Below are 57671 nucleotides of genomic sequence, written 5' to 3'. Positions count from 1 at the left end.
AATTACAAGCGAAACATGAGTTTGTAGGGGAAATTCGCCGCTTAGGTGCTATGGTAGCGGTGGAGATCGTAGATAACCGCCAGAACAAACGACCGAATAAAGAGAAAACGAATCAAATTCTGAAATATGCGAATGAACATGGTCTTTTATTGCTTTCAGCTGGTATTGATGGAAATATTATACGCTTTTTAGCTCCGTTGGTTATTACTGACGAGGAATTAAATAAAGGGTTATCCATATTGGAAAAAGCTTTTGCTCAATGAACTGGGTGAAGAAACTGAGGATAAAATTGCCGGGAATCCATTAACCAGTGGCGTTATATATTATTATATCCCGGCAAAGAAAAACCCAGAGGGAGGTAAACCTTGATGGCAGCGACGATTAAAGTCACGAATCCTGCAACAGGTGAGTTGATCCAGGAAGTAAAGGCAGATACAGAAGAAGAGATTCATCTTGCATTGCGGAGAGGGCATGAAAGTTTCCGAAAGTGGTCCAAAATAAATGCACATGAACGATCGAGACTATTAAAGCTTTGGTCTAAAAAAATCCAAGAACATAAAGATGATCTTGCAAAGATCATGACAATGGAAAGCGGTAAACCTTTGCACGAATCATTGGGTGAAGTTGACTATGCAACTAGTTACATTGATTGGTATGCAGAAGAGGCGAAGCGGCTTTATGGACGAACAATTCCTGCAAATACGGAATCCAAACGTATCATTGTCAGCCGCCAACCGGTAGGATTGGTTGCAGCCATTACTCCTTGGAATTTTCCAGCCGCAATGATGACAAGAAAAGCTGCACCGGCATTGGCAGCTGGATGTACATTCGTTGTGAAACCAGCAGAAGATACCCCGTTAACCACGATGAAATTGATTGAGCTCGCTCATGAAGCCGGAATACCAGCGGATGTAATTCAATGTGTGAATGGCTATGGCAGTGAGGTAGGAAAAATATTTACGGAAAGCAAATATGTCAGAAAAATTACGTTTACCGGCTCGACCCCTGTAGGAAAATTATTGATCAGAGACAGTGCCAGTACGGTTAAACATGTTTCAATGGAATTAGGCGGCCACGCACCGGTCATTGTTGCACATGATGCTGATATTGACTTGGCGGTAGAACAAACGATAGCTTCCAAGTTCAGAAATGCCGGTCAAACATGTATTTGTGCAAACAGAGTTCTAGTGCATGAAAGCATTGTAGAGGAATTTGCTGAAAAATTAACAAATGAAGTTAAAAAATTAAAAGTTGGAAATGGTTTGGAAAAAGGCACTCAAATTGGTCCAGTTATTAATGAAAAAGGCTTTAATAAGATTGTCTCGCAGGTCAACGATGCAATCAGTAAAGGTGCTGAAGTTTCTTGCGGCAATAAATACAATGCTAACAAGGAAAAAGGCTATTTCTTTGTTTATCCTACGGTTCTCAAAAATGTCAATGAGAACATGAAGATTATGCAAGAGGAAACATTTGGACCCATTTTGCCAATCACAACGTTTCAGGAATTAGAAGAAGCTGTTAATATTGCAAACAGCACGCCTTATGGTCTGGCCGCTTACTTTTTTACAAATGACTATAGAACAGGCATCTATCTGCATGAGCATTTAGATTTCGGAATTATCGGCTGGAATGACGGCTCTCCATCTGCTGCCCACGCTCCTTTTGGAGGAATGAAAGAAAGCGGAATCGGCCGTGAAGGTGGAGTGGAAGGCATTGAACCGTATTTGGAAACGAAATATTTGTCAATAGGGGATATTTATAAATAAAAGACTTTTTGCAGGGAGTTTTTAACAGCTGTTAATTTTCAATTTGATAGAAACTAATCGGTTTTTCATAAAGTTGGTTACATCCACCATCCATGATCAGGAATTCGATTTGGAAATTTGTACAATCTGTCACATTTCCGATCAATGTTGGGTCGACTTCTCCATCGTTTACATGAGTTGGAGTTACTTCGATCGCAATCGGTAATTCACTGATGGTATCTACAGAAAGATGCACTTTATGGCCAAACCAAGTGATTTTATTGCTAAAAGAATCAAACTTTGCTCCCTTGTTGTTCACTCTGTTTTTTAGGCTTGATCTTTTCATAGGCGTTAATGGCGGCACTATCGATAGCCTGATGCCCTCCATTGATACGCCTTCAGCTTGGCCTATCTGGACAAGATCATATAAAGATTTTTTTGAGTGTGTTCATGGAAAATACTGTACTAAAAGTAGAGGTAGATGGTTCAGGTCGACCGATATTTAAACCGCATTGATAACGGAACGAATGTCTTAATCCAATCGGTTACGAAGGTCTGTAAACGTATCAAAACCTTCTAATGGAGCAGCAATAAGAGCTCTTAAAATTCCTTTCCTTAGAATGACCTTCAGCCCCCTTGGGGTGAAGAATTGCTTAGCAAAGGGACGTAAATCAAGAGCACTAAAAAAGATTTGGCAAATTTTCTTTAGAATCTAAAATTTACAGTTCTTCAAAAAGGAAAATAGACTTTCTTGTAGAATGTACTAAGTGACTTCCCCCTAGCGAATTATTGTGTTTTGGTCACATCAAAAATTCTGCAAATGAGGGGTGAAGTCCTTTTTTCTTTCTCTTAGAACAAAAAAATGTAAAATGTTCAAATAAAAAACTTGATTAGAAGTTAAAATTTTTTTATTTTTGTTCTTAATTTCTCTAAATTTCAAATGGTTCAGGTATCAATATTTGGATTTCCACAACCTAAGTTTAGTATCCTTGATAACTGGGCACTTCATAGTACAGCTTCCAGTTCATTAGGGTTTCTGTTTTTTTCCAAAATAAAAGGGCAGAGAATCGAAAAATCCTTATGCAGTGATATGCAAAGGGGCTATACATAGAGAGAGCTTTAGGTTTTGCTAAAATTATTGAAGCTGACGCTTGACTAAAGAATCATGGCTACAGAGGATTCACGCCAAGCCCTTGATGGATAGATCGCATATATGTATATTTATACATAATTTTGATATAGGTATACTGCAACACTCTGTATTTTTTCTTGCAGAAAACAGTTTTTTGAGTCGCGAGTTTTATTTTCATAGAATGCAAGAGTTTTCCTGATGAATTCATGAAGAAGAATATTTGTTACAGCCTGAATACGTGTTTTGATTTGCCGCAAGTCTTCGTACCCATTCATACACTCTCCCTTTCAATAAGTACATGCAGTCAACGGAATTCGGACTATGATGAAACTTAGTCTAATGCTTCTTCGCATGAAAGGCACGGATCATGCTTGCCTCTTCTCAGATCCTGTCTGCTATTTCGATCGAGTCAAATAAAATAACGCCTTTATTTCCGCCTCCATTTGAAAAATAAGGAAGGATTACTCATCTAGAAAATAATTAGGATCTATTTTCAAGGGAAAAAGAACTTATCACAATTTATGGTAAAATGGAAGAAATATAGACGTGATGTGAAGAGATCTTCGGAGTGGCCCTGGTTAATGATGCTGTCAGCGGTGGATGCCCGGAAACAAGAGATCGATGAGACGATTCTCAAGGAACTGGAGGTGTTGGCGATGAACGAGCAAGAAATTCGCGAAGCATTGGAAGAGTGGGAGAAGCTAAGCGTCAGTTCGGAAAATCGCTACGCGTATGAAATGCGGCTGAAATGGCTGCGGGATCAATTGTCCAATCTTCTTGGCGAGCGGCGTGCGGGGATGGAGGAAGGGTTGGAAAAAGGATTGAAACAAGGGTTGAAGCAAGGGCTAAAGCAAGGTCGGGAGGAAGAACGGAAGAATATGATCCGGCATATGTCGGCGAAAGGAATGGCAGCGAAAGATATTGCCGATCTCACTGGACTTGCGGAAGAGGAAGTGCGAAAGTGGTTGAAATAGATTGCCTGTCATTTGTCGAAGCCGTTTGGCATTCATCCGAAGAAGTAGTGGAAACGTTAGAAAACCTGCCGCCTAATAAGGCTTTGCTGCGCCATCGAAAAATAAATGTAGCACTCGGAACTAGGAAATCGGAATATCTGCTCGAACGAATCGTTAAACAGGCGGTGGATGCCCGGAAACAAGAGGGCATGAATCGATTCTCAAGGAATTGGAGATGTAGCCACTGGAAAATTAGAAAGGCTACAAAATATATATTACGAAATAAGAACAGTAAAAAATAGAAAAGGCAGAGTTGTTGCTAAACGAAAGAATCCTACTGATGAATTAATACGTGTTGTGAAAAGGAATTAAAAATTGAGTGTGTGATGATGAAACAACTGAATAATGGCATTTTTTCCTGAAAGGTTGCTAGGGAAAAAATGTTGGAAATGTCAAGTTTATGGATAGGATGGCTAAAAATCCATTTGCAACCAGTCGATCTAAAAAATAAACAGGTTGTTCGTACACAGCCAAAAACGAACAGGAGGAAAGTAAAATGTTGAAAAAACTTTTTTCATTTACTGTTGCGACTGGACTTATTTTCGGTTTGTTTTCATCATCACCAAGTATTGCAAGTGCAGGAGAAAAGAAAGGTACAGGAAAATGTTCCATTACGATTACGACAGACAATACTTACAACAACAAAGCACAAGCAACAGGTCTTTGTAAAGGATACATTTATGGCTACTATGTAAGTGGTCAATTTGCATTAGAGGGAGCTTACGGTGGACCAGTTGTAAATGGACAAAAAGTTACGTTTTTTTTGCCACCAGATGTAAGTGACTATTACAATTACGAATTGACGGTCAAAACAGTGGTAAAAAAAAACCCAGTGGAACCAGCACCAAAGCCGGAGCCAAAACCGGAACCAAAACCGGAGCCAAAACCGGAAGTGGAAAAACCGTCACAGCCAAGCCAAACACCAAAGCCAGCAAATCCAAAACCAGCGCAAAATCCAAAGCCAACACAAAAGCCAAATCAAGCAACAAGTCAAAATCAAAATCAAAAGTCAAATCAAACACCAAAGCAAAATCAAACACAAAAGCCAAATCGAGCAACAAATCAAAATCAAGCAACAAGTCAAAGTCAAGCGCCAAGGCAAAATCAAGCAAGTCCAGCACCAAAAAATGACAGTCATGAATCCAAAACTTCTTCTAACGTAGCAATGAACAAAGTAGAAGGAGATAAAAAGATCCCAGATGAAAAGGAAGTAACATCATGGACAACAGAAGATCTTAAAGCAAAAGGCGCAAAAGTCGTTGAAAAAGATGGAAAATTATTTGCATTTGTTGATGGGGTTTATGTGGAAATAACGGAAGATCAAGCAAAAGAACTAGGGTACAAAAAGGAAAATGAAACACAAAAAGCAGAAAATGATGATGAAGAAGAAAATGTAGTAGAGGACAAAAAAGATGATGAAAAACAAAACAGCGAAAAGAAAGAAGAAAAGAACAATGCAGGTAAAGTTCTTCCTATTGTAGCAGGTGCGACAACAATTGCAGGTGCAACAATTGCAGGTTTATACTACTTCCACCCATCTACAAAGGAAATCATCAACAAGATTATACAATACATTTTAAATCTCTTCAAAAAGTAAAAAATAAATATTTTTAAATAAACAGAGGGAAGTGTTTTTTCAATCAGAAATGGTATTATCCCCTACAGGTAGACAGTAAAAAAAGAGGCTATTTGATATAACACCTAGGAGGGGATTTTTATGGCTAAAAAAGTCGAAGACACTATGATGGAAATGCTAATTTAACTATGTACAAACATGATTGTTTAAAGCTATATAGTTTCTCTCATTGCCTTAGGGCAATTTTACATGGAGAGGCGGGTATGATAGCCTTGTTAGGCGGAGCCAGCTATTGATATTGCTGGCTTCTTGGCTCGTACGTAAGTCATGCCCGTAGAGGCTCCATGTCAAGTTATTACTATCCACCACTTAATAACATAATTATCCATAAAATCATTTTTGTACATCACTTTACAATCAAAATTGTGCATTCTTATTTTGACATTTACACTATGATAGCCGTGTAAAAGAATTGTATCCAGTAAAATATAATCAGTTTGGAGAACTCTAACCGAAAATCAAGGGAAAACAAGATAATCCTATGAAAAATAGATCAAAGCGTCATTACGGAATAATCCAGACTGACTGATTATTGCTGAAACAAGGGGTTCAGAGCTTATGATATGTTTAGATCAAGATGCTTTAAATCAAACTATTGAAACGATGGAAAAGGAAGCTGTTTTAAAAACGGATCATTTTAACAAAATTCAGTTCTTGTTTACCTAATCATTTGTGCTGCTTTCATGCTCATATCACCGTAATCTTTCGCTGGCAGCAATATCTTCGTCACATTTCTTGTTGTGAATAGGCAAGTTTTCCGCGGCAAAATGTCATTACTACGTCAAGGCGGTCATTTAAAACAACTAAGTCAGCATCTTTTCCTTTTGCAATGCTTCCTTTGCGATCATAAACGTTTATTTGTTTAGCAGGGTTAACGGCTGCCATTTGAATAATGTCTTGAAGCGTACATCCGGTGTAAGCCATCATGTTTTTGGCTGCATCGTTCAGCTTCAAAATACTTCCTGCCAGCGTCCCATCCCGCAAAACTGCCCGATCTTCATTCACTCGGACTTCTTGGCCTCCAAGTTCATAGATTCCTTTACCGAGACATTTCGCTCTCATTGCATCCGTGATTAAAATAAGCCCGTCATTTCCTTTGTTTTGATAAGCAAATTTCACCATTTCCGGACACACATGAATGCCATCTGCGATAATTTCGCACAACACCTCATCATGCATGAGCACTGCTAGAGTAGCTCCCGGCTTGCGATGGTGCAATCCGCTCATTCCATTAAATAAATGGGTTGCATGGGTAATGCCAGCTTGTATGCTTTTAGCAGCTTCAGCATAAGAAGCATCTGAATGCCCGATGGAGGCGACAACTCCTGTTTGTTTTAAATAATCGGTTAATTCTATTCCACCTTTTCTTTCAGGCGCCAATGTCACAAGCTTTATCGCTCCACCGGACATATGCTGCCATTTTTTAAATAACTGCAAGTTCGGTTCGAGAATATTTTCTGAGTGCTGCGCCCCTGCTCTTTTAGGGGAAATAAACGGACCTTCCAAGTGGACTCCTAACACTTCTGCATATCCGGGTTCATTCGCTGTTTCCATGTACTTTCTTACATTGATCAGAGCTTCTTCAATCCGCTGTTCAGAGCTTGTCATCGTTGTTGCTAAAAAACTCGTCGTTCCTTCCCGGGGGAGTGCCGCTGCCATTTTGCGAATTGCCTCATCGGTTCCATCCATCGTATCGGCGCCTGCTGCTCCATGAATATGCAAATCGATAAAACCAGGAATAACTGCATAATTGTTTTTGCTTTCAATTTTTTCAACCCGTTCGTCTGTAACAGTCAGCTTTTCTTGAGGACCAATTTCGAGAATTTTCCCATTTTCTATTAATACATATCCATTTTTGAAAACTCGTTCTTCAGCATATACCGTCATATTCGATAATAAAATCTTGCTCATAAAGATCTCCTTTTTCTAGTAACAATCTCTATTTAAATTGTATGTATGTGGAACAAAATGTTAAATGACTTTTATGGGATTTTTAAGCACATATATTGGGTCTGTCCGGAAAATTGAAAAAATATGAAACTACTGCTTCCAGATAAAGAAGACTTTAATAATTCTTTTTAGCAGCTTTTCAATTAAACCGCAGTCGTTTCAGTATTTTGAAGCAAACATATCGTTCATCTGCATGCCGGAATACACATTATATCACAATCGCTTATTCGTAATGTAAGCTTCCGTTCTGAAAGAAACGTTTTTTCGCTAGTGTGCATAAAGCAGACCGGTCCAATCAGTAAGGATATGTCGTTAAGCGTCGCCTGCAAAGCTCCGAACAATCGAGAGGCTAGCGGCTGGATCTGGATAAAGAGGCTGAATAATTTTTTTGATTTTCGCAAAACTTTTTATTTATTATTTGCGAATATATAGGTAGTGATAGAAGTTTTGAGCTTTGGGATTGGAAGTGAAGCTTCACGATGGATCAAGAGAAGAAATGGATAAAAGCAATACAGAAGCGGGCAAGTGAAAAAGCGGCAAATAAGCTGATCTCTTATTATTACAAAGAGATTTATGCGTTCGTATTTAAACAAACGTTTGATCAAGAATTAGCGAAAGATTTGACGCAGGAGATTTTCATCAGCATGCTGCGCGGCATTCACCATTATGAGGGGAAAGCGGCGTTCCGGACATGGCTGTATAAAATCGCAAAGGCGAGAATCATCGATTACTATCGCTCGAAAGAATATAAACAGCAGAAAAAAACAGTCAATTTGTTAACAGATCAGCGGGAAAGTGATGATGTGCTTTTTACAATCGAACAAAAGGACGAGGTAAAACAGGTTTTAAACCTGCTTGAACGATTTGATCATGAGAATCGACGAATTGTGCAAATGAAAATTTTTGCAGGCCAAACATTTGCCGAGATTGCCGCAAAGCTCCAGATAAAAGAATCAACCGTAAAAACGAAATATTATTCTACATTGCGAAAAATCAATGAGCAGTTAAAGGAGGATGTCCATGGCCATTGATAACGAAAAAATTCCTTTTCCTAGCGATAAGGAGATCAAACAAGAAATTCAGAAGATTATTGCAAAAGGCATGAACAAAAAGCCTTCCTTTTGGCAATATATGTTCACTATGTATCGCGAAGTCGGTTTCCGCAACGTCTTTCGTGATCTGACGGAAATCGCTTTTACGATTGTTTTAACTATCGCTGTTTTTGCTATGTTTGTTCTTTCAACCGCAGAATATTTTTCATGGACAGCCTTGGATGTATATACATTCATCTTTTGTTTTTCACCAGTTATTTATTTTGTCATCGTTTTTTTCTTTTTTATTTGCCAAAAGCAAAAGCCGGCGTTTGAGGTGGAAATGACTTGTAAATACAATGTGTATCAATTAGCAGCATTCCGTATGTTCATGTTCAGCATTTTCGCTATGCTCGCCAATGGAGTCATCATTTTCTGGCTGGCAACAGAGTTTTCCATTCATTTTCCTTTTGCCTTTTTATTATCTGTTGCATCTTTATTTCTTTTTGCTGCTGCTTTTTTGTATGTATTGCTTTATGTACCGACAAAAAGTGGGAAAATTGCTTTATTTATCAGCTGGATTGCCGCAAACTTGTTTCTTTCTTACATGAACAGCTATGTTTATCAAGCCTTTTTGTTAAACGTTCCGTATTTTATTTACATCATCATCGGGATGGCTGCGATGTATATATATGTTCATCAGCTTAAGCTGTTTTTCGTCAAAACCAATATAAAAGGAGTTTTGTAAAGATGCTAATTGTCGACCATGTTTCCAAATATTACGGCAATTTTATTGCTCTTGAAAATGTTCATTTACAGTTTGACAACGGAATTTACGGACTATTAGCTCCAAATGGCGCTGGGAAGACAACATTGATGAAAATGCTTGTCACACTCATCTTTCCGACAAAAGGAGAAATTCGTTACAACGGAGAAAATATCATCCATCTCGGCAGCAAATACCGCGAGCTTCTCGGTTATTTGCCGCAGCAGTTCGGATATTACAAGCATTACACCCCTGCAAAATATTTGCTTTACCTTTCAGCATTAAAAGGGATTTCAAAGCATGAAGCAAAAGAAAAAATACCGGAGCTTTTAAAGCTCGTTGGACTTGAAGATGTCATGCATAAAAAAATGAGGAAGTTTTCCGGCGGGATGATTCAGCGGGTCGGCATCGCCCAGGCATTGCTGAACGATCCAAAGATTTTGATTCTTGATGAGCCCACTGCAGGTCTTGATCCGACCGAACGCGCCCGTTTCCGCAAGCTTTTAACCCAATTAGCAAACGATCGGATCATTATTTTATCAACGCATATTGTGTCTGATGTCGAATCGATTGCCAATGAAATCATTATGATTAAAGATAAAACGATTTTATATAAAAAGCCGATACGTGAATTATGCCAATTATTGTCCGGCCGCATTTATGAGACCGCAGCTGATTTTCAGGATGCAGAAATCTTTCGGAAGCGATTTGCAACAATTTCGGAAAAGCAAGAAAATGGCCAGATGATCTTTCGGTTTGTTAGCGACGAACAGCCAAATGAAAATTGGAAAAGTGTTGAGCCGACATTAGAGGACGTATTTCTTCATGTATATGGAGAAGGAGCGCTGGCATAATGATCAAATACGAATTAATAAAAGTTGTCAAGTCGCCGATTTTTATCATTTTACTATTATTTTTTGTGGCGTTGAATGGTTTGATTATTTTCGACCATAAAAATGAACGGGAAAATTTACCTGTTTTACAAAACATAGTTGAGCAATACGGGACGAAAATCGATGATGAAGCATTGGCAGGTATGAAAAAAGAAATCGATCATGATATGGTATGGGTGAATGAGCTGAATCCAAAAAGCGGGAAGCAGTATCAGTTTCCATATGAGTTTATAAAAGGCCATGAAGCGTTTCTGTACCAACATCTTACGGATCGTGAATTAAACAGGCTATTCAATCTCAACTTGTTCACTCAATATTATGAAACCGCTAAAAGCGTCGATGATATTTACAGCGAGCTGGATGCGACAGAGTTTGCCCGGCAACAAATCAAGAAATACGGATTAAGCGGGGAGGCAGAAGAAACGGTGCTGAACCAAGCCAATCTTTTAGAAAAGCGGCTGCAGCAGCTAGTGAAAAACGGTGAACATCGCCATTTCTTTTATTTAGGATCAGTCTATGAAATGCACTCCTTGCTATTTAAAAAGCTTGGCCGGGCGATCGCTTTTGAAGGAATGATCCTCGTCGTTTTAATCACAGCATTGCTAACTAATTATGAATTTGAACACCGTACATTCTTTGTTGCATTTACGAGCAAACGCGGGAGAAATTTGCTATGGGACAAGCTTGCTGCAAGTGTAATCGCTAATGTGTGTGCTGTTATGTTGTTAATCGTAGCGACATTGATCATTTACTTTTCTGTCTATGATTATTCTAATCTTCTGTTTGTGCCGATTAGCAGCTATTTTAATAGCGAAACGCCTTTTCCTTACATATCGTGGTGGAATCTATCATTCTTGCAGTATGTTTGTTTATTTGTCGGCTGTTTACTATTAAGCCAGCTGCTGTACATGCTGCTCACCTTCAGCTTATCTATATGGCTGAAAAACAGCTATCTTGTTTTCTTTACATTTGCTCTGTTCGCTGGTGTTAGTTTATGGATTCCAAGCGTTGTTTCACTGAATAGTAACTTTATCTTGATCATGCATGTGAATCCTTTTTATTTAATTATGAATCCGCATGTATGGTTTATGGGAAACAACATTTTTACGATGTTTCCATATTTTGAAGCTGTAACGATAGCAGCGTGGGCGGTCATATTTATTCTATTAGGATTCTTCAGCATGTACAAATTTAAACGGCAACCATTAAATTAGGGGGAAGAATATTGAGAGTTTTTTTATACGAACTAAGAAAATTGTTCAATTGGAAGGTGCTGCTGCTTATTTTGTTCATCAGTTTTCTGTTTTACAAGCTGTTTTTAAGCTTTTATTTTGAAAATTTCCCTAATGGACGGCCTGCAAAAGATGAGTTTATGATTACGAAAGAAATGATCAATAAATATGGGCATGAAATGGACGAAAAAGAGTTTCAACATTTTAAAAACTGGTATAAGCAAAAAAAAGACGAGGCCAATGCCTATTTAAAATCACAACAAGATGCGGAAAAACTAGGCATTACAACATATGAACAGTTTCGACAATTGGATTTAACAAATAAACAGTATGCAGATTTTCATGAAAAAGTCGTGTTTGTTGATCAAGCAGATGTTTTTTGGGAGCTGCAAGCATTCGAAAATATCATTGAACAATATGAATCGAAAGGGAGGGATATTGAATCTTATACCGATGAAGATCAGCAAGAACGTGTAAAACAAATCATGGCAAACAATGATGTCAATTCTGTTTTTCCATATCTTGTCTATGAAAATTACAATGAGCTCACCCGCTTTTGGACGGTTTTGATTATTATAAGTGTTGTCATGGTAACATGCCGCGTTCATATTACAGACAGACTAAACAATGCGATCAGTCTGCAATACACGACGAAAACCGGTCGGAATTTGTTTTCTGCAAAACTTCTTGCTGCTTTAGCAGCCACAGCATTGATCACAACTGTGCAGATCGTCATTTTTTGGTTTTTCTATCTTGGGAATGGTACGCAAGCTTTTTTTCCGCTTTCCATCAATTCGTTCTATAATTTTTACTATTTTTGGTTTGACTTTACATTTGAAGGCTATATCATCACAACGGTGATTGCTACTTATATTGTTGCCATTGTTGCGGCGCTCTTTTCAGTATTTTTCTCACGGATCGCACAAAACTACATCACATTGATCGGCTCGCTTGTCCCGATCGTTGTGCTGCTAAGCTATTGTACTTTAAAATACCTTGTTGGTGAACTGTTTGCGATTCTTCATCCGCTTATGCTTACAATCGGCACCTTTCTTGTATTGATCGCGATCAGTACGATATTCATCATTTACAGAATGAAGCAGGAAAAGCTTGTTGATCTTATATAAGCCAAGCAATAGCGGACAAAGCACGATCTTGCTGAAAGCGGGCTGGAGATCGATGAAGCAGGAATTCACGGGGTTGCTTCCTTCTTCTGTTTTTCCTTCCTCCAGCCTCGATAAAATAACAGACAGTCTGATACGATTTATATTCATTTTTTAGAGCTTCGGCAAGCAATCAGAAACATCATGCTGCTATACCTTCTGATTTTTATCTGCCTATTTTTTGACTGATTTCTATAAATCCCTACCATTTTGAAATTTGATTGATCGAGAGGGGCTCGAAACTTTAAGACAATCAATCTCATTAGAACAATTTTAGTATCGGCTATTCAGTTTATGGGATTCGAAAACTTTAAGACGATGAATCTTGGACTTTGCCAGCATTTTTTTCTACCTACGCTATATGGTTTAAGGTGGACATTTCAGGAGGCTGGCAAGGTCTTTTTTATTGAAGTGCATTACTTTTGGACACCTGTATCAAGCAGAACGATGAAGGTTTCAGTCATTTCTGTTTTTTTCTAAATCTAAATGTTTTTCCTCTTTTATATTCATTGTTCATCATTGGTCATCATGTGGTTTACTTTTCATTTTCATATGATAAAATTTCTTCAAAAACTGACTAAACTAATATGTATTATATGATATCCGACCGGATGACCGGAGGACACAATCCTCAAAGTATGGGAATGTGTCCTTTTTTATATATTTCCATACTTTGATGAAATCAAGAAAGGAGGCTATGAGATTGGTATAAGACTTCCTGTATAAAAGCTAATTCGGAAATAAAAAAGATTGATAGGTGGGAGGAGGCATCCCGATGTATAAGGAGATAAATAAATATTTCTTAACTCTACTTGTTATTATATCACTTTTGATCACACAAGCTTGTTCCAATCCAAAAGTTTCCGGATCCAACACGAATGAAAGCACTGCTGCTGCACAAAAGGAAAACGATCAAGAGACAGTCACTATTACCATTGGATATCAAAGTCCTACAGCGCAAACATGGGGAGCACTCATTATTAAGAACCAAAAATTATATGAGAAGTATTTGAAACAATTACATCCTGATAAGAATTTTAAGATTGAATGGTTTGACGCTCCAGCAGGATCTGTATTGAATAACAATATGGTGGGTGGAAAGATTCAAATTTCATTTTTAGGTGACATGCCGTCCTTGTTAAACGGTGTTATGGGGATTACACAGAAAAATTACCGCTCTGTTTTTATTGCTTTTGATGGAAAAGGTAAGAATGGACGTAATCAAGCTATTTTAGTACCAAAAGGCAGTGCTATTAAGGATGTTAAGGATCTTGAAGGAAAAACAGTATCTACCCCGATTGGAAGCAGTGCACATCGCATGCTTCTCGATGCTCTGGAGCAAAATAATATGGTCGATAAAGTTAAAATTATCGATCAGTCCGTAACACTTGGAATGCAAAGTATTGAACAAAATAAAATCGCTGCCCATTCCTCATGGGAGCCATATCCCAGCCTGATTACGAAAAAAGATATTGGGAATGTACTGCTGTCAGGAGAAGAAACGAATCGAGATTATTTAGCAGGAGTTGTCGCAAATAGAGATTGGGCAGAAAAAAATAAAAGCTATGTGGTTGCTTTTCTGGCAGCATTAAGCGATGCCCATCAATTGGTATTAGATGATCCGGAGAAAGCAGCTAAAATCTTTGCAGAAGAAAGTAAATTTCCTCTAGATATTACTTTAAAAATGGCGAAAAATATTCGTTTTGATTCAGCCATTTATCAAAAAGATTTAGATACATTAAGCAGCAGTGTGGATTTTTTGATTCGTATTGATAAGTTAAAAGAAAAGTTAAACTTGGATGAATTTGTAGATGATACTTATTTAAGAGAAGCTGTTGAATTGTTAGGTAAAAATTATTTGGATAATAAAGAATTGAAAGGTGATTGGAGTAAGGAGAAGGTGTATTGATGTCTTATACAGTTCAAATGGAAAATAAAAAGAGTGAAACAGGTCAACGTGATTTGGTAAAAGTCAATGTAAGACGGACCAGTATTAAAGTGATTTCCATACTCATCTTTTTGTTCATATGGTATTTGGTTGTTCATTTTAATATTCAATGGCCTTTACAGTTTGGGAATTTGCCCAAACCAACGGAAATCATCATAACCTGGCTTCAGAAATTTGGGGAGATAGATTATTATATTAATATTTCCGTAAGTCTTTTTCGCGTATTGGCAGGTATTCTTCTCGGTTTATTCACCAGCGTACCTATTGGAATGTGGATTGGACTTTCACACAATAAAATAAGCGAAGGGATATTTACGATCCTTGAATTGTTCCGGCCCATTCCTTTAATTGCTTATTTGCCTGTAGCAATGCTTCTTTTTCATACTATCGAAAGCAGTATTATTTTCATTACGTTAATCGGTGCATTTTTCCCAATTTTAATAAATACTATGGATGCAACAAGACAAGTTTCGCCAACCCTTATTCAAGCTGCCCGCTGTTTAGGAAGCGGTAGGACCCATTTGATAAGCAGAGTTTATTTACCCGCGGTATTATCCCAGTTATTCACTGGTTTGTCAGTAGGAGTCAGTGCATCCTGGATGGGGGTTATTACGGCAGAAATGATGTCAGGGAAAACGGGAATTGGCTACGCCACCTGGCAGGCTTATCAATTGATGGATTATCATAATTCGATTATTGGTATGTTCACCATAGGAATACTTGGTTATGTATCAGTTGCCTTTGTGCGATTGATTGAAATACAGATCATTAAATGGCAATAAAATATAAAATTTTTCCATGAAGGGAACGAGACCTATGTCTGTTGAAATCCATAATGTAACCAAATCCTTTAAAGTAGGGACAGAAGAAGTGATAGCTTTAGATCGTATTTCATTGTCCATTAAAGAAAAAGAATTCCTTTGTTTACTGGGGCCATCGGGATGCGGGAAAAGCACTTTATTAAAGTTAATAGCAGGAATCGATCAGCCGGATGATGGAGAGATTTTATTTGATGGTCAAAGGGTGAGGGAGCCGTCCAAAGAAAGGGGAGTAGTCTTTCAGGATTATGCTCTCTTTCCATGGCTGACTGTTCGAAAAAACATTCTCTTTGGATTGGAATTAGCGAAAGTAGATCCTCATAAAAAGAAGTCTATTCTAGATGAATATTTGCAGTTATTTGAATTACATGAAGCGGCTGATTTATATCCTAATCAATTATCAGGCGGGATGAAACAGCGTGTAGCAATTGCCAGAGCCTTATGTTTAAAACCTGAATTGTTACTTCTGGACGAACCTTTTGCCGCGTTAGACCCGTTTCTTAGACAAAAACTGCAGGATGAACTTTTACGGATCTGGAATGTAGAAAAAATTACGTTTATATTGGTAACTCATGATATTGAAGAAGCAATTTATTTAGCGGATCGAATAGTTGTACTTACTCCCAAACCAGGGAAAATTAACGAAGTTATTCCCGTCCATTTGCCACGTCCTCGTTCACGAACGGATTCTCATTTTATCGAAATCCGCAATAGAATTATCCGTTTATTAAATCCTCAGAGCACTAATGATTCTGAGGTGACGAATAAAATAACTATGTCTGCAGGAATACCATAATTAACACAATGACTTGCCCGCTTTAAAAATAGAATTTTATTCAGTAAGTTTACAATATAATGAATCTGTAAAAGACAGTCTATTCTTTTAGTCTGCAAATGAGATTTAGAAAAAATGGGGCGGTTGTTTATGATATGTTTTTATAGTCAACAATATATCATTTACTTGACTAATAAATTATAGTTTGAAGATAGGAATAATATGTGTTATAAAATTAGTAAAAATATTTTAAAATTTTATAAAAATGACTGATTGGACAACCAAAAGCTCTTAACTTTTTTTGTTAAGGGCTTTTTTGTATTTTGAGCTTCATAATTAGGTGGAAGGGAGAATGGAGTATGTCAGCTGATCGTATGAATTTAATCACCATGCAAGAAGCTATGGACTTTCTAGGAGTAAGTCGTTCTACCATTGATCGTTGGAGAAAGCATAAACAATTACCATTTATTAAAATTGGAAAAGAAGTGTTCTTTGATAAGGAAATCCTAATCAAATGGCTGTATAACCATACACAGATTAACACTCCTGCATCCTTGCCGCAAAATCCGCAGTCTCATTCCATCCCGATTACTGTAGGTTACCAAAGCGGTACCGCTCATATGTGGAGTGCGGTTTTAATAAAAGAATTAAATCTGTTTGAGGAAGAGCTGAAAAAAATGTTTCCGCATCATTCATTTTCAATCAAATGGAGAAACGCTTCCAAAGGGATTGAATTAGTGGAAGACATGATAAAAGGGACCGTTCAGATTGCCTCTTTGGGAGACTATCCCATCATGCTGAGTTTTGAATTTAGCCGGTTATTGCCTACATTTCAATCAGTCCTGTTAGCGTTTGATGGAAAAACAACAAATGGAAAAGGAATTTCTCTTGTGGCACAGAAAGAAACCTTTATTGAAGATGTATCAGATTTGGTCAATGTTTCTATATCAACCGTCAGTTTTTCGAGTGCTGAACATCGTTTAAAACGATTGTTATGCTCCATCGGAGACTCTCATCCTCAAATTATTAATCAAGATATGGAGATGAGTATGAAAGGGATTGTTCAACAAAGGATTGGAGCAAGTGTCATGTGGGAGCCTTACCCTAGTTTAATTAATTATTATCAAGCAGGAAATGTATTTTTTGAAACTGGTATGGGCGATGATTATTTGACAGGAATTGTTTCTGAGCAGAACTGGTGCAAACAGAATGAAGAAATCGTTGTCGCTTACTTAAAGGCTCATTTATGTGCCCATAAGATTCTTAGAGAGGATCCTTCCTCAGCAGCAAAAGTATTATCCCGCTCAACTGGCGTTCCAACAGAAGTAGTCTCACAGATTATTACGAGGGTCCGTTGGGATGCGGCTATTTATGCCCGTGATTTAGGAACGATTGGTAAATTTCATACGACAGAATATAACGATCGTTTTCAGAATTTTAATGGGATCACTGCAAATGATGATTATTTACAGATGGCTATCAGCGAGTTAAAACTTCCGATGCTTCCTTCTATTTATATGCGAGATGAATGGTCTGAAGAAGATTTATATTAGAATCATGATGATAAGAATGGGAACCCAATTTTTTATTTTGAAGGTTCCCATTCTTACTGGAAAAATCATGATCGGAACGATCTTGAAATTTATCGGATCAAATATGGAATTTTGACGGTCACAGCGTCCACTGGACAATCCGTTTGACATGGTGTACAGTACCAGCATTCATCGTACTTCATATAAGCTTTTTTCTCATCATCTAAAGCCAAAATTCCCATTGGACATACTTGAACACATATTTCACATCCGATACATTTATCGCGATCGATAATGACACTTGCTTCAACATTTTGTTGGATTAGTTTAGGAGACAGATTGCTCATGGCCTGTTTCCTCCTTTTTAAATAGATCATAGTAAGCCTGTGTAAAACCGGAATCATCCAATATTTGAGGAGGGAGATCCCGAGTGTATAATTTCATTTTTCCATCGGCGCCTTTTTTCACAATCACTCTTTTTAGCCAGTTTTGATCATCTCTTTCCGGATAATCTAAATAATAGTGGTAGAATCCCCATCTGCTTTCTTTCCGGAAAAGGGATGACCTGGCCATCATTTCGGCGCAATCTACAATACTATGGACTTCCAAAGCTCTGCCGAGTTCATGCGGATCCCTAGCGCCTAATAAATTTAAATCCACTTTTCGAAAATGTTCTATTTTCTTCAGAGCAATATCCATTTTTGTGGTGGTTTTTGGCGGCATTAGATATTGTGTAACGATATTTCGAATTTTATATTCTACTTGATGATGAGGAACGCCGTCCGGATTTTGAAGAGGCTTATAAATCCGCTCTCTTTCTGCTTCAATTTGGCTGATGTCTGGTTCAATTTCAGATTGGGAAGAGGCAAAACGAGCTGCATTGATACCTGCTATTTTTCCGAAAGTCAAAGCTCCCAGTAAATATTGATGTGGTACGCACGCCATATCACCTGCGGCATAAAGTCCTTTCATGGACGTCTCGGCTTCATGATTCACCAAAACGCCTGCCGCACTGTGCCCGCTGCAAAGACCAATTTCTGAAAAATGCAGCTCCACCATATCCGTTCGATAGTCATTTCCTCTGCCTTTATGAAAAGTCCCCCGACTAGGCCGTTCATTATAGTGAAGAATTGATTCAATTTTTTGAATAACTTTTTCATCAAGATGATCCATTTTTAAATAAAGTGGAGATTCCCCTTGATTGGCGAGTTTCCACATATTCATAATTAGTTCGCCGCTCCAATAATCGCAGCCAGTTACTCGCTTTCCTTCTGCATTAGCAGTATAGCCTCCATATGGTCCGGCTACATAGGCACATGCAGGTCCATTATAGTCTTTCATGGTAGGATTAATTTGATAACATTCAATTCCTGTGAGTTCTGCACCTGCATGGTATGCCATTGCGAATCCTTCGCCAGAATTGGTCGGATTTTCATATGTTCCATAGAGATAGCCGCTATCGGTTAAACTCATGCGTCCGGCAGCTCCTGCTGTCAAGATTACGGCTTTTGCATGAACAATAATGAAATCACCATTGATTACATCTAGTCCCATGGCACCGACGACTGTATTGTCATGTGTTAGCAATCTAGTAACCATCACACGATTAACCACTTTACACTTAGCCTTTCTCACCTGTCTAGCCAATATTTGTTTTAGGTTGCTGGCTTTAGGCATCGGTAAAACATATCGACCTTTTCGATGTACCCGATGAACAACAAATTGACCATTTTCGTCTTTTTCAAAATCCACTCCCCAGGAATCGAGTTCCTTTACTACTTCGTAACATTCCTTTGCTTGGCGGTATACAGCGATTTGATCAACGATTCCATCATTGGCTTCTGTGATTTCCAACGTATACTCCTCAGGTGTTGCGTATCCGGGAATTACTGCATTATTTAGACCATCCATTCCCATGGAGATAGCACCGCTTCTCCTAATATCCGCCTTATCTAAAATCAGCACTTCTAATTCAGGATTTGTTTCTTTCGCTTTAATCGCAGCCATCGTTCCTGCTGTACCTCCGCCAACAATCAAAACATCAGTTACATACTTTTTTGTTTCCATGAAATCACATCTTCCTTTTATATCATTTTAGTTTTACGATTGTGTCTTTTGTAACCATGACACTGATATAGATAAAAAAAGAGACACAATCTCATATAGAAAAATTGTGCCTCTGGTGGTCCAGTCGACAAATATAAAATTTATAAATTTAGTCGGATTTGGTTTGTAAACACAATCTAACATGAAGAATCTTTGATTACAATGCTTTGATGATTAATGACTTCCAATGATGAACTATGAAGAAATAAGAGGGGTGCTTCACTCCAATCCGCTGCGTTGATTACTTTTCGTTGTCATCCTCTTTTTCATCGAGGGAATGAAACCCGAATGCTAGGGTGAGAGATATGAAATTTGGTTTAGCAAGAAGGAGACTTGTACCCGTATTGAAAATCAAGTAAGACTATCAACCATATGTCTAGTGAAAGAATCAAAATAAGGAGGATGCTGCCCGTTATGATACGGATACAGATGATGAAAAAAGAAGATGGCTCACGTTCGGGAAAAGTTGTGAAATCGTTTGGCTGCAAACTTCATCTAAATAAATACATCACAAAACTCAGGACATTTGATGGGGGATTTGGTTGAGATGCTGTGCCATTGACCGCCAGAACGGTCAATGATATGCAGTGAGGCTTTAACAGCATTACTTGAGCGTTTACAGTAAAACTGAAAAAAATGCCTGTCTCTGCTGTTTTGAATTGTAGCGGGCTGGAAACGTTCAAAAATCTAGTAAAAAACTTCATTATTTAAATTCCTATTAATAAGTTTGGAATTTTAGGTTGACATTTCTTATAGTTAGTTTTATATTATTTACAGAACGTATGTTCTGTTTGGTAAGAATATTAATACTTGTCCCTAGCTGTTACGATTTTTAATCTTTCCCCCTCTTATGTTTTCCTCTTAATTTTTATTCTCCCTCGAAAGGACGATCTTCACTATGAAAGAATACCTCGATTTGAAGATGGATTTCATGTTTAAGCAGCTGTTCGGCAACCCGAACCGCAAGTCGCTTACCATTGCTTTTTTGAATGCGATTTTACATCGGAGCGAAGCAGATCGCATTGTCGATGTTCAGTTTGAAAGCACAGAGCTGACGAAAGAGACGGAAGATGGAAAAATGAACCGGCTTGATGTACTGGTGCTGACGGATCGAGGCGAGCGCATTAATGTGGAAATTCAAATCGTTAATCAGCACGATTTACCGGAACGAATTTTGTATTACTGGGCGAGGGTTTTCTCCCGGTCATTAGCAAAAGGACAGCCGTACAGCATGCTTCCCCCTACCTTTATGATTACCATCCTTAATTATCGGCTTTTTCCTCATGAAACGGAGCGATTTCATACGGTTTTCCATATACGAGAAGATGAAGAACATCTTCTTTGGAGTCCGCACCTTGAATTTCACGTCATTGATTTACAGCAGTTTATGGTAAAATGGAAGAAATATAACAGAGAAATAAAACGATTGCCAGAGTATCCGTGGCTGATGATGCTGTCAGCAGTAGACGCCAAAAAGGGGAAAATCGATGAGTTTATGCTCAGTGAACTGGAGGTGTTTGCGATGAATGAGCAGGAAATTCGTGAAGCGCTGGAAGAATGGGAAAGCTTAAGCGTCAACCCGGTAAACCGTTATGAATACGAAATGCGTTTGAAATGGCTGCGGGACCAATTGTCAAACCTTCAAGGCGAACGACGGGCAGGATGGGAGGAAGGGCTGAAAAAGGGAATGGAAGAAGGATTGAAAAAAGGATTGAATCAGGGCCGGGAAGAAGGAGTTCGACAGGTAGCCATAGACATGCTTCGTTCAGGGCTAGAACAGGAAGTTATTATGTCAGTTACGAAATTAACTGAAGAAGAGCTAGATGAGCTGAAGAAGAAACTATCCTCCAACTCCTTTTAAGCGGGAAGGAACGAGACTCTCATTACATGATCAATTATTGCCTGCTGTTCAAGTCAATTCTGTTAAAAAGGAAGTCACCTGAATTTCGTGAAAGATAGAAGAGCTATACTTGTTATTCCAGTAAAAATGGGAGTGCTGCAAAGCGTGCTGCCGACATAGAAGACGCCTGCCAGCGCGCACGAACTTGAAAACTTTCCTCCCTTGACGGGGATTCACGGAATCAGACGTATGCAATCGATGAGCTGACAGGCGGAATGATTTATTGGCTCAGGTGCCAGTAAATGGTTGATAACAATTTATTCATTATTCGCGTGATACTCCCATTTAGCTTTCTACCCGATCCACTGTTTCACAATGGGAATTCTTTTAATGACGAAATAATCCAAAACCCACACCGCTAATAGTGACGCGCCAACTAATGGGAAGAAAAGACCTAGAACAATGACAATGACGGCTACTCCCTTTAACATTTTAAAGTTTTCTGGCAAAGCCGGAGCACCCAATTTGCCTTTCGGTTTTCGCTTCCACCACATTATAACGCTACTTACAACAATCATTATAATGCCAATAGTTAATGCAAGCATGAAAAGCTGGCTAATGAATCCAAATTCTCCTTGATGAAATGCAATGCCTAGTGAAATTAATTTTCCCAATGCACCATAGTCGTTCCATCCGAATTTAGCTAAAACTTTTCCGCTGTATTGATCTATATGCAGCGTTTGTTGTGCCCAAGGCAGTGGGCGGTTAGGATAGACGTCAGCAGGATCTAGAAAGATCGTATATACACCGGTTTCTCCATCAGGAAATGCAATTCTATATCCCGGTTGGACGTTGTTTTTTTCTGCAATTTGCATAACTTTATCAACAGAAATTGTTTTCACCCCATTGGGACTTGATTCGGGCACAGGTAAGTTTTCAGCTGCCCAAGGAACATCTGCTATTTCTTTTGTTGGCATTGTTGATTTAGGAAATGCATATTTTTCCCATGGTTGATCTCCTTCCGGGTTTCCGGAAATGGGATCAACGATACGATGTGCCATGCTTCCCCAAACACCGGACCACATGAGTCCAGAAAACAATTGTACGACGATAAAAAGAGAAAGCCAGATTGCTGTAACGGCATGCATATCGCGCCAAAACGTGCGGTTTCTTTTACTCAGGTTTATTCGCGGAATCAATGTCCCAAAAAGAGATTTTCTATTTCGCGGCCACCATAAGTAAACACCAGTAATAATTAGGATAATGAACCAGCAAGCGGAGAGCTCTACTAACCAGTTTCCAATGGTGCCGCCCCATAATTCACCGTTATGCAAATCTTTCACCCATGCCATGAAGCGTGCATTCTCATTTAACTTTCCAATAATGTCGCCGTTGTATGGATTAACAAACACAGATATACTTTCCCCGTTCACCATTATTTCAACCTCAGATGACCTGTCCGGCGCAAAGGAAGGTGTAAAACCTGTAATTTTTGCATGTGGATAATTCTTTTTCACTTCATGAATCTGTTCTGTAGATGAAATTTTATGCTGTCCTTGTTGGACGTAATAAAGATCATGGTACATGTAATTTTCAATTTGCGGTTTAAACAGGTAAATTCCTCCGGTAATAGACAAAAAAATAATCAGCGGTGCGAAAAAAATCCCTGCGTAAAAATGCCATCTCCATACTGTTTTATATAAAGAAGCTTTCGTTTGTTTATCAGTGAATGCTTTTGAATCCTTTGCTACTGCATCTATTCTTTCAAATTCCATTTTTTTCACCCTTTTTTTAAGCAATGACAAAACTTTTATAGATCATGTCGATATAACCTCAACAATTGCAATGCGGTTTTTTCCTTATGAATTGTATTTTTCATATGGTCAATAATAGAGCCTTCCTTTATAAACAGAATTTGATCGCCTGCTTCTGCGGCAACATCCATCATATGAGTGGAAAAAATGATGATTGTGCCTTTCATCTTTTGTTCTTTTATCAAATTGACAAACTGATCAATCCAAAATGGGTCTAAACCATTTGTTGGTTCATCTAACAAGAGCAGTTTTGGATTTCCTAACAATGCTTGTCCTAATAATAGTCTTTGCCTCATTCCTTTTGATACATTTTTCACTAGTTCTCTTTTAAATTCTTCCAAACCTATTTTTTTTAAAATGTCTTGTACAGATGATTGATCTTTTTTCCGCAGTTTGGCATAAAATGATAAAAATTCTTGAAGCGTCATGAATTGCTGAGCATGAAAATCATCGGGCATGTAGCCGATCTGCTCGATATAGTTTTTTCTGTTTTTAATTAGACTGACATTGTTTAAAACAATGTCCCCGGAGGACGGTTTTGAAATACCCGCCAAAATGCGAAGAAGCGTGCTTTTTCCGGCTCCGTTTCCGCCGCATAATACGATGCATTCCCCTTTTTTCGCTTCCAGTGACATGGAAGAAAGCACAACTTTTGTTTTATATTTTTTTGAAACGTCGGAGACTTGTAATGTTGTCATTGTCTTTTCTTCCTTTCAAGCTTCCAGACGGAAAATGCAAGCATGATGCTTGAAAAGATGAACATATAACCGACGAACAGCACCCATAACGCTTTTGTTTGCATAAAAGAGATGAGCTCGTCGTATGATTGTCCAAAAACAGCTCCGCCGTCAAGCTGAACAACAAATACTATACGGAGCAATTCCGCCGGATTACAGAATAAAGATGCCTTTAAAAGCGGAGCTATCATCGGATAAGGGACAAAGCTCAAAACGGAAATGACTGCAGTCGGCCATATCATGATAAGAAAGAACCACACGCCGACCGAAAGTATGAGAGCTTGCCATCTCGTTTCTGAAAACGAGCCAATGGTCAAGCCGATGACGAGAAAAAACCATATTAGCGAGATAGAAAAAATATATAAAATGAGCACCCATTTCAAAGATAATGAACTTCCCAATAAAGTGCCGACCAAAAGGCTCAAACTGAAGCTTAAGCTGAAGATGGCAGATTGTGCGGTCAATTGCCCGCAAAGCTTCCCAACCCAATAGGCAATAGTCGGAAACGGATACGTGCATAAAAGACTCCACTGGCCATTTTCCATTTCATTCGCGATGGAAAACGATCCAGCCACCAGCATAAACAGTGGTACGATGTACAGCACAATGTTGGCGATTGTGCCTGTCATGTTTGTATAGCCTGTGAGAGCAGGGTTATTCCGCTCTAACAAAAATAGTAATGATAAAACGAAAATCCATAGAAACACAAACGTGTAAGAAGAACGCTGCCTGATTGTCAAACGCCATTCGGCTTTCCATATGTCCCGCATAACTCCTCCCGCTGTAAAAAAAGGGCACTTATAAATTTGCCCTTCATTCATGTGAATGATCATTGCCCTCATCCATGTGGCTGTGGTCCCCATTCATATCCGTATGACCATCCTGCATATTCTTTTCCATCATTTCTTTATTCATTTTCCATCTATGATCTTGCAATTGATCGAAGTTTAATATTTTTCCGCTATTTTTTGAAATGAAGGCTTCAGCATCTTTTTTATCTTGGAAAGAAATGACGTTGTAGGCCATTGGCGTCCGTATCGATTGATCATACACGTAGGTTGCTTTATCAGATTCAACCCATTCTTTCGAATGATAATCTCTGACGAATTCCGCTTCGATGTTTTCATTTTTATTTTCGCTTTTCCATTTATACATGCATCCGATATCATCAAAAACGAATGTTTTGCCATTTTTTAAAATAAGCTGTGTTGCAAACTGATTATCCATTACAGCCATGTTACATTGAGCGCATTTATCGTTTTTTTCATCAATGGCTCTTGGCGACACTTCCTTTTTTTCGCACGCAGCAGTGATAATCAGTAGAGCGCATAACATGAAAATGAAATACATTTTACGCATCCTCTTTTTTCCTCCCTATCCTCCATAAAGTAATGCTTCCTAAAAACAAGAGAAGACTGAAAACAATGATCACTCCAGAAGATGACTTTGATTCATCTTGTATTTGAGCTGTCATAAGCGGCGAGTCATCCGTCATCGCTTCATTGTCTGGACTTTTCCATAATTTTTGCAATACAACCATGCCTGGTGAATGGAAAAACAGCTGGTATTCTGGAATATCCTGCGTCAAACTTAAAAAGAACGGATTCGTTTTATAAGGTATGTCACTATAACCGGATCCATCGGCATCAAGCTTTAGAGAGGCGTCCCAATAATTCCTTTTCACTTCATTGTCCGAGCTGCTCAAAGCTTGAGCTTCATTTACATTGCTAATAAACGTATTGTTTGAAACAATGTTTCCGTTCGCCTCTTTGAATTGAATGCCAATCAAATTCCCACGCATTTCATTGGATAAAATAAGGTTATTGGAGGCGCTTTCGGCAAAAATACCAACTCGATTATAAGAAATATTATTGCGGACCACCTTTGTCTCTGTCGCATCAAATAAAAGAATCCCCTGAGCATGAACATTGCGGTTGTTAAAAATGAATTCATTTTTTTCGATTTTTCCACCCTTTGTTTCCATGACCATCGCTCCTGCCACGTTATTTTTGGAAATGTTTTTTTGAATTGTTATGTGGTCAGAATACATAATGTGTATGCCGTAATTTGATTGCTGGATGAGGTTTTGGACGGCCGTTGTATAATCGCTTTGCTCCATATAAATCCCATCTCTCACTTTTTCGATTCTGACTTTTTCGATGACATTTTGTTCTGACTTCCATAAATCAATCCCGTTATGTTGTTTTTCACCTTTTATCGAGCTTTGTGTGATGACGGTGTGATAGGCGTGTTCAAGCTTTAACCCGATCCCCTTTGTACGAATATGAACGTGTTCAATTCGGTGATGATTTCCTGATACTTGTATAGCGGCAGCGTTTTTCTCTTGGCTGCATTGAATGACCGTTACGTTTTTTACTGAAACGCGTTGACCTTTGATGGAGATGACGGGTTCTTTACGGCAGGATTGAATGGTTACTTGTCCATTTCCTTGTAACGTAACAGGTTTTGAGAGCACAATCGATTCATGATAAACGCCTCTCGGTATTCTCACGATTGAGTGCTCTGGAGCTTGATTAATCAGATATTGCAATGTGCTTTCGGCATGGATGCTGGATGGATGTGTCCAAAAAAGCATCAAAAAAACGATTAAATACCATAATTTTTTCATGACGGAATCCTTTTTTCAGTGTCATTGTTCTAATTGAAGGTTAGCGTATAATTGTGTGAAAACTATGAAGCCTATTTGGATATTTTTTTACATTTGTTTCCTTTCTTACATTCATTTACTGACCTTTGCTTTTAAAATTGGCAATTTGTCAAATCCAATCGCAGGAGGTCTAAACATGATGGACAGTCATGTGAAGCATTTGCTTGCCTTTCTATCGCTCGGAGCTTACTAGGACAAATTTATGAAAAACTTCAAACAAATTTCATAATTTCTGGTTATAATTAATAAATTAGAAAATTCATTTAATAAGTTGAGAGAAGGTGTCAAGTGGCTGATGTCTTTAAAGGTGTTAATCGTTGATGATGAAGAAAAGATGCGAAAGCTGATTAGAACGTATTTGACAAGAGAAGGATATATATGTTTGGAAGCAAAAGACGGGTTTGAAGCACTTGAAAGATTAAAAAAGGAAAACCCGGATATGCTGATCGTTGATGTCATGATGCCTTACATTGATGGTTTTACTTTAGTCGAGGAAATGCGGCAATATCTTCAAATTGATTCTCCAGTCATTTTTTTAACGGCAAAAGGGAATGAGGAAGATAAGGTGAAAGGTTTAAAGATTGGGGGAGATGACTATATAGTAAAACCTTTTCATCCTTCAGAGCTTTTGGCGCGTATGGAAGTGATTTTTCGCAGAACACATCGAATTGCAAGCGATGTAAAAATAGCAGCTATTGGACCGTTGCAATTTGATCTTCAAGGCCGGATTGCCACTGTTGAAGGCCGCAGGCTTGCGCTCACACAAAAAGAATTTGATCTATTATTCCTTTTAGCCAAAAATAAAGGAAAAGTATTTACACGTGGTCAATTGCTTGACCAAATATGGGATTCCGATTATGCAGGAAGTGAACGAACCGTTGATACTCATATTAAAACGATTCGTCTAAAATTAAAGGAGCACAGCCATCTAATTCAAACCGTTTGGGGAATCGGTTACAAGTTTGAGGTGCCGTCTTGAAAAAAATAAAACATTTTTCAGTTAGTCAAAAAGTATTGCTGCTCTTTTTCATCAGCATTATTTTTTCCATCTTGTTTTCTTTTCTGTTCATTCACTTCCTATATAAAGAGCTTTACATTCGCAGTGTGAAAGAGCGGCTTATTTTTGAAGGAAAGCAGACAGCTGCTCACTTTCATTACGGCTCGCTTAGTGAAGATATTAAAGAAAAAATTGAATGGTATAATCTCATTTCACCTTATGAAGTAATAGCTGTTGATCAATTAGATGAGCTTCATCAACATTTTCCGTATCAAATTGATTACAAACATCTGATCAGTCAAGAAGATGAGAAAAAGCTCTCATCCGGGCAATACGTAGTTAAAGAGGGCTATGTTCATGAATTGGATCGAAAGATTGTCGGAGCAATATTCCCGCTAACCCACGAACAGAACTTAATAGGTTTTATATATATTTATATTCCTTTAGCCGAAATACCAGAGGTTTTTAGTAAAGGCATTCCGATTTTAATCTTGTTCGGTTTAATCTTTTTCGTATTGATCTATTTTGTTATCACGTACTCAATTCATTCGATCTTTCGTTCGCTGCGAACTATTCAAACGATTGCAAAAGAGATCAGCCGCGGAAATTTTTCTAAAAGAGTTCCTATCCAAACGTCAGATGATATAGGAGAATTGGCGAGCGCCTTCAACAAAATGACGGAATCTCTTGAAAAACAAGACGAGCGCAAGAAAGAATTTTTATCCAACGTGGCTCATGAATTAAGAACCCCTCTCACATATATTGGAGGATACACGCAAATCTTGCTGGATGAAGCTTATTCATCAAAAGAAGAGGCGAAAAATCATCTTCTGCTCATCAATAAAGAAACAACGCGAATGCAGAAGCTCATAAACGACTTATTACAATTAAATGAGCTGGAAAACAAAGATATGACTCTTGAAGCAGAGCCGATCGCCTTTTCCCAATTGATTCTTGATTCATTAGAACTGTTTGCGCCTGCGCTGAAGAAAAGGAATATATCCATCAAAACAGATTTAGATGATGAAATCATCATTATGGGAGATATGAACCGGCTGCATCAAGTTTTTTGTAATGTGATTGACAATGCCATTAAGTATTCCTTCGAAAACGGGATGATCAACATTGCATTGTATCAGAAAGAGAAGCGGGCTGTTGTGATCGTTCGGGATAATGGAATAGGCATACCGAAAAAAGAGTTGGATCGTATAGGGGAACGTTTTTACCGGACAGATAAATCGCGTTCAAGAGAAACAGGGGGAACAGGCCTCGGGCTTTCCATCGTCAAACAAATTGTTGCTTTACATAACGGGACGATGAAAATTGAAAGTGAAGAAGGGCAAGGAACATCGGTTATTTTGTCATTTCCGATAGTAGAGTAGATGTTTAAAAAGGCTATACGAAATGTGGCCTTCAGGCAGTACGATAAAAGTTTCCTCTGGTCTGCAAATGCTTTTGATCAATCTTTTTTTGAGATTTCGCATTTTTTAACCTACTGACGAATATTCACGAAATTTTTTAGCTAAACGTCGTTGAGACCAAATTTGTAACTGAGAGCAATTTTTTTGCGAATAATTATAACTTAATAATAGATAAAGAGGTGTTTCCCATGTCTATTTATCAATTTGAAGTAGAAAAAGCAAACGGCGAAAAAGTTTCTTTAGCAGAATTTAAAGGTCAAGTGCTCTTAGTGGTGAACACCGCTAGTAAATGCCGATTTACATACCAGTTTGAAGAATTGCAAAAGCTCACTAGCGTCGCATTAAAATAATTTAACACCTCCAAATAAACCGAATTTTCTGAAATATAATCCAAACACAAAAAAATCCTTTATAATGGTTGGGTGGTAGTAAACCATCCAAATCCAATACAAAGGATAAAACCATGGATAAGTTTACACGAAAAACATCATTTGAACAATGGTTTTCACCGATTCATCGTCCATTATTTGACGACCTAGTGAAAACACATCAATTAAATCACTATACCAAGAAGCTTTATATGGCTTCATTTATGAAACTGCTTTTGTATGCAGGGCTTCATGAAACCGAGAGTTTACGGGCGCTGAGTGACGCTGTCTTTTTAGAAGAATTACAACGAGCAACGGGATTGGAATCGATTAGTTTTTCACAGTTAGGGAGACGAATCAACGCCATTCCAACGGTTTTCTTTCAATCGATTTTTCTTAATTTAGTGGCTCAAATTCATGAGAAAACACATTTTCAAAAGCGAAGAAAGCTGACAACGCCACTAAAAATCATTGATTCGAGTACATTACCGCTTAATTTGACCAATCATAAGTGGGCAGAGTTTCGAAAAACAAAATCAGGAGTAAAGCTTCACTTACGACTTGTTTTTATGGAAAAAGGACTCTCCTATCCAGATCAAGCCGTACTCACGAATGCCAACGAACATGATCGTGGTCAACTAGAAGTATTCGTGGATGACAAAGAATGCATGTACGTGTTTGATCGTGGTTACTTGGATTATGGGCGCTTTGATCAAATGACGGAAGATGGCTATTTCTTTGTGACCCGTTTGCGTAAAAACGCTGTTGTCCGAGTGTTAGAATCCTTTTCGTTACCAGAAGATTCACCCGTATTCTCTGATGAAATGGTTGTCATTGGAACACCACAAAATCGTTCTGAAAACGTGTTTCGCTTACTCAAATTGCATGATACAAAAGGAAATGAGCTTCATTTACTGACAAATCGGTTTGACATGGACGCAGATGAAATTGCAGAAACCTACCAATCACGTTGGGCAATCGAACTTTTTTTCAAATGGATGAAACAACATCTGAACATTAAAAAGTTTTTTGGTCACAGTGAACAAGCTGTACACAATCAAGTGTACGTAGCCATGATAGTGTACTGTCTGAATGTTTTAGCTCAGTTGAACACAAATAGCGAACGCAGTTACTTACAAATTAGTCGCTATTTGAAGGCTTCTTTGTGGAAATCCGCTCACATTTGGTTACGAAAAATCGAAGGAAACGGCGTCCCATAAAGGTTTGCCAGTCGTTGTTGCACAAGTCATAGGTTATAGTAAAAAAATGGATGTTTACTACCCTCGCTTAGGTGTTTTCGTTTTTTCTCTAAAGTCCAGAAAAAATAAAACTGAAAATTCAGACATCATTTATGCGACGGTAGTGGCAAAAGCTGTATAAAAAATATCATGATCAAGGTTTTGAAATACTAGGATTTCCATGCAACCAGTTTGATCAACAGGAGCCGGGAACAAGCGATGAAGCAGCTTCTTTTTGCCAATTAAATTATGGCGTCACATTCCCGATGTTTGCAAAAATCGACGTGAACGGAAAAAACGCTCATCCATTATTCGAATATTTGAAAAATGAGGCGCCGTTCCGCGGATTTGATGAATCGAATACGGCAGAAAAGCTATTAAAAATCAAACTAGCAAATGAATACCCAGAATGGCTGGTTGGCAACGATATTAAATGGAATTTTACAAAATATTTAATTGATGAAAACGGTCAAGTCGTGAATAGATATGAACCATGGGACGAACCGATTGATTTTGAGCAAGATATTCAGAAATTATTGAAAAACTAAATCCGGTTGAATCGTTTTTTCATTCGACCGGATTTATTTTATGTATAAGAATGCTAGCAAGAAGCGACTAGTTCTTTTGCCTGTTTCGTACTTAGATCAACATGTAAAAAAGAATTTATGAATTTTAATGTTCAAGCAGATTTCCCCTTTTCCATTGAAAATAAGGAAGGGGGTTATTTATTTTTCAGTAAAGAGCTTTGGTATTTAATATGAAGCGCGTCAATTTACAGTACCTTGTCAGCCGGCTGGCGATGGGAATTTTTGATGTAAAATTAGCGTGAAATCAGCGGCCGTACTACCGGATCTATATTTGTTATTGCCTTACATGTTACAAATGGAAAATAAATTGGCAGACCCTCTTTTACAAACCTTTTTAAAAAAACATATAATATGTTTATACAGTTCTAAATTTTCCAAAGGGTATGGCAAAAATGGGGATTTGGTTAAAGTAAGCGTCTGCACTGCAAGAACTGAAATAAATCACATAACTTTTTTTTTCACTTTGTATCAAAATTTAAAGTCGGGGGTTTTAAGCGGTTTATTTGGTTCGTCAAAACAAAGGGGGAGTAAAAATATGGAACTTCGCAAGCAAAATTATGAAATCATCCCGATTATCGTCGATGTTCCGTCTAATTTAAGAACGATCAACTTTTTTTTAGTGAAAGCAAAAGAATCCCTTGCTTTAATAGATGCTGGTTTGGATCATGAGGCTTGTTGGAATGCATTGTTGGAAACGCTGCAAAAAAACGGGTTGGCTTTGCATGACTTAACCGAAATCATTTTAACTCACAACCATATAGATCATGTCGGATTAGTGAATCGAATCATTGCGGATCACCCCATTCAAGTTTATGCCCACAAAAATGCGATCCCGCGCTTAAAGAGAGACCGCCAATTTCTTGAGATGAGGGTGGAGTTTTTTTCTAAATTATATGAGGAAATGGGATGTCATGAAGCAGGAAGAAAGCAAGTCGATTATTTAAAAGAATCGATTGTGAAAAACAGAAAACTTGCTATCCAAGCGGAGATCATTCCAGTCGAGAGCAGCTATTTGGATTTTCAAATTATCGAGGTGCCCGGACATGCTCCGGATCAAATTGCGCTGTATGATCCAAAGCATCGTTGGATGATTTCAGGTGATTTGCTGATTCAGCATATATCCAGCAACGCACTTGTCGAACCCGATTCTTTTGGACGGCGGATGCCGACTTTACTCCAGCATAAACATTCTTTAGAGAAAGTTTCGGATTTGCCTCTCGATCTCGTATTTCCGGGACACGGCGTATTCATTCAAGACCTGAAAGATTTAATAAATAAAAGATTAAAAGGGATTGAGAAAAAAGCAGAAAAAATTATGAATCTCATTTTAAACGGGGTAACAACCGCGAGCGGTCTAGCCCAAGCCTATTATGGAAATAAGTATTCGGAGCAGTTTTCGCTTGTGATGTCTGAAATTATAGGACATCTAGATTATTTGGAATTAAACAGAAAAATTAGAAAGGAGATGGAAAAAGGAGTTTGGCATTATTCCATTAATAAAGAATAATAGAAGGTTTTTGATTGGCTGTTGACGATGAAAATTTTTTCTTGTATTTCGCAAGCTGCAAAAGTAACAAAGTTTCATTGTTTGCAAGCATGATACTAATTATTGAGGTATGAGGAATGATGGGAAGAAAAAGGAGAAAAGATGCACCTTTAATTAAAAATATTGCAGAGCACAAGGAGTGGCAGAAAAAAGATCGTACTCGGACATCTCTTACTCTTTTGCAGAATCAGGAAAAAATCCGCCAAAACACGAAGTTTTATTATGATCCAGAAAAAGATAAAAAAGATATAGAGCATTATTACAAAAATGTCATCGGAAAAGAAATCAAGGGGCTGAACCTATTTTACCATTATCATAATCTAGTGAAAAAAACACATAAAAATCAGCTGCCGTATTTTATATGCAAAGATCATTATTTGTATACGTGGGTCGATTTGCAGCCGGATGGAACAGTGAAAAGCATCTATTCTGGCGAAAAAAGCGATCCTAGCCGAATCATACAAGAAGATTTCGAAATAATTCAAAAAAGATATGAGCAATTTCAAGCTCTTTTAGAAATAGTCAGCAAAAAGGACATTTCTTTATTGAAAAAGATGAAAAGCATTGACTTGCGTTTAAAATATAATACAGAACATATTGTTCCGCAGTCTTGGTTTCATGCACGGGAACCGATGAAAAGCGATTTGCATCATTTATTTGTTTGTCATCCGGAGTGCAATGTCAAACGATCCAATTATCCTTTTCATGATTTTTCTTTTTATCAGCCGGAATCGCCAAAAGAAAAAATCCGCAATCGCTGCGGAGTTGTTAAAGACGGCCGATTCGAACCGGAACATGGCAAAGGTACTGTTGCGAGAGCAATGATGTATTTTTTATTGCGATACCCGAATGAAATAAAAAAAAGCAGCCTTAAACAAATTAATCTTTCTTTACTGATTCACTGGCATGAATCGTTTCCCGTTTCCATCTATGAAAAGCATCGGAACCAATCGATTTATTATATACAGGGAAACCGCAATCCTTTTATAGACTTTCAAGAGTTAGCGTATAAAATAAAGTTTCCGTTTCATATTGGATCATGTGGCGTCAAGGAATCGTGAAATCATAGACTATAGGAGCATACTTAGAGCACCTCGTTTTGCAAAATAATCACAAGAAGAGCCGTTCTTTCGAAATACCGATTGTAAAGCTCCTGATTTTTCCTGCTTAACTCTGAGCTAAAATTTCAAGATGCTCTTTCCATACAAGATGACGGTCAATGGCAGCTTGCGGTCAGAAGCATTTCGGATTTTGTTTGTCTCTGTTTATTTGCAACCTGCTGATCCGTAATGGTTGCTGGTCGGCGATTTATAATGAAGAACAGCCGAATGTTCGTTCGTTTGAAAAATTGGCTATATTCTGTCATTCAGAACTCCCTAGTTTCGAGAAAAACAAGGGAGTTTTTGTTGCATATGCTTATAATGATTGACTTTTTCCCTTAGGCAACGCTTCACTATCTGCTTGCTCTTGTTTGTTCGTAACTAAAGTACGATCATTGATATTATATTTGAAATACGTTACTTTTGATTTTGTCACATCAAAAGTGTGAACACCAGAATTCGGACCGAAAGAACAGAGACACATGGTTAATTCCCCCTTGTAATTGCATGAACGGCTTCGCGCTGAATTTCTGATAATCTTCTGCTGAGCTCATCTGATTCACTGCTTCGAAGATTTTGTTCTAATTGCTTTAACAAGTTCATTATTTGATCAACAGATTGTTGATCATGACCACTTCCATTCTTCGGATTACTAATGTTATTGGCATTGTTCATATCTCGGAGCACTTTATAAGGCTCGCGGTTTAACAGAAGACTAGTCACATCAGGTCGTGAATAATGTCCGGTGGCATCGTGCCAATGTGCCATATCAGCAATTAATTTCATATCAACTTCAGCGTACAAAATACCTTCCTTTCCTTTTAAAGGACCGGATAATATGGAACCACCGGGTGCGATAATCGCCGTCCAGCCCCCTCCAGGCTTTATCCACTCTTTTTGATAATCAGTCTGTGTTAACTTTTCCACATTGTCCTTGTCGACTGTACTTTGACAATTGATAACAAAACATCCGCCTACTTGAGCATGATAACGCGCAGATAGTTCAGTAGACATATCAAATAATGTATCCCAACCCGTTATACTTGAAAATCCTACCCATACGGCACAATGCAGCTGGGAGCGTTGTGCGATAAGGGAATGACGTACCAAATCCATAGTATGCTCCCAGCAGACCAGCCCGCTCATTCGTCCCAGCTCTGTGTCATAAACATTTAGATAACTTCCATCTCCCATGCCCCAATGAACACGCTCAACATGAGTCGGCATCAATTTCCTGTGTTTGCCAAAAATTTTCCCTTTATTATCAATAAATAAAATTGTGTTATAGCATGTTTTTCCGTCGCGCTCTGAAATACCAATAACGACATGTATATTATGTTTTCGTGCAGCTTCACATAAAGCATCAGTTGTTTTACTAGGTACTTCTACAGAATTGAGAAACCATTCCTTAAATAGTTCATGATACCACATTGGTGTTCCTAACCAGATGTGATACGGATAGCCAGGAATATAAGACTCAGGCAATACAACTAATTGAGCCCCTTGTTTCGCCGATTCTTCAATTAGCGAAATAGCTTTTTCCAAGCATTTTTCTCTGTCATATAAAATCGAAGAGGCTTGTACGGCAGCAACCGTGAATTTCTCATTTGAAAAATCGCTCATCAGCTAATCCCACCCCATAGAATTTTTAATTATAAAAATAATTAGAATATACAGTAAATTTCATTTGAGTTCAATAAAAAAATTACGTTTTTTATACGAATGAATAATAAGAATTTGTATTATGATTTCATATATCTTTCCTTAATTTATGATAAAATATGGATTTTTTATAATTATATTTTAAAATTTAGATAAAATTTTAAATATTTTTCATTATGTCTCTTTTATGAAATTATAAATAACATTATGTAATTGTGTTAGTATATTAGCTGATTCCTAACAAGACGGTTAAGAAGAGCTCGTACATCCAAGGACATTCGATTTTACAGTAAGTGTCAAACGAATCCCGTCTTATCTTTTCCGGATGGACAGGTTTTTCGTCGCTATTGATTACAAGCGACTGGGCAAGGTCTTTGACCTTGTACTTCTTTATATTCTAAATCCTTGTTGGGAAGTCTATAGATAAATTAAATAAGTAATTGGATTTAAATCCATTTACTTGATGCAGCATCCATTTCGGACTGCCTTAATGCCTGAAAATGAGATTTATCAGAAGGAGGATGTCATTCGTTCAGAAGGTGTCCTTAATATTTGATAATAACGAGAACAGATCAGTTCATCCCAAAATTGTAAAGCGAAAATTCAAAAAAAGGAATGAAAGCGTAATCAATTTTAGGAAAAGTGGCCTAAAATTGTGCTTAGAAAGGAGGTACAAATGCTACTAGACATTCGAAGCAATTGTCTTTTGAAAGAAGTAATCAAAAATCCAAACATTAGTAGCAATGAACTTGCTCAAAAATTCAACTTGAGCAAGAGACAGATCAATTATAGTTTTTCCAAGATCAATGATTGGCTTTATGAACAAAATTTCCCTCAGATTGAAAGGACAAATCACGGCTATTTTGTTGTAGATCCGAGTTTACTAAAAGTATTGAGTGAAAAGGAAAATACTCAATCAGTCGATTTTTATGATTTATCGAAACTGCAGCGCGTCCATTTCATTATATTGATGATTTTAACGAGAATGGATGCCTTATCGTTGGCTCATTTCACATCTGAACTAAAAGTGAGCAAGAATACCGTTATTGACGATTTGAAAAAAGTAAAGGATATTGTCGAACAACACGGCCTTGAATACAAGTATTCAAGAAAATATGGATACGTCATTGAGGGAGACGAATTTCAATGCCGGAAACTGTTAATCTCTATCACGAACAGCATCTGGACAGCAGATCAAGGAAAAGAAAAGATCATTCAGATTTCGCAATTATCTGTAGATGAGTTAGAGGAATTTAAAAATCGCCTCGAAAAAGTGGAGGCATCGTTAAATCTGAAATTTACAGACGAAAAACTTGAGTTAATGCCTTATATTTTAATTTTTATTTTAAGAAGAATACGGAAAGGCCATCATATCGGTTCTTTTAACCTTAATTATAATGAGATTTCCGGCACAAAAGAATACTTGGCAACGGAAGAACTTTTGCATGATTTTCCAAATGTTTCAGAGGAAGAACGGCTCTTTATTACTCTGAATTTGCTGACAACGAATGTTTATTGGTCTAAAGAGGAGATTGATAAAGAAATTCCTGAATTAAAAAGCGCGCTAAGTCAAGTGATCGACAACTTTGAAAAAAATACGTTCATTTTTTTGAAGGATAAAGAGCAGCTTCTTCAAAAGCTCGTCCTTCATATGAAGCCCGCCTATTTTCGAATTAAATACAATTTAACTGATACAAATGATGTTCTTGATGATATCAATAAAAATTTCAAGGAATTGCATCATCTTGTTAAAAAATCGGTTAAACCGCTGGAAGATTTAATCGGTTCAGCTATTCCGGAAAGTGAGATTGCTTATTTAACAATTTTAATCGGCGGGTGGCTTTCCAGGCAGGGCGACAATATTAGCCAAAGAATGAAAGCCATAGTTGTCTGCCCAAAAGGAATATCAGTTTCCAGATTGATGTATGGGACGCTAAGAGAACTGTTTCCTGAATTTATTTTTCTTGATTCATTGTCTGTGCGCGAATTCCAACAATATGAAATGGATTATGACATTGTCTTTTCTCCAGTTTATTTGAAAACAAATAAAAAGTTCTTCCTTGTAGATCATTTTATTGGTGCTGAAGAAAAAAGACGATTGCGAAAAGAAGTGATGTCTGACTTATATGGGTTTGTACCTGAAGTAATAAATGTTGAAGAATTAATGGGAATTATTGAAAAGCATGCTGTCATTAAAAATAAAAAAGAGCTTTACAATGCGATTCAAAGCTATATTCACCAAGGCTCTAACAACAAGTTAGAAAATCATTCTATTAAAAATCCGAATTTATGCGATTTAATTACTCCTTCAACGATGATATTCCGCCATTCGGTTCGTAGTTGGGAAGAAGCGATTAAACTGGCGGCCCAGCCTTTGCTGAAGGATAAAAGCATTAAAGAACAATATGTTGAAGCAATGATCAAACATTGCCAATCAGATCCTTATTTTGTCATCAGTGAACATGTAGCTATTCCACATGCTTCACCTGATGAAGGAGTAAATCGTTTATCGATGAGCTTATTGAAATTGCGAAAAGGAGTAGCCTTTGAAAACTATCAGTCCATTAAGTTAATCATTGTGATTGCAGCTTTAGATAAAGATCAACATTTAAAAGCATTCATGCAATTAATGAATTTAGTGAGAAATGAGCAGGATTTGAATAAAGTATTGAACGCACAAAGCATGAAAGACTTACACGAAGTTCTGAAATTATATGCTCAAGAATAAAAGCTCTTTTATTAATGGAGTAGGTGATATACCAGTGATTGATTTGCATTTTGATGAATCTTTGATTTTTTGCGACTTAAAAGCGAAGGATCAGGAAGAAGTTTTGAAAGTAATGGGAAACCATCTTTACGAAAAAAACTTTGTAAAAGAGAGTTTTATAGATGCAATTATTGAGAGGGAAAAAACCTTTCCGACCGGTCTCCCAACTTCCAGTAATATATCTGTCGCCATTCCCCATACGGATTCCGTTCATGTCAATAAAAAGGCGATCAGCTTGGCGATACTAAAAGACGCTGTTGAGTTTGGAATCATGGGGGAGCAGGAGGCAAAAACTCCGGTAAAAATTGTGTTTTTATTAGCGATCGACAAGCAAAATTCTCATTTGAAAATTTTGCAAAAACTGATAAGCATCTTTCAAAACGAGGATGTCATCAAGTTTTTAACAACAGAAAAAAATAAAACATTAATCAAAACAAAAATTATAGAATGTTTAGATTTAAAGGAGATGAATTGAAATGAAGAAAAAACAAGTATTAGTCGCATGTGGTGCTGGAATTGCTACTTCAACTATTGTCAATGATGCGGTGCAACAGCTTTGCAAAGAACATAACATTGAATGTGAAATTATTCAAATAAAAATTACAGAAGTTGGTTCTTATGTGGACACGGCTGACTTATTAATTAGTACAACAATTGTACAACAGGAGTACCCGTTCCCGGTTATTAATGCACGCGCTTTCTTAACAGGCATTGGACTGGATGAAGTGAAAAAAGAAATTTTGGAAGCGCTGAAAAATTAAACAAACGTTTGATTATTTTGGTAGGGGTTTAAGGAGGGGAAAAATATGCAAGGTTTTGTTGATGCGATACGAGCATTTTTAGATTTAGGTGCAACAGTTATTTTGCCCGTGGCGATTTTTATACTAGGGTTAATTTTCGGACAAAAACCCGGAAAAGCCTTTCGGGCCGGTTTGACGATTGGTGTTGCATTCGTAGGGATTTTCTTAGTAGTTGATCTTTTAGTCAATAATCTAGGGCCGGCAGCTCAAGGAATGGTTGATCGATTTGGAATCGAACTGAATGTTATTGATGTAGGTTGGCCGGCTGCTGCATCGATTTCTTGGGCCTCCCCAATCGCAGCCTTTATCATTCCTCTCGGATTGTTGGTAAATGTTTTGATGCTTGTGACAAAAACGACAAAAACAATGAATGTAGATATTTGGAATTTTTGGCATTACACTTTTACCGGTGCAATTGTATATACGTTATCAGGCAGTATTATTCAAGGCTTAATTGCCGCGGTATTATTCCAAATTGCTTGCTTGAAAATTGCAGATTGGACAGCTCCGATGCTTGATAAATATTTCGGGCTTCCGGGAATTTCTGTTGCAACGGGAAGCACAGTTTCATACGCAGTTCTTGGTATCCCTTTGATCCAATTGATTCAAAAAATACCAGGTCTTAAAAATTTAAATGCTGATCCGGAAACGATTCAAAAAAGATTTGGGATCTTTGGTGAACCGATCTTTATGGGGTTAATTTTAGGTGTCGCATTAGGATTATTGGCTGGATATTCTGTCGGAGATACGATCGAAATCGGGATGTCTATGGCAGCAGTTATGGTGTTAATGCCGAGAATGGTGAAAATTTTAATGGAAGGTTTAATGCCGATTTCTGAATCAGCTAGAGAACTGCTTCAAAAGAAATTCGGCGCACAAAATATTTATATCGGGCTAGATGCTGCCGTTGCAATTGGTCACCCGTCCGTAATTTCAACAGCTCTTATTTTAGTACCAATCACAGTAGCAATCGCCATTATTTTACCTGGAAATAACGTTCTTCCGTTTGGGGACTTAGCTACCATTCCTTTCATTGTTGCATTTATTGTCGGTGCTGCAAGAGGAAACATTGTTCATTCGGTAATCGTTGGTACATTGTTAATCGCCCTGTCACTGTACATGGCGACAGATTTGGCGGCGCTCCATACTGAGATGGCTGTAGAATCTAAATTTAACATGCCTGAAGGAGCGAGCAAAATCTCTAGTATCGACCAAGGTGGAAATCTGATCAATTACGTTATCTATAGAATTTTTGCGCTATTCAATTAATAGTCTCCAATATTGCAGCTTGCTGGAGGGATAAAGAAATGAAAGCTTTAGTAAAAAAAGAACTAGGATTTGGGAACTTGGAAATAGTAGATGTGGAAGAACCGAAAGTCGGACCGGATCAAGTCAAAATTTTAGTGAAATACAGCGGAATATGCGGTACGGACATTCATACGTATGAAGGACATTACAAAGTGAAAGCCCCCGTTACGTTAGGCCATGAATTTTCCGGTGTAGTAGCAGAAGTCGGGGAGAATGTAACTGAATTTCAGGTAGGTGATCGGGTAACCTCTGAAACTACTTATTATATATGCGGAACATGTAAATACTGTAAGTCCGGTGATTACAATTTATGCAGCAACAGAAAAGGGCTGGGCACGCAGCAAGATGGAAGCTTTGCAACCTATTTGATTGCACGTAAAGAAAGTGTTCATAAGCTTCCTGAAAATGTAGATTTTCTATCTGCAGCGATGACGGAGCCGCTTGCATGTGCACATCATGCAGTTAAGAAAGCTACGATTCATCAAGGTGATGTCGTTTTAGTACTCGGCCCCGGTCCGATTGGTTTATTAGTCGCTCAAGTCGTAAAAGATTTAGGAGCTAAAGTTATCATAACCGGATTAAGCAATGACAAGCTGCGGCTGGAAAAGGCAAAAGAGCTTGGACTGGATTATGCCGTAAACATTCAAGAAGAAGACGTCAAACAATTAGTCAATGAATTGACGGATGGCTACGGTGTAGACGCAGTATTTGAATGTACCGGTGCTGTACCTGCTTTGAACATGGGGCTCGATTTATTGAAAAAGAAAGGCCAATTTGTACAGGTTGGCATTTATGCAAAATCTGAAATCCCTATTGATATGGAAAAAATTATTCAAAAAGAAATTGTATTCACCGGATCTCGCAGTCAAAAACCAAGCGATTGGGAGCCGTCTTTAGCCTTGATGAATGAAAATAGAGTAAATACTAAAACACTTGTAACACATCAATTCAACATTTCTGAATGGGATAAAGCATACGAAGCAATTAAAAGCGGCGATGCAATTAAAGTTATTTTAACTCCTGTTCATGAATAATCAGTTGTTCCCCACCGCATTTAGCAGGTGGGGATATGTCTCATGTAAGTCTTGGCAAAGGGGAAGAAGTAAAGTATTGACAAACATGTCAATAAGAAGGTGAAAAAATGATTGAGAGCATCATAGATTTTATTCTTGGACCGTATGGGAGAATGGTCAGCGATTTTTATATTGAACATCAATTTATCATAAATTCAATCGTGTTGGCAGTTGCATTTTACAAGCTTTTCAAAAATAAATCTAAAGGTGTTCGTTCGGAGCAAGATATGAAGGTTCATAACGAAAATTAAACCATGCGGGAAAGGGAATAGGAAATGAAAGCACTAAAACTTTACGGAAAACGAGATCTGCGGTTCGAGGATGCTAGTGAACCAAGGATAGAAAATGAGAACGACGTGATCATTAAAGTAAAAGCAACAGGCATATGCGGTTCAGACATTTCAAGATATGCAAAACTGGGACCTTACGTACAAGGAATGATTTGGGGACATGAATTTTCCGGTGAAGTGGTAGAAGTTGGTCCTTCTGTCTCTCATGTAAAAGCAGGAGACAGGGTTGTCGGCTGTCCTGCTTTATATTGCGGTAAATGTGAAAGCTGCAAAAAAGGGATTTTGTCCCAATGTGAAAGCTTGCATGTTATTGGAGCCTTACAGCCGGGATCCTTTGCCGAATATGTGAAATTGCCTAGTGAAAATGTGCTTTTAATACCGGACGAGATAAGCTATGACTCCGCTGCTTTGATTGAGCCGTCATCCGTTGTCGTACACGGGCTTTACCGGACATCGTTGCAGCCGGGTGACAGCGTTGCTGTCATGGGATGCGGAACTATCGGGCTTCTCGCAGTCCAATGGGCAAAAATTTTTGGAGCAAGTGAAATCTTTGCGATTGATATCGATGATCAGAAATTAAATATTGCCAAAGAAATGGGAGCGGATTTTACGATTAACCCTCTTGAAAAATCGGCATATGATCAAATCATGGAGCTGACGAATGGAAAAGGAGTAGACATTGCTGTAGAATCAGCGGGATCCCCTGTAACATCCGCCCAAGTTTTTTCATTAGCGAAAAAGAGAGGGCAGGTTGTATTTATGGGAATTCCATACGGAGACGTCCTAGTCGAAAGATTTTACTTTGAAAAAATCGTCCGAAACGAATTAACCGTATTAGGATCTTGGAATGCCATATCGTCTCCGTTTCCAGGAAAAGAATGGAAAACGACAATCGATTGTATGAGAACCGGAAAAATAAACGCTGAGGCACTGATCACACATCGCATCACGTTAGAGGAAGGACCGAAAATGTTTGAAAAAATTTTAGAAAAAAAAGAGTTCATCGGCAAAGTATTGTTTTATCCGGAAATTAGGCTTTAATTTTCAGCCGCTGTTTGAGCTATGCGGAAAACTTATTCTTGCCATTTGAACTATTGTTACCTGCTTGGAGCTTCATTTGCAAAATATACAAATGAATAAAAACAGCTGAACAAAGTCTAGCCTTCCTTATTTGGGAGGCATTCAGACTGTCGGCGAATGCTTTCATCCAGCGTCACTGGCCTCGTCCGCTCATGAACTTTTTTGGTTCGATTCGCATTTCCCTAAAGATCAGTTCCTTGTCTGCCAAGCGTTTTTAAGACAGACTAAGGTGGAAAAAATCGAAATGAATAGACGCTTAAAATGATGGTAGGGCTGTCCAAAAAGTCAGGGTTAACTGACTTTTTGGAGCCATTCATTTGGTACAGTCAAAATATTCCGTTGGAGAGGTGCCCAAGTTAACTGACTTTTTGGAGCCCCTTCATTTTAGGGATTTATCGGACAAACCATTTTTTCCTATCTTGTTTAATCCTTCAGAAGTCTTATGAAGGATTTTTCTTATGTTCTCTTTCTGAATTACGTTCTTCAAAAGTTTTATGATGGACATTCAGCACATACAATTGCTTCTTATTGGACTTCATTGCCTCTATGAAGGACATTTACAAATTTTATTCGATTATTTTTGTCCTTCACAGTAGTATTCCTCCCCAATCCTTCATTTTAGGAACCCATCGGACTGTCATTTTTATATAGAGAATTTTGTTTGAATTTGCTCTGTACACCCCTTGATAACCATCCCTGTCATTATGCAGTATGTCAATCTTTCGTTTGTTTTGTCACCATAAAAATAATGGCTCATCTTTCAATACATAAGTGCTGCGTTTTGCCTTGCCAATCCATTCAAGAGGTGTTTGTGGATTTTTGGACAGCTGGATTTCATGCTTTAACTCTTACCTTTGATTGAAAATTGCCATATCAACCTTGATTTTTATTCTGAATATTTATATTAGCGACGCTGTATAAATGAGATGTTCTTTGGATAGATAATTCAAACGTTGATCATGGATTGTTTAACATTCGATCACAATTGGTAACAGGAATTGAAAAGGGGACATTGAAGAAAAATAACATGGCAATTCAAAAAACTTCCTAGATTTTTTTAAAACAGGAGGCATTGGTTGTGAAAGTTTTTCGTTTTCCAGAAAATCCACTGATTGCTCCGGACGATGTAAAACCTTTTCACCGTGGACATGAAGTAATAGGAGTTTTTAATGCTGGTGTTGCCCAGTTGAACGGCGAAGTGCTTTTATTGCTGCGCGTTGCTGAACGTCCTGTCTGTACTGATCCAAATGTCGTGAAAATTTCTTATATCGATTTTTCTTCAGGAAAAGGAAAGCTGAAAGAGATGGAATTGCAAAAAAATGACAAAAGATATGATTTTTCTGACCCAAGAATGATTTTTTACAGTGATTCCATGCATAGAGCTGCCTATGTCACATCTTTATCTTATTTTCGGCTTGCCCGCAGCAAAGACGGACGGAATTTCACCATTGATGATAAACCTTTCATGTATCCGGAAACTGAACGTGAAGCATGGGGAATTGAAGACCCAAGAATTACTAAGATTGGTGCATCTTTTTACATTCAGTACAGCGCAGTGTCGCCTGAAGGCATTGGAGTGGGGCTTGCCTCAACAACTGATTTTAAAACATGCAGGCGGCTAGGGTTAATTTTTCATCCTGAAAACAAAGATGTGGCCATTTTTCCTGAAAAAATTAATGGCAAGTACTATGCGCTGCATCGACCTGTACCGAAAGGAATCGGCAGACCGGAAATATGGATTGCTGAATCGGACAATCTTTTATATTGGGGAAATCATCGGCATTTGCTTAGTCTTAGCGAAAAAGGATGGGACAGCTGCCGCATTGGCGGGGGAGCAGTTCCATTTAAAACCGATAGAGGCTGGTTGGCTATTTATCATGGCGCTGATCAAAACGACTGCTATTCTTTAGGTGCTCTGCTTCTAGACTTGAATGATCCTGGGAAAATGTTAGCTAAGACGGAGGAACCCATTTTAAAGCCTGAAGCGGATTATGAAATGAACGGATTCTTCGGTCAAGTTGTATTTACATGCGGAGCTTTGACGGAAAATGGTACAGTTCGGATTTATTATGGTGCATCGGATCAATCGGTTGCAGGTGCGGAAATTTCTCTTGAAGAAATAATGGAAAAACTTTGCAAACGTTTTATTTGAAATAGGGCAGGGCATATAAATAATTTGCTGATCTTTGTAAATGATATAATTGACGAAATACTTTTGTTATGTAAAATAATTAAAAGAATTCTTTTGAAAAGGTAAATAATATGATGAATCTATTTGTAAAATATTTTTCCCCCGTTACACATCATTGTCAAGCATCATTGGAATTGAATATGATAAAACATCAGAAAGTCTTTGCTAGAAACAGAAATGCAAAAGTGTGGAGGGAGCTTTTGTGCGGTTGGAGAAAACGGGCATTAAGTCAAGCGCTAAGCTGCTAAAAGAATTTGAAAATGCTCCTCAGCCGATCAATCCACAAAAGTTAATTTTCAAAGGTGTAGGAAATAGGGACGTATATAATATCTCGGCGCCGTTTTTAGATGATGGGGAACTTGTCATAGCAGGTAGAGTAGAGCCTCGAAACAGCGAGCATTCAGAAGTATATTTCTTTGTAAATCGGGATGGAAAGTGGATTCCGAAAGAAGGAGCGCCGAAATTTCAGCTGCAGGATCCGTTCGTGACGAGAATTGGCGGAGATTTAGTTTTTGGCGGAGTTGAAATTTTTCCGCATCCCACTTTTAAAAGCTCACTTTGGTGGAGAACGCTTTTTTATAAAGGGAAAAATATTGCAGATTTAGAAAAATTCGCTAAAGGTCCTGAAGGCATGAAGGATATCAGAGTGATTGAATTAAAAGACGGATCAATTGGAGTGTTGACAAGGCCTCAAGGCGAGAAAGGCGGTCTCGGCAAAATTGGGTTTATCCGAATACCGACTCTTGATGATCTTAATCCCGAAAATCTCGAAAAAGCCACGCTTTTAGAGGGCCAATTTACGGATGAAGAATGGGGAGGAGCAAACGAACTGCATTTGCTTTCTAACGGTCTGATTGGTGTGCTCGGACATATAGCAAGCAAAGATGAACTAGGGAACCGCCATTATTATCCGATGGTGTTTGTATTAGATCCTGATACAATGAAATTTTCTGATATGGAACTCATTGCAACGAGATCCCATTTTTTGGAAGGTGCTGCCAAGCGGCCTGACCTTGTCAATGTAGTTTTCAGCGGCGGTTTAATCAGAAAAGGGGATGGAACAGCTGATCTATATGTAGGCACCAGCGATGCAGAAGCGCAAAAAATTACCATTACTGATCCGTTTGTGAAGTATGAAAAATAAGGAAGATTGCAAAATAAAAGGTTCATCATCAAAAGGCGGGGGTGACAAATTTTCTTCCCGTTTCTAGGCGGATACGAAAGAAAAGATGTTCGTTGTTTCGGTATCCATCCCCCTTTTTGATGAGTTTTATTTTATTTTTTGCCAAAGCAAATGGGACAAAGAATGCATGGAAGTGCTGCTTGGGTTGGAAAAACAGCAGGCACTTATCAGAAGGCATAGAAACCATAAAAAAGATGGTAATGGCAGAATAGATTTGATAAATTAGTTTGTCTAGTCAACAATTACGATACTAGAGTTTTCGCTTTTTTTATACCTATTAATAGAAAAATTATTCATATTATATTAACAACCCCAAGTATGGTGAGAAATAAAATAAAACCCAGATTATCCACATGGAATGGAATAATCTGGGTTTTGTAATTTTCTTAAGCTTTTATTTGTACTTTATCATTCAGCTCTCTATTCGCTCCATCTTTTACAGACCAAATAGCTACGAAGCTGATCAATGCAGCGAAAATAATATAAATGGCAACAGGAATGTAGGAATTATTAAATTCCACCAATAAAGCGGTTGCAATTAACGGTGCGGTCCCTCCGGCAACTGCAGCCCCAAGCTGATAGCCTAGAGATATTCCCGTATATCGAACTTTGGCCGAAAAAATTTCTGAAATCATTGTGCCGAGAACTGCATTCACAGATCCCCAAATAACGCCTAGGCCGATCACCGTTGCTAAAATTAATAAAAACACCGAATTTTGTTGAAGCATCCAAAAATATGGGAACGCATATAAAATAGTGAGTATAATTCCGCTAATATAAATCGTTTTTCGTCCGATTCGATCTGATAAGCTTCCGACGAGCGGAATGACGATTGTAGCTACGATAGAGCCGATCAGTACAGCATTTAATGCATCTGTATGATCAAAATTCAAAGTTGAAGTGGCATACGATACAATAAACGTACCAAATATATAAAACGGTGCAGTTTCCACGACTTTTGCACCCATCGCAATTAAAACCTCTTTCCAATGGTAGCGAAGAGTGTCTACCAATGGAATTTTAGCAACCTCTCCTTCTTGTTGAGCTTTTTTAAAGGCAGGCGTCTCATCAATTCCTTTTCTAATCCACAGCCCGAAAATTACAAGAAATGCACTTAACAGAAATGGAACACGCCAGCCCCATGACATAAATTGATCATGCGGCAAAAGTGACATAATTGAAAGGGCAAGGGTGCCTAAAATCAATCCTAAAGAAATTCCCATTTGAGGTACACTTCCAAAAAAACCTCTATTATTTTTTGAAGCATATTCAACAGCTAGTAAAACGGAGCCTCCCCATTCTCCGCCAAGAGCTAAACCTTGTATGAAACGCAACAGAGTCAAAAAGATAGGAGCCCAAATTCCGATCACTTGATACGTAGGCATTACCCCCATGCCAAATGTGGCAATTCCCATTAAGCTAAGGGTTAAAACCAATGTTTTCTTTCTTCCTAACCTGTCGCCAATATGGCTGAAAATAATTCCGCCAACAGGTCTGAGGAAAAACGCTAAAGCAAAAGAAGTATAGGCAATTAATAATCCGACTGTAGGGTCTTCATTAACAAAAAACAATTGGTTAAAAACTAATGATGCAACTGTTCCATAAAGAAAGTAGTCAAACCATTCAATCGCACTTCCTACTAAACTGGCAATCAATATTTTCCATTTACCCTTGACCATGGCTTCTCCCCCTCTTTAAATTTTTCGTTATAAATCGAATTGTTTAAACGCTTTCATTTTCACGAAGCTTTCAGTTCATTTAGAGCTTTGTCCGCCTCCTTTCATTTTATTAAATTTTCTGACAACAGATAAACGGGTCATCTGATGACCGGAAAATAGAAATATCTTTTTTTATATTAACATAAATGACATTTTTGTAAAAAGTATCTTTTTGAAAAAATTCCATTTCACGATACGTAAAGCAGATTATCCAACGTCCGATCTGCAAATAAAAACTAGCATCCATGACTGCTGAATGCTTTAAGAAAACGATTTGATTATTTCAGCACAATCATCAGCAGCGAATGAAATATAACAGAAAAAGCAGCTCATTGCAAAAAGAGTGCGAGCCTCCTCAGCCTGGAGCTAAAGGCTGAACTTAGAACGGTTTGAATGAATCAGCATTTATCCCGGTTTCAGCAAGCAGCAGTTTAAGGACTCACATTTTATGTTTTCAAAGAAAAAAAGCGCCTCCGTGGAGAACGCTTTTTTCATTGAAAAGATTTTTTGGAAAGGAGTGTTTCTGATGTTCAGAGGTTTGAAATTAGCAATTCACTTTCGCATCACTTCTTGATTTATTAAATTGGGCGGACATAATCCTTTCAGCCCCTTTATTAAATTTTCCGCCGCCAGTTTCGCCATTGCATACCGCGTTTCATAAGTTGCTGAGCCGATATGCGGTAATGTGACGACATTATTCATTTTTAACAGAGGGTGATCTTTCGGGACAGGTTCTTGTTCAAATACATCAAGCCCGGCACCTAAAATGAGTTTGTTTTGGAGCGCGTAAATAAGGTCTTTTTCGTTGACGGTCTGGCCCCTTGAACCGTTGATGAAAATGGCGCTTCGTTTCATCAATTGAAATTGTTTTAGCCCGATTAAATGCTTTGTTTCTGATGTTAACGGCGTCATAAGGCAGACAAAGTCTGATTGTTTTAGTAAGTCCTCAAGCTCGCAATAGATGGCATGAAATTGTTCCTCTGCCTTTTGATTGCGGGATCGGTTATGATATAAAATGTTCATGCCAAAACCGAAATGTGCTCTTTTGGCAATGGCGGTGCCGATTTTCCCCATGCCGATAATCCCAAGTGTTTTATGGTGAACGTCAACACCAAATAAATTTTCTCCAATCGGGGCTTCCCATTTGCCTTCTTTTACGTAACGATCTAACTCCGCCATTCTTCTAGCTGTAATAAGGAGCAGCCCAAAAATTGCATCAGCCGTTGTTTCATTTAAAACATCAGGTGTATTGGTTGCCATAATGTTTCGTTTCGTTAATTCCTGAATGTCTAAATTGTCATATCCAACGGAAACATTGCTGACAATTCGCAATTTTGGAGCTTGCTTTAAAAAATGCTGATCGATTCGCATTCCTGCGCCAATCATCCCTTCAGCGTCATGTAAGTCATGTAAGAATATAGAATAGTCTTCACTGTCGGGGTAATATTTGATCTCACATACTTGTTTCAAGCTGTTTAAAATATCTTCAGGCAATTTTTTATATACTATCACCTTTGGTTTCATGTATTTATCCTCCAAACATATATTTTACATCAAGGCGGAATCTATTATGGAAGAAATTGTGCTGCACGTATTCTAAAGGTGTCTTTCATGTGAGAAAAATGGAAGTAAGCGATTGATTGATCTAAAGTTTGAGCATGGAGATTTTCCCAATTGTTATCTAGGAAAACAAAGAAGGTTATCAAGGCTGCTTGTCCACAAAACCTCTGTTGATTTTGCAATTTACCTCTTAACGGCGCGTTAATAATACAGGCTGCGAGCTTTCCCGCTTTTGGATCAGTTTCATAACATCTAATACAAGTTTGTCGGAGCACAGTTATAAATGGGCGCAGCGATTCAAACGTTTTGGACGAGTTTGTCTGTTTGCTGAAAGGATGATTTTCTCACTAGGCGATATGTCCTAGTGCCCCTGTCAGCTGAAAACAACTTAAAACCTAAAAGCGCTTTTCTCCGTAATCAGGACTTCTGGACATTTAGCACTATTTCATGCTTTTTTTTCAATACGTTTTCGGCAATTTCATGCCCTTCAATTTTTCCTCTGTGTGCTGATTGAGAAGCAGCAATTTGTCATTCATAGATTGAAAGATACTATTTTTCAAAAATCGGTTCATTCTACTAAATTATGTTAATTCATTCGGAGGATGCATTTATGATCCACCCATATTATAATCAATCTGGATATTGATGGGATAGGAGGAATATTCATAATGAAAAAGAACTTCATAATAGGTGCAATAGCTGTTGTCTTAATACTTTTTGCTTTTGCTAGTTTTGGAGCAGCTCCGAAAAAAGCAGCAGGTCTTTCTCTTTTTCAATACAAAAGCGGCTATTTTACCAATTATGTCGAAACGCCAAGCTATCAAGAAAAGTGGACGAGCAGCACAAAAAATGTCTCCATCTCATACGGACGCATTGAAGCTTCAAGTGCAGCAAAAGGAACATTTAAGCTGTATATACAAATTAAACAAAATAATAAAGGAAGCTGGAAAACGATCAAAACGATCAATGCCAACAAAAACGGCACAACCCGTTTCGATTCACCGAAATTTTCACCAAAAGATCGGTACAGATTCAAGCTCGTTAACGAAGGAACCAAACAGAAAGTTACATATAAATTGACATGGGCAACAACAGGATTTAAGAAGTGATGAGGAAATATATTTCTTCATCACTTTTTAGTTGATGAAAACTATCCGCCGCCCAATATGTTACGAACACAACCGTAGAATATTGAGAAAAGAAGCCAGCCTTTTAATCTAGTTAAGTCGAGGTCTTCTCTCGATTTCAATTTTAAGTCCTTGTGCCACTATAATAGACATAAATTCCAAACAAAGATTCTCTTCGGTGTGCATTTATTTATTTGGCTGCGGTCTGCCAAGCTGATCATCAATCGGATATTCAGTTTTTAGTATCTTAATAAAATTCGCTGCACTTTTAGACAGGTACCGATTTTTTTCGAAAATTATCGATGCTTCAGCTGTAATGGATGAATCCTCAATTTCCAGCATTTGAATGTTTGGAATTTGAAAATTGGAAACGGCAGATTTTGGGACAATCGTTGCACCTACACCTTCTGCAACTAATGATAAAAGAATCGTTACATCAGGACACTCGCATAAAATTTTTGGTTCAAATCCATGCCGTGCGCATTCATTCACAACCATTTCATACTGGCCTTTCCCGCTGATTCGGTGTAAAAGAAGCAAAGGCATTTCTTTTATATCTTTCATTTGAATAGAATGATGTTTATAATTCCAATGCTGCGGAATGACGGCCACATATGGATCGCTTGGCAGTTTTATTGTTTGATATTCATCGGTATCAATGGGCAATCGTATAATCCCTACCTCTATTTCTCTGCTTTTTAAAAATTCACTGATTAAGAATGTATCTCCTTCTCTTAAATGGAATTTGACATTGGGGAATTTCTCAAGAAGCTTCCGCATTGTTTTGGGTAAATAGGAAAAGCATGATTTCACACATCCTATTGATAATGTGCCTTTCGTTCCATCGTTTATTTCTTGGACTTCCAAAATCATATCATTCAATTGATGAAGGAGCTGTTTCGTTTTTTTGTAGAAAATTTTTCCGGATTCCGTTAATTCAAGTTTTTTTCCGTTCCGTTCTAATAAAATGACTCCAAGCGTTTCCTCCAATTGCTTCAACTGGTGACTTAAAGGCGGCTGCGCCATATGCAGCTTTTTCGCCGCGCGTGTAATTTGTCCTTCCTCGACAATCGCTGCAAAATATTTCAGCTGTTTAATGTCAATCAATCTGATCACCTCATGTGAAGGTGCATATTTTTTTTATATAAAGGCTCTGTTAAAGATAAATGTTGATTTTTTGATTTTTTTACAAAATATTGTCATAATAAAAGGAAAATAACGCTTTGACAGAGGTGGTAAGGATTGAATAAAGCTTTCAGCAATTTGCTTAAATTCTTGGGGAGATTAAATCCAACTCAAAAAGAACAGGTCTATCATTGGCTGAAACGCTATGTTGACCCTACTTCCTCTGTCGGAGGTCGAATGATTGATGAAATGCGTGAAACTCGCTTTAAAGAGGGTTTTAAATGCCCTCTTTGCACAAGTGAACACATTGTTCGCTTCGGTAAATACAAAGGTCGCCAACGTTATAAATGTAAGGCTTGTTACAAAACATTCTCTGATATGACGAATACCGTTCTCTATCGTACACGAAAAGGTAACGAGTGGATTGCTTTTATTGAGTGTATGCTTAAAGGATATTCCCTGCGAAAATCTGCTGAAATCGTAGGGGTTACTTGGGTTACGCTTTTTTACTGGCGACACAAGTTGCTTAATGCTCTAAAGAAAATGGATTTTGACCAATTTGAAGGTATTGTCGAGGTTGACGAGACCTATTTCTTATACTCTGAAAAGGGTAAACGCGGGATTACAGGTCGTAAACCTCGAAAACGTGGAGGTAAATCAAAACATCGTGGAATTAGCAAAGAACAGGTCTGTGTTCTGGTGGCTCGTGATAGAACTAAGGCAACGATTGCGAAGGTGACTTGTATGGGGCGTGTGGTCAAATCTAAAGTAGATAAAGTTATCGGCTCGAAACTCCGTAGCAAGAATATATTGGTTACAGATGCTTGGAGAGCTTACAAAACATATGCCAAAGAAAAAGGATTACAACATTATCGAATCAAATCTGATGATGGTGTACACATCATCAAAGGCATCTACCACATTCAGAATGTGAACGGTTTTCACAGCCGCTTGAAACAATGGATGAACCGATTCAAAGGTGTGGCAAGTAAGTATCTTGACAACTATTTGGCTTGGTTCTTATTCGTGGATAAACGAGGACACGAAACAACTAAGCAGAATATTAAAGATATGCTCGTATCTTCTTTCTCCTTCGAGATGAATGATACCTATAAAAGCATTCGTCTTTCTAAATTTTCAATCTGATTATCAGTGTTTCACTTTAACAATCGTAATTTTTCATTAAGGGGGTAAAGTATGGCAAGGAAAGTACGATTTGATGATGAGGGTGTAATTCTAAAATTGAATGGAGTAACAGGACTATTCGCATTCAAATTCAACTTGAAAATGCCTTACAGCACTATCAAGAGTGTATATGTTGATTATTTTGATGCTCCGCAGTGGATGCTTCGGATGCCTGGAACTTCTATTTCAGCGTTAAATATTTTCGAGGGAAGTTTTAAATACGCTAATGAGTGGTACTTTCTTTCTTACGAGAACAGAGTTCCTCTGTTAATTATTGAGTTGGAAGGACACGAAAAGTATAATTATGCGATTTTCGAGATAGATGACCCTACCAGTGTTGCATCAGAAATCCGCAAACGTATAAGAGAACTGTAATGTTAATCTTATGGTGTTAACGAAAGAATTTTTGAAACAGGACACACAAAAAGACCGAAAAAATCGGTCTTTTTCTTTAGTAAAATATCAACAATAAAATTTAACAGAGCCTATATAAAAAACCACTAGTGTTGCATTAATTTAATTTTAATATTAAAAAGACTCGCAATCTTCACTTATTTTATTTTGTGAAAAGAAAAAGTCCTTTATAATGGATAAGTCAGGTGGTAACCCGTCCAAATCCACAAAAAAGGACCAAACTCATGGACAAGATTACACGAAAAACTTCATTTGGACAATGGTTTTCGCCAATATCTTATATAAAATGTCCTACAAATTATATTGCAAAATTTATTAAATATTATGACAATTTTGATAAAAAATGCTAATAGTTTGTGGTGAGGGGGACGGAAATGGGGGAAGTTTTAGACTCCAACGAAATGATGAAATTTTTGCCTGAATCTGGGCAATCTTAAATACTTTGCGAAATCATTTAATTTCAGCTTTAGGTCTCGACAGAGCTAAAGGTTTTTTATTACGGTATGGCTGGGATTGCGGCAATAATTTTTCAAATCATTTAAGAAGGAAAGATGCTTATCATACGCTGACATTGAAAGAACTGTTTATCGCTTGTTCGCATATGCACGGCATAACGGCTGATTTAGGCATTTCAGTTAAAGAGCTGTATATCGACCCTGTAACAAAAGATTATTATTCAGAAGGCTATTGGAAGCATTCACAAGAAGCTGAACACCATATTGCAACCTTTGGATTATCTTCTGATCCAGTATGTTTTACACTAATAGGATTTGCAGGCGGATATGTGAGCAATCATTTGGGTAGAAAAGTAATTTTTAAAGAAGTTGAGTGTGAAGGAAAGGGTGATCCGCATTGTCATTGGATTGCCAAACCGGTTTTAGGATTGGGGAGAAGAAATCGAAAAAGAGCTGCCTTATTAGGAAAATTTAGGACAAGAGCTAGACAAAGCTTTTATAAGGATAGAAAAGCAGAAAGAAATGTTTAAGAAAGCTCTTATGATTAATGAAAAGTTGACAAATTCGCTATTAAACGGGTGTGGACTAAAGGGGATATTGAACACTTTAGCGGTTGAGATGAATTGTGCTCTTCTGCTGGAAAACTCTCACCGTCAGTTGATTGAAGCGAGCGATTCGCTTCGAAAAATTTATTTAAACAGCGCTGATTATGTGTGGGAGAAAGTGGAAACAGTAGATATAAAAGAAAAATGTAATACGAATCGGGTAAAAGTTTCTTCAGCAAAAGGCTATACATTTGAAAAATTAATATCTCCTGTTTTTGTAAGAAACAACATTTTTGGTTATGTTTCACTAATTCGTGAATCAGAAGGCTTTTCGGAATTGGACTATATCGTCATTGAAAAGGCGGCATCCATTTGTGCTATGCAAATAATAAATGAAACTTCTGCGTTTGAAAACGAACAGCGAATTAAAGGAGAATTGCTGAACGCCGTTTTTAGGGGGGAATTTTCAGAAGAAGAGCTTACTTACCGATTAAAATTAATGGGATACAATCTTAATCAACCGCAATATGTGTTTTTGTTTCATCTGGACAGCGGCCAAGAGTTTAATCGAAAAGAGCTTGAAGATTCGCTTAATCATTATAAAACTGCAGCAGCTGAAAACTTAAATAAATTGTTCAAGCAGCAAGGTTTTGCATGTATAATGACAACAAAAGTCAATCAGCTGATTGCTGTTATTCCTGAAGATTTTATCCGTCAATTTTCATCTGAAGTTTCATGCGGGCAATGGCTAATTGATCAGATTTTCTCCGAGATTAAAACTTTTGAAATGAAATTGGGGATCAGCAGTTTATGTCAGCAAGCATCAGATTTGAAAAAAGGATTAAAAGAAGCAGAAAAAACAATTAAGATTATGAAGTTTTCTAAAAGCAATGCGAAAGTCAAAGCATTTAAGGAGCTTTTAGCGGTTGCGAAGTTAATATGCTCTGAAAATTTACCGGAAATGGAAGCCTTTTCACATACAATGCTTCAAAAAATAAAAAACTACGATGACAAGCATGGCTCAGATTTATTAGAAACGCTTTTTTGGTATGTTGAAAATAACGGACATCTATATAAAACAATCGAAAGAATGCATGTTTCATTAGGGTCTGTTCGTTACCGACTGAAGAGGATGCAAGAAATTGGCGGGTTTGATTTATCGTCGAGCCAAGGCTTCTTTGATGTTCATGCTGCGGTCAATATTTATTTCTTAGGGCTCATTGAAGTCAAAATGAAATAAAGCGCAAGTTTTATAATCATGACAATTTGTCCAATAAACTTAACTCCCTCTTGCACGCTCAGGCTGCTTCAGAGGATTTTCATCAGAAAATACAATCCATTCAGGAAATTTGCAAAAATGATTATCCGATTTTTTAAGTGAACGCTATTTTAAAAATTTTACAATGGGTTATTGTGCTAGGAACGTTTTTTTCTACACGGTGGAGAAAATAAACCCCAATACTTTTTAAATGGGGGAATTTACCCATAGCCATCAAGTTAAGAATTTGATCTTTTTTCAGCGCCAAAAACATGGTATCCTTTCTAACGAAAATCATCGTTGGAAAGGATTATTTTTTGATGGCAAAAAAGATGAAGGCATGGATAAAAACGATTCGTCAACTCTTCTCCTATGAAGAACTGACCCGTCTGGCACGGAAAGTCGGATTCATTCAGCGGCAGCGTTCATTAACAGCGGAAGCCTTTCTGACGCTATGTGCTTGGGGAGACGGATCGCTCGCCTGTCAGTCGCTTCAGCGGTTGTGTGCCGATTTGGCGCTCTGGCATGATTGCTCTCTCTCGAATGAAGGACTGAATCAGCGGTTTACGCCTCGTGCCGTGGCGTTTTTAAAAGAGGTCTTTTTTACTCTCCTGATGCATCAACGTCCGGCACTCTCTTCCATCACCGAAACGTATCGCGCTTGTTTCACCCGTCTGCGGATCTTAGACTCTACCAGTTTTTTACTTCCGACCGACTATGGTGAGGACTATCAAGGTTCGGTTTCATCTGGCGCCAAAATCCAATTTGAGTATGAGCTGTTATCGGGAACCTGTCTTCAGCTGTGCGTCCAACAGGCCAATGATTCCGATGCCCGTTTTGCTTATCATACCCAGCACACGATTTTACCGAATGACCTTTGCATTCGGGATCTGGGGTTTTTTTCACTCGCCACGCTGGCGGAGATCGATGCTCGAGGTGCTTATTATATTACCCGGTTGCGTTCCGATATCAAAGTCTATATCAAGCAGGACGGGGAGTGGCACGAATGGGATTGGGAATCGATAGGAAATCGATTGGGCGAGGGGGAAGCCGTGGAAGTGGAACACGTGTATATCGGACACCAACGCCTGTATGTTCCGCGTCTGATTTTTCGCCGTCTCACGGCGGAAGAATGGGAAAAACGGCTGGCGTACGTGCGGAAAAAGGAAAAAAGAAAGGGAAGGCGCTGTCACGCCAAACCCTTGAACAAAAGAAATATCACATCTTACTGACCAATTTACCACAAGAATCGTTTGATGCGCAACAAGTTTATGAGCTGTATTCGCTGCGCTGGCAAGTGGAGCTGTTATTTAAGGGCTGGAAATCCTTATTTGATCTTGACCGTGTCAAAAAGATGAAGAAGGAACGATTCGAATGCCACTTATATGGGACATTGATTGCCATTTTAGTCACGCAGACTCTTCTGTTCCAAGCCCGAAGGTATTGGCATCAACGGGAGGGAATCGAGATCAGTGAATGGAAAGCGCTTAATATCCTCCAATCGTATTGGCATCGGTTTCTTTTGCATCCCCAAGCGATGGAAACCGCCCTTCCATCTCTCCTGTCTCTGTTAAGGAAACACGCGAGGAAAGACCGAAGGAAAGGAGAGGAAACGGTATCGGATCTTTTAAAGAAATTGGGGATATGGTAGTGTGGGTCATGGATATAAATGCCAAATAACCCTCTTCTTGAGGGTTATTTGGCATGCCCAGCATTTGGTTTTCTCTTCATCCTTTGATTGATTTTTCGAACATGCGTATCATCCTAAAAAATTTTATACCGCTAACTTGACGGGTATGGGGAATTTACCCCCTTCTTCCGCAAATTTCTTCAATAAATTACAAATCTTTACATTATTCGTAAGAGTATGGTAC

At 38.1% G+C, this 57671-nt stretch carries 52 protein-coding genes and 1 pseudogene (1 of these 53 running past the window's edge); 38 read left to right on the top strand and 15 right to left on the bottom strand.

What is annotated here, in order from left to right; genetic code table 11:
* Together gabT and NSR00_RS11415 are read left to right on the top strand one after the other, a co-directional pair.
* Positions 1-263 carry the 3' portion of a 4-aminobutyrate--2-oxoglutarate transaminase gene (gene gabT / locus NSR00_RS11420; protein ID WP_066248811.1) on the top strand. 1039 nt of this gene lie to the left of the window's left edge, so only the last 263 of its 1302 coding nucleotides appear in the window; the start codon falls outside the window, past its left edge; it ends in the stop codon at positions 261-263.
* Positions 264-368: 105 nt separating this feature from the next.
* On the top strand, positions 369-1766 hold the full coding sequence (locus NSR00_RS11415) for an NAD-dependent succinate-semialdehyde dehydrogenase (protein ID WP_340788842.1): 1398 nt from the start codon (positions 369-371) through the stop codon (positions 1764-1766).
* Positions 1767-1797: 31 nt separating this feature from the next.
* Here NSR00_RS11415 and NSR00_RS11410 read toward each other — a convergent pair whose 3' ends face one another.
* A complete protein-coding gene (locus tag NSR00_RS11410; protein WP_340788840.1) occupies positions 1798-2133 on the bottom strand; it encodes a hypothetical protein in 336 nt (111 codons plus the stop codon).
* Between the two features lie 1325 nt (positions 2134-3458).
* Between NSR00_RS11410 and NSR00_RS11405 the strand changes: the two genes are divergently transcribed.
* From NSR00_RS11405 to NSR00_RS11395, 3 genes are all read left to right on the top strand, one after another.
* Positions 3459-3851, top strand: a complete 393-nt coding sequence (locus NSR00_RS11405) for an Rpn family recombination-promoting nuclease/putative transposase (protein WP_327873706.1) — start codon at positions 3459-3461, stop codon at positions 3849-3851.
* A complete protein-coding gene (locus NSR00_RS11400; protein WP_340788838.1) occupies positions 3839-4132 on the top strand; it encodes a hypothetical protein in 294 nt (97 codons plus the stop codon). Before NSR00_RS11405 ends, NSR00_RS11400 begins: the two co-directional genes overlap by 13 nt.
* Positions 4133-4386: 254 nt before the next feature.
* Positions 4387-5487 carry a hypothetical protein gene (locus NSR00_RS11395; protein ID WP_340788835.1) on the top strand — a complete coding sequence of 367 codons (1101 nt, stop codon included), beginning with the start codon at positions 4387-4389 and terminating at the stop codon, positions 5485-5487.
* Positions 5488-6252: 765 nt separating this feature from the next.
* On the opposite strand, the gene nagA is transcribed toward NSR00_RS11395, so the two are convergent.
* Positions 6253-7437 (bottom strand): N-acetylglucosamine-6-phosphate deacetylase, encoded by a 1185-nt coding sequence (nagA, locus tag NSR00_RS11390; RefSeq protein ID WP_340788833.1) that lies wholly within the window; start codon positions 7435-7437, stop codon positions 6253-6255.
* Between the two features lie 518 nt (positions 7438-7955).
* On the opposite strand from nagA, the gene NSR00_RS11385 reads away from it, so the two are divergent.
* The 9 genes from NSR00_RS11385 (at position 7956) to NSR00_RS11345 (ending at position 17655) form a co-directional block, all read left to right on the top strand.
* Entirely contained in the window at positions 7956-8507 is a 552-nt protein-coding gene (locus NSR00_RS11385) for an RNA polymerase sigma factor (protein ID WP_063388899.1), read from the top strand.
* A complete protein-coding gene (locus tag NSR00_RS11380; protein ID WP_144597791.1) occupies positions 8497-9255 on the top strand; it encodes a hypothetical protein in 759 nt (252 codons plus the stop codon). The genes NSR00_RS11385 and NSR00_RS11380 overlap by 11 nt, the downstream gene beginning before the upstream one ends.
* 2 nt (positions 9256-9257) lie before the next feature.
* A complete protein-coding gene (locus tag NSR00_RS11375; RefSeq protein ID WP_063388897.1) occupies positions 9258-10127 on the top strand; it encodes an ABC transporter ATP-binding protein in 870 nt (289 codons plus the stop codon).
* On the top strand, positions 10127-11380 hold the full coding sequence (locus NSR00_RS11370; RefSeq protein WP_340788831.1) for a hypothetical protein: 1254 nt from the start codon (positions 10127-10129) through the stop codon (positions 11378-11380). Before NSR00_RS11375 ends, NSR00_RS11370 begins: the two co-directional genes overlap by 1 nt.
* Positions 11381-11391: 11 nt before the next feature.
* Positions 11392-12525 (top strand): hypothetical protein, encoded by a 1134-nt coding sequence (locus NSR00_RS11365; protein ID WP_340788829.1) that lies wholly within the window; start codon positions 11392-11394, stop codon positions 12523-12525.
* Positions 12526-13336: 811 nt separating this feature from the next.
* Positions 13337-14470, top strand: coding sequence for an ABC transporter substrate-binding protein (locus NSR00_RS11360; protein ID WP_340788827.1), 1134 nt, complete (start codon positions 13337-13339; stop codon positions 14468-14470).
* Positions 14470-15291 carry an ABC transporter permease gene (locus NSR00_RS11355; protein ID WP_340788824.1) on the top strand — a complete coding sequence of 274 codons (822 nt, stop codon included), beginning with the start codon at positions 14470-14472 and terminating at the stop codon, positions 15289-15291. Before NSR00_RS11360 ends, NSR00_RS11355 begins: the two co-directional genes overlap by 1 nt.
* A 34-nt stretch (positions 15292-15325) precedes the next feature.
* On the top strand, positions 15326-16123 hold the full coding sequence (locus NSR00_RS11350) for an ABC transporter ATP-binding protein (protein WP_144597786.1): 798 nt from the start codon (positions 15326-15328) through the stop codon (positions 16121-16123).
* Between the two features lie 338 nt (positions 16124-16461).
* Positions 16462-17655 (top strand): helix-turn-helix domain-containing protein, encoded by a 1194-nt coding sequence (locus NSR00_RS11345; protein ID WP_144597785.1) that lies wholly within the window; start codon positions 16462-16464, stop codon positions 17653-17655.
* An 89-nt stretch (positions 17656-17744) separates the two neighbouring features.
* On the opposite strand, the gene NSR00_RS11340 is transcribed toward NSR00_RS11345, so the two are convergent.
* Together NSR00_RS11340 and NSR00_RS11335 are read right to left on the bottom strand one after the other, a co-directional pair.
* Positions 17745-17981, bottom strand: a complete 237-nt coding sequence (locus tag NSR00_RS11340) for a 4Fe-4S dicluster domain-containing protein (RefSeq protein ID WP_144597784.1) — start codon at positions 17979-17981, stop codon at positions 17745-17747.
* On the bottom strand, positions 17962-19701 hold the full coding sequence (locus NSR00_RS11335) for a fumarate reductase/succinate dehydrogenase flavoprotein subunit (protein WP_340788822.1): 1740 nt from the start codon (positions 19699-19701) through the stop codon (positions 17962-17964). The genes NSR00_RS11340 and NSR00_RS11335 overlap by 20 nt, the downstream gene beginning before the upstream one ends.
* Before the next feature lie 937 nt (positions 19702-20638).
* On the opposite strand from NSR00_RS11335, the gene NSR00_RS11330 reads away from it, so the two are divergent.
* Positions 20639-21601 carry an Rpn family recombination-promoting nuclease/putative transposase gene (locus NSR00_RS11330; RefSeq protein ID WP_340788819.1) on the top strand — a complete coding sequence of 321 codons (963 nt, stop codon included), beginning with the start codon at positions 20639-20641 and terminating at the stop codon, positions 21599-21601.
* Between the two features lie 332 nt (positions 21602-21933).
* Here NSR00_RS11330 and NSR00_RS11325 read toward each other — a convergent pair whose 3' ends face one another.
* The 5 genes from NSR00_RS11325 to NSR00_RS11305 are packed head-to-tail and all read right to left on the bottom strand — an operon-like array spanning position 21934 to position 26760.
* Positions 21934-23355 (bottom strand): PepSY-associated TM helix domain-containing protein, encoded by a 1422-nt coding sequence (locus tag NSR00_RS11325; RefSeq protein ID WP_340788816.1) that lies wholly within the window; start codon positions 23353-23355, stop codon positions 21934-21936.
* A 35-nt stretch (positions 23356-23390) separates the two neighbouring features.
* A complete protein-coding gene (locus tag NSR00_RS11320) occupies positions 23391-24092 on the bottom strand; it encodes an ABC transporter ATP-binding protein (protein WP_339193495.1) in 702 nt (233 codons plus the stop codon).
* Positions 24089-24901, bottom strand: coding sequence for an ABC transporter permease (locus NSR00_RS11315; RefSeq protein ID WP_340788812.1), 813 nt, complete (start codon positions 24899-24901; stop codon positions 24089-24091). Before NSR00_RS11315 ends, NSR00_RS11320 begins: the two co-directional genes overlap by 4 nt.
* Before the next feature lie 43 nt (positions 24902-24944).
* On the bottom strand, positions 24945-25490 hold the full coding sequence (locus tag NSR00_RS11310) for a nitrous oxide reductase accessory protein NosL (RefSeq protein ID WP_340788811.1): 546 nt from the start codon (positions 25488-25490) through the stop codon (positions 24945-24947).
* Positions 25483-26760 (bottom strand): right-handed parallel beta-helix repeat-containing protein, encoded by a 1278-nt coding sequence (locus NSR00_RS11305; protein ID WP_340788809.1) that lies wholly within the window; start codon positions 26758-26760, stop codon positions 25483-25485. Before NSR00_RS11305 ends, NSR00_RS11310 begins: the two co-directional genes overlap by 8 nt.
* A 334-nt stretch (positions 26761-27094) precedes the next feature.
* Between NSR00_RS11305 and NSR00_RS11300 the strand changes: the two genes are divergently transcribed.
* The 7 genes from NSR00_RS11300 to NSR00_RS11270 all read left to right on the top strand — a co-directional run bounded on the left by NSR00_RS11300 (position 27095) and on the right by NSR00_RS11270 (position 34017).
* Positions 27095-27778 carry a response regulator transcription factor gene (locus tag NSR00_RS11300; RefSeq protein ID WP_063388886.1) on the top strand — a complete coding sequence of 228 codons (684 nt, stop codon included), beginning with the start codon at positions 27095-27097 and terminating at the stop codon, positions 27776-27778.
* Positions 27775-29178: a sensor histidine kinase gene (locus NSR00_RS11295; protein ID WP_066251154.1), complete on the top strand. Its 1404-nt coding sequence runs from the start codon at positions 27775-27777 to the stop codon at positions 29176-29178. Before NSR00_RS11300 ends, NSR00_RS11295 begins: the two co-directional genes overlap by 4 nt.
* A gap of 227 nt (positions 29179-29405) precedes the next feature.
* A complete protein-coding gene (locus tag NSR00_RS11290) occupies positions 29406-29567 on the top strand; it encodes a hypothetical protein (RefSeq protein WP_445659565.1) in 162 nt (53 codons plus the stop codon).
* 113 nt (positions 29568-29680) lie between these two features.
* Positions 29681-30805, top strand: coding sequence for an IS4 family transposase (locus NSR00_RS11285; RefSeq protein ID WP_340787235.1), 1125 nt, complete (start codon positions 29681-29683; stop codon positions 30803-30805).
* 152 nt (positions 30806-30957) lie between these two features.
* A complete protein-coding gene (locus NSR00_RS11280) occupies positions 30958-31371 on the top strand; it encodes a glutathione peroxidase (protein ID WP_340789235.1) in 414 nt (137 codons plus the stop codon).
* Positions 31372-31945: 574 nt separating this feature from the next.
* Positions 31946-32917, top strand: coding sequence for an MBL fold metallo-hydrolase (locus tag NSR00_RS11275; RefSeq protein ID WP_340788806.1), 972 nt, complete (start codon positions 31946-31948; stop codon positions 32915-32917).
* A 116-nt stretch (positions 32918-33033) separates the two neighbouring features.
* Positions 33034-34017: an endonuclease I family protein gene (locus tag NSR00_RS11270; protein ID WP_327856623.1), complete on the top strand. Its 984-nt coding sequence runs from the start codon at positions 33034-33036 to the stop codon at positions 34015-34017.
* Between the two features lie 355 nt (positions 34018-34372).
* On the opposite strand, the gene NSR00_RS11265 is transcribed toward NSR00_RS11270, so the two are convergent.
* Together NSR00_RS11265 and NSR00_RS11260 are read right to left on the bottom strand one after the other, a co-directional pair.
* The gene (locus tag NSR00_RS11265; RefSeq protein WP_340788804.1) at positions 34373-34540 is read right to left on the bottom strand and encodes a hypothetical protein; all 168 of its coding nucleotides are present in this window, start codon (positions 34538-34540) and stop codon (positions 34373-34375) included.
* Positions 34541-34542: 2 nt separating this feature from the next.
* Positions 34543-35679, bottom strand: a complete 1137-nt coding sequence (locus NSR00_RS11260) for a carbon-nitrogen hydrolase family protein (protein ID WP_340788801.1) — start codon at positions 35677-35679, stop codon at positions 34543-34545.
* Between the two features lie 715 nt (positions 35680-36394).
* On the opposite strand from NSR00_RS11260, the gene NSR00_RS11255 reads away from it, so the two are divergent.
* The 9 genes from NSR00_RS11255 to NSR00_RS11215 all read left to right on the top strand — a co-directional run bounded on the left by NSR00_RS11255 (position 36395) and on the right by NSR00_RS11215 (position 46371).
* Entirely contained in the window at positions 36395-38446 is a 2052-nt protein-coding gene (locus NSR00_RS11255; protein ID WP_063388869.1) for a BglG family transcription antiterminator, read from the top strand.
* Between the two features lie 34 nt (positions 38447-38480).
* A complete protein-coding gene (locus tag NSR00_RS11250) occupies positions 38481-38960 on the top strand; it encodes a PTS sugar transporter subunit IIA (RefSeq protein WP_082829602.1) in 480 nt (159 codons plus the stop codon).
* Position 38961: 1 nt separating this feature from the next.
* Positions 38962-39246: a PTS sugar transporter subunit IIB gene (locus tag NSR00_RS11245; protein ID WP_063388867.1), complete on the top strand. Its 285-nt coding sequence runs from the start codon at positions 38962-38964 to the stop codon at positions 39244-39246.
* A gap of 45 nt (positions 39247-39291) precedes the next feature.
* A complete protein-coding gene (locus NSR00_RS11240; protein WP_063388866.1) occupies positions 39292-40554 on the top strand; it encodes a PTS galactitol transporter subunit IIC in 1263 nt (420 codons plus the stop codon).
* Between the two features lie 38 nt (positions 40555-40592).
* On the top strand, positions 40593-41627 hold the full coding sequence (locus NSR00_RS11235) for a zinc-binding dehydrogenase (protein WP_311066593.1): 1035 nt from the start codon (positions 40593-40595) through the stop codon (positions 41625-41627).
* A 107-nt stretch (positions 41628-41734) separates the two neighbouring features.
* Positions 41735-41917, top strand: coding sequence for a hypothetical protein (locus NSR00_RS11230; protein ID WP_066251194.1), 183 nt, complete (start codon positions 41735-41737; stop codon positions 41915-41917).
* A 24-nt stretch (positions 41918-41941) separates the two neighbouring features.
* Positions 41942-42997: a galactitol-1-phosphate 5-dehydrogenase gene (locus NSR00_RS11225; protein WP_066251196.1), complete on the top strand. Its 1056-nt coding sequence runs from the start codon at positions 41942-41944 to the stop codon at positions 42995-42997.
* Between the two features lie 1117 nt (positions 42998-44114).
* A complete protein-coding gene (locus NSR00_RS11220; protein WP_066251199.1) occupies positions 44115-45188 on the top strand; it encodes a BtaManbiosPhlase in 1074 nt (357 codons plus the stop codon).
* A 241-nt stretch (positions 45189-45429) separates the two neighbouring features.
* A complete protein-coding gene (locus NSR00_RS11215; RefSeq protein WP_340788796.1) occupies positions 45430-46371 on the top strand; it encodes an MTP-1 family protein in 942 nt (313 codons plus the stop codon).
* 425 nt (positions 46372-46796) lie between these two features.
* Here the strand turns inward: NSR00_RS11215 and NSR00_RS11210 are convergent, their stop codons facing one another.
* Positions 46797-48089, bottom strand: coding sequence for an MFS transporter (locus NSR00_RS11210; protein WP_340788795.1), 1293 nt, complete (start codon positions 48087-48089; stop codon positions 46797-46799).
* Between the two features lie 591 nt (positions 48090-48680).
* Positions 48681-49652: a 2-hydroxyacid dehydrogenase gene (locus NSR00_RS11205; protein ID WP_327848108.1), complete on the bottom strand. Its 972-nt coding sequence runs from the start codon at positions 49650-49652 to the stop codon at positions 48681-48683.
* Positions 49653-50356: 704 nt separating this feature from the next.
* Here NSR00_RS11205 and NSR00_RS11200 point away from each other — a divergent pair.
* Positions 50357-50797, top strand: coding sequence for a hypothetical protein (locus tag NSR00_RS11200; protein WP_340788794.1), 441 nt, complete (start codon positions 50357-50359; stop codon positions 50795-50797).
* Positions 50798-51001: 204 nt separating this feature from the next.
* Here NSR00_RS11200 and NSR00_RS11195 read toward each other — a convergent pair whose 3' ends face one another.
* Positions 51002-51922, bottom strand: a complete 921-nt coding sequence (locus NSR00_RS11195) for a LysR family transcriptional regulator (RefSeq protein WP_063388857.1) — start codon at positions 51920-51922, stop codon at positions 51002-51004.
* Between the two features lie 135 nt (positions 51923-52057).
* Here NSR00_RS11195 and NSR00_RS11190 point away from each other — a divergent pair, with 135 nt between their 5' ends.
* The 6 genes and pseudogenes from NSR00_RS11190 to NSR00_RS11165 form a co-directional block, all read left to right on the top strand.
* A complete protein-coding gene (locus NSR00_RS11190; protein ID WP_340788793.1) occupies positions 52058-53086 on the top strand; it encodes an IS1595 family transposase in 1029 nt (342 codons plus the stop codon).
* A 51-nt stretch (positions 53087-53137) separates the two neighbouring features.
* Entirely contained in the window at positions 53138-53500 is a 363-nt protein-coding gene (locus NSR00_RS11185; RefSeq protein ID WP_340788791.1) for a hypothetical protein, read from the top strand.
* A gap of 481 nt (positions 53501-53981) precedes the next feature.
* On the top strand, positions 53982-54524 hold the full coding sequence (locus tag NSR00_RS11180; protein ID WP_339197754.1) for a V4R domain-containing protein: 543 nt from the start codon (positions 53982-53984) through the stop codon (positions 54522-54524).
* Positions 54517-55779, top strand: a complete 1263-nt coding sequence (locus NSR00_RS11175; protein ID WP_340788788.1) for a PucR family transcriptional regulator — start codon at positions 54517-54519, stop codon at positions 55777-55779. Before NSR00_RS11180 ends, NSR00_RS11175 begins: the two co-directional genes overlap by 8 nt.
* 338 nt (positions 55780-56117) lie before the next feature.
* Entirely contained in the window at positions 56118-57029 is a 912-nt protein-coding gene (locus tag NSR00_RS11170; protein ID WP_340786843.1) for an IS4 family transposase, read from the top strand.
* A pseudogene (locus NSR00_RS11165) lies at positions 56930-57145 on the top strand (transposase); the annotation flags it as partial. The gene NSR00_RS11170 and the pseudogene NSR00_RS11165, both read left to right, overlap by 100 nt.
* 139 nt (positions 57146-57284) lie before the next feature.
* Here NSR00_RS11165 and NSR00_RS11160 read toward each other — a convergent pair.
* Entirely contained in the window at positions 57285-57512 is a 228-nt protein-coding gene (locus NSR00_RS11160) for a hypothetical protein (protein ID WP_003353059.1), read from the bottom strand.
* Between the last annotated feature and the right edge of the window lie 159 nt (positions 57513-57671).

Origin of the sequence: Aeribacillus sp. FSL K6-8394 (assembly GCF_038008865.1) — a bacterium.
Classification (GTDB): domain Bacteria; phylum Bacillota; class Bacilli; order Bacillales; family Aeribacillaceae; genus Aeribacillus; species Aeribacillus composti.
Note: the sequence above shows the minus strand (reverse complement) of the source record. Positions and strands in the feature narration are given on the sequence as shown.

What these genes read in the sequence shown, in the direction of transcription:
- NSR00_RS11315 (WP_340788812.1), bottom strand. Translation starts at nt 24,901, where the DNA reads ATGCGGGACATATGGAAAGCCGAATGGCGTTTGACAATCAGGCAGCGT.
- NSR00_RS11175 (WP_340788788.1), top strand. Translation starts at nt 54,517, where the DNA reads ATGTTTAAGAAAGCTCTTATGATTAATGAAAAGTTGACAAATTCGCTA.
- NSR00_RS11260 (WP_340788801.1), bottom strand. Translation starts at nt 35,679, where the DNA reads ATGAGCGATTTTTCAAATGAGAAATTCACGGTTGCTGCCGTACAAGCC.
- nagA (WP_340788833.1), bottom strand. Translation starts at nt 7,437, where the DNA reads ATGAGCAAGATTTTATTATCGAATATGACGGTATATGCTGAAGAACGA.
- NSR00_RS11265 (WP_340788804.1), bottom strand. Translation starts at nt 34,540, where the DNA reads ATGTGTCTCTGTTCTTTCGGTCCGAATTCTGGTGTTCACACTTTTGAT.
- NSR00_RS11395 (WP_340788835.1), top strand. Translation starts at nt 4,387, where the DNA reads ATGTTGAAAAAACTTTTTTCATTTACTGTTGCGACTGGACTTATTTTC.
- NSR00_RS11205 (WP_327848108.1), bottom strand. Translation starts at nt 49,652, where the DNA reads ATGAAACCAAAGGTGATAGTATATAAAAAATTGCCTGAAGATATTTTA.
- NSR00_RS11240 (WP_063388866.1), top strand. Translation starts at nt 39,292, where the DNA reads ATGCAAGGTTTTGTTGATGCGATACGAGCATTTTTAGATTTAGGTGCA.
- NSR00_RS11275 (WP_340788806.1), top strand. Translation starts at nt 31,946, where the DNA reads ATGGAACTTCGCAAGCAAAATTATGAAATCATCCCGATTATCGTCGAT.
- NSR00_RS11320 (WP_339193495.1), bottom strand. Translation starts at nt 24,092, where the DNA reads ATGACAACATTACAAGTCTCCGACGTTTCAAAAAAATATAAAACAAAA.
- NSR00_RS11185 (WP_340788791.1), top strand. Translation starts at nt 53,138, where the DNA reads ATGGCAAGGAAAGTACGATTTGATGATGAGGGTGTAATTCTAAAATTG.
- NSR00_RS11415 (WP_340788842.1), top strand. Translation starts at nt 369, where the DNA reads ATGGCAGCGACGATTAAAGTCACGAATCCTGCAACAGGTGAGTTGATC.
- NSR00_RS11285 (WP_340787235.1), top strand. Translation starts at nt 29,681, where the DNA reads ATGGATAAGTTTACACGAAAAACATCATTTGAACAATGGTTTTCACCG.
- NSR00_RS11230 (WP_066251194.1), top strand. Translation starts at nt 41,735, where the DNA reads ATGATTGAGAGCATCATAGATTTTATTCTTGGACCGTATGGGAGAATG.
- NSR00_RS11345 (WP_144597785.1), top strand. Translation starts at nt 16,462, where the DNA reads ATGTCAGCTGATCGTATGAATTTAATCACCATGCAAGAAGCTATGGAC.
- NSR00_RS11360 (WP_340788827.1), top strand. Translation starts at nt 13,337, where the DNA reads ATGTATAAGGAGATAAATAAATATTTCTTAACTCTACTTGTTATTATA.
- NSR00_RS11200 (WP_340788794.1), top strand. Translation starts at nt 50,357, where the DNA reads ATGAAAAAGAACTTCATAATAGGTGCAATAGCTGTTGTCTTAATACTT.
- NSR00_RS11350 (WP_144597786.1), top strand. Translation starts at nt 15,326, where the DNA reads ATGTCTGTTGAAATCCATAATGTAACCAAATCCTTTAAAGTAGGGACA.
- NSR00_RS11340 (WP_144597784.1), bottom strand. Translation starts at nt 17,981, where the DNA reads ATGAGCAATCTGTCTCCTAAACTAATCCAACAAAATGTTGAAGCAAGT.
- NSR00_RS11305 (WP_340788809.1), bottom strand. Translation starts at nt 26,760, where the DNA reads ATGAAAAAATTATGGTATTTAATCGTTTTTTTGATGCTTTTTTGGACA.
- NSR00_RS11245 (WP_063388867.1), top strand. Translation starts at nt 38,962, where the DNA reads ATGAAGAAAAAACAAGTATTAGTCGCATGTGGTGCTGGAATTGCTACT.
- NSR00_RS11405 (WP_327873706.1), top strand. Translation starts at nt 3,459, where the DNA reads ATGATGCTGTCAGCGGTGGATGCCCGGAAACAAGAGATCGATGAGACG.
- NSR00_RS11290 (WP_445659565.1), top strand. Translation starts at nt 29,406, where the DNA reads ATGTCTATTTATCAATTTGAAGTAGAAAAAGCAAACGGCGAAAAAGTT.
- NSR00_RS11380 (WP_144597791.1), top strand. Translation starts at nt 8,497, where the DNA reads ATGGCCATTGATAACGAAAAAATTCCTTTTCCTAGCGATAAGGAGATC.
- NSR00_RS11325 (WP_340788816.1), bottom strand. Translation starts at nt 23,355, where the DNA reads ATGGAATTTGAAAGAATAGATGCAGTAGCAAAGGATTCAAAAGCATTC.
- NSR00_RS11410 (WP_340788840.1), bottom strand. Translation starts at nt 2,133, where the DNA reads ATGGAGGGCATCAGGCTATCGATAGTGCCGCCATTAACGCCTATGAAA.
- NSR00_RS11255 (WP_063388869.1), top strand. Translation starts at nt 36,395, where the DNA reads ATGCTACTAGACATTCGAAGCAATTGTCTTTTGAAAGAAGTAATCAAA.
- NSR00_RS11270 (WP_327856623.1), top strand. Translation starts at nt 33,034, where the DNA reads ATGATGGGAAGAAAAAGGAGAAAAGATGCACCTTTAATTAAAAATATT.
- NSR00_RS11330 (WP_340788819.1), top strand. Translation starts at nt 20,639, where the DNA reads ATGAAAGAATACCTCGATTTGAAGATGGATTTCATGTTTAAGCAGCTG.
- NSR00_RS11210 (WP_340788795.1), bottom strand. Translation starts at nt 48,089, where the DNA reads ATGGTCAAGGGTAAATGGAAAATATTGATTGCCAGTTTAGTAGGAAGT.
- NSR00_RS11335 (WP_340788822.1), bottom strand. Translation starts at nt 19,701, where the DNA reads ATGGAAACAAAAAAGTATGTAACTGATGTTTTGATTGTTGGCGGAGGT.
- NSR00_RS11355 (WP_340788824.1), top strand. Translation starts at nt 14,470, where the DNA reads ATGTCTTATACAGTTCAAATGGAAAATAAAAAGAGTGAAACAGGTCAA.
- NSR00_RS11225 (WP_066251196.1), top strand. Translation starts at nt 41,942, where the DNA reads ATGAAAGCACTAAAACTTTACGGAAAACGAGATCTGCGGTTCGAGGAT.
- NSR00_RS11310 (WP_340788811.1), bottom strand. Translation starts at nt 25,490, where the DNA reads ATGCGTAAAATGTATTTCATTTTCATGTTATGCGCTCTACTGATTATC.
- NSR00_RS11160 (WP_003353059.1), bottom strand. Translation starts at nt 57,512, where the DNA reads ATGCTGGGCATGCCAAATAACCCTCAAGAAGAGGGTTATTTGGCATTT.
- NSR00_RS11375 (WP_063388897.1), top strand. Translation starts at nt 9,258, where the DNA reads ATGCTAATTGTCGACCATGTTTCCAAATATTACGGCAATTTTATTGCT.
- NSR00_RS11300 (WP_063388886.1), top strand. Translation starts at nt 27,095, where the DNA reads ATGTCTTTAAAGGTGTTAATCGTTGATGATGAAGAAAAGATGCGAAAG.
- NSR00_RS11370 (WP_340788831.1), top strand. Translation starts at nt 10,127, where the DNA reads ATGATCAAATACGAATTAATAAAAGTTGTCAAGTCGCCGATTTTTATC.
- NSR00_RS11170 (WP_340786843.1), top strand. Translation starts at nt 56,118, where the DNA reads ATGGCAAAAAAGATGAAGGCATGGATAAAAACGATTCGTCAACTCTTC.
- NSR00_RS11385 (WP_063388899.1), top strand. Translation starts at nt 7,956, where the DNA reads ATGGATCAAGAGAAGAAATGGATAAAAGCAATACAGAAGCGGGCAAGT.
- NSR00_RS11235 (WP_311066593.1), top strand. Translation starts at nt 40,593, where the DNA reads ATGAAAGCTTTAGTAAAAAAAGAACTAGGATTTGGGAACTTGGAAATA.